This window comes from Stenotrophomonas maltophilia (genome assembly GCF_001676385.1).
Classification (GTDB): domain Bacteria; phylum Pseudomonadota; class Gammaproteobacteria; order Xanthomonadales; family Xanthomonadaceae; genus Stenotrophomonas; species Stenotrophomonas maltophilia_J.
In genome coordinates, this window is sequence record NZ_LYVJ01000016.1 from 1 (window position 1) to 57,671 (window position 57,671).

The following is a 57,671-nucleotide window of genomic DNA, read 5'->3' on the forward strand; positions in this document are numbered from 1 at the left end:
ATACGGATCCGACCCCGGGGGCCGATCGTCAGCCGCGGCGGAATGCGGCGGGGGTGCGGGCGCCGACGATGATCATGCGGATCATCGTGGAGATCTGTTCGACCAGTTCCGGGTCCTTCTCCGGTGGCAGGTCCATGGCGGTGGCGCCCATCGCGAACACCAGCCGGGTGATGGCCTTGGCCACCAGCTCCGGGGCATGCAGCACGGCACCATCCAGCGCGGCAAGGCGCACCAGGTCGTGCTGCAGCTCTTCCTCGAAATAGTGCAGCTCGCGCTCGACCGCGTGCTTGAAGTCGTCCGAGCCCACCGCGCCTTCGCGCAACAGTACGTGCAGCAGCTTGTCGTCGGCGCGCAACTGCTCCATGAAGGTCTCCACCGAGACCCGTACCACGCTGGTGGCGGTGGAGGTGGCGCGCTGGCGGGCCTCGCCGATGATGGTGCGCAGCGAGCGGCCGGCGGCGTCGATCAGCGCTACGGCCAGTTCGTCCATGTCGCGGAACTGCCGGTAGAAGCTGTTCGGTGCGATGCCGGCCTCACGTGCCACTTCGCGCAGGCTGAGTGTGGACAGGCTGCGGTGCGGGCCGATCAGCTTCAGTGCGGCGGCCAGCAGATCCTCGCGGCTCACCGTACGGCGGGCCGGGCTGTTGGCGTCTTCAGGCGTCGACAAGGCGGTGGCGGCGGCCATGGGGGTTCCGGTGGGGCGAGGCTGAATCATACCCAATCCGGTTCAATATACACATGTATACACAGGTGTGTGTGCGCCCGTATAGTGCGTCCATGAGCGCTGTCGTCCGTCCATCCCTGTTCTCTCCGCATCGCTGGATCTCGCCGTCGCTGTTCGATTTCTGGGCGGGCCAGCTCAATCCCCTGTGGACCCTGCGCGAGCCGATGGCCCGCCTGGTCCGGCGCGAGCCGGCCGGCGTGGGCGCGGCAACCCTGGTCCTGCGCACCAACCGGCACTGGGCCGGCATGCGCGCCGGCCAGCACGTCACCCTGGGCGTGGAGATCGAGGGTCGCGTGTGGCAGCGCAGCTACAGCCCGACCGCATTGGGCCCGCGCGAACTGGCGATTACCGTCAAGGCGGTCGAGGGCGGTCGGGTCAGCCAGCATCTGGTCAACAATGCGCAGCCGGGCGATCTGTTCCGCCTCGATGCGGCGTTCGGCGAGTTCCAGTTGCCGGCGGCGGCACCGGTGCTGCTGCTGGCCGCCGGCAGCGGCATCACGCCGATGCGCAGCCTGTTGCGCGAGGCCTGCCAGCGACCACTGGCGGCGCCGGTTGACCTGTTCTATTGGGAGCGCACCGCGGCCCATCTGCAGTTCGGTGATGAACTGCAGGCGCTGGCCGCAGCACACCCGAACCTGCGCGTGCACCTGCTGACCACCCGCGAGGGTGAGGTGCCGGCCGCACGCATCGATACCCACGATCTGCAGGTGGCCGGCGATGACACGCCGCTGGCGCAGCGCCACGTACTGGCCTGTGGCCCGGATGGATTCGTTGCCGCCGCCCGCGAGCGCCTGGCGCACCAGGTGGCCGGCTTCCAGGCCGAAGCCTTCACCCCACCTGCGCCGTTGCGTGATGCCAGCGCCGAAGGCGAAGTGTCGCTGACCCTGGCGCGCAGTGGCCGCCAGCTGAGCGTGCCGCGCGGCCGTTCGCTGCTGGAAAGCCTGGAAGCGCATGGCATCAAGCCCAGGCATGGCTGCCGCATGGGCATCTGCAACACCTGCACCTGCGACCGCGTCAGTGGCGCCACTCGTCACCTGCGCACCGGCGACCTGCAGTCCGAAGCGGCGCAGCCGGTGCGGATCTGCGTGAGCGCACCGACCACCGACCTGACCCTGGATCTCTGAGGACGCCTGCCATGACCCGCGCTACCGACCGTGCCCTGAGTACCGCCGAGATGCATGCCTTCGGCGAGGAACTCGACGCGATCCGCGACCGTGTGATCGGCAGCCTCGGCGCCTCCGATACCCGCTACATCCGCCGTGTAGCGGCCGCCGTGCGCTGGTTCGGCGTGGGTGGCCGTGGCCTGCTGTTCCTGGCCGCGTTCGCGCCGCTGTTCTGGATGCCGCTGCTGTGGCCGGCCGCGATCGCGGGCACGCTGCTGCTGGCGTTGTCGAAGATCCTGGAGAACATGGAGCTGGGCCACAACGTCATGCACGGCCAGTTCGACTGGACCGGCGACCCCAAGCTCAATGGCAACACGTACGAGTGGGACATCGTTGCGACCGCCGACAACTGGCGCAAGACCCATAACTTCCGCCACCACACCTACACCAATGTGCGGGGCATGGACGATGACATCGGCTACGGCCTGCTGCGCATCTTCCCGGAGCAGCGCTGGAAGCCGTTCTACCTGCTGCAGCCGATCATCGCGCCGATCTTCGCGCTGCTGTTCCAGTGGGGCGTGGCCGCGCAGGACCTGCGCCTGGGTCGTTGGCTGAAGGGCCGCATGAGCAGCCGTGCGATGTGGCTGCAGACCCGTCCGGTGGCGCGCAAGATGCTGCGCCAGGTGCTGAAGGACTACGTGTTCTTCCCGTTGCTGGCCGGTCCGTTCTTCCTCACCGTGATGCTGGGCAACCTGGTGGCCAACGGCCTGCGCAACATCTGGACCTACGTCATCATCTTCTGCGGGCATTTCACCGCCGAATCGGAGACCTTCCCGAAGGAATGCCTGCGCAACGAGTCACGCGGCCATTGGTACCTGCGTCAGCTGCGCGGTTCGTCCAACATCAGCGGCGGCTTCCTCATCAACGTGCTGTCGGGCAACCTGAGCCACCAGATCGAGCACCACTTCTACCCGGACCTGCCGGCCAACCGCTATGCGGCCATCGCCAAGGAAGTGAAGGAGATCTGCCGGCGCTACGGCCAGCATTACAACAACGGCTCGCTGCCGAAGCAGTTCGGCCAGGTGGTCTGGCGCATCCTGCGCCACGCTTTCCCGAGCAAGCCGCGCCGCCTGCCGATGCCGGACATCATGTCCGCACCGGCATCGGCCAACGCGGGCTGATCGGCTCAGCCCACCTTGGGCAGGGCCGCCTGTTCGCGGTCCAGGCGGCGCAGGAAGACCTGCATTTCCCTGCGTGCCTGCTGGTCGCCCCTGCTGCCGGCCACGCTCAGCCCGCGCTGCCACGCCTCGCGTGCCGCCTGTGGCTGGCCGCTGGCCAGCCACGCCTTGCCCAGCAGCTTCCAGGCCGCCGAATAGTGCGGGTCAAGTACCACGCAGCGGCCCAGGTGGGTCGCCGCGCGCACCGGGTTGCCGGCATCCAGCCAAGCCTTGCCCAGGCCGAAGCGCAGCAGTGCGCCATCCTTGCCAGTGGCAAGCATCCGTTCCAGCGCCTCGACCCTCATCGGGTGACCTCTGCCAGCCGTTGCGCCGGCCCCGCCTGGAAGCAGCCGCGATGGAACAGCAGCGGTGCCCCGCCGTTCTCGTTGGCCTGGATGATGCGGCCGGCCAGCAGCAGGTGATCGCCGACGGGCCACTGCGCGTGACGGGTGCAGGTGAGATGGACCACCGCGCCGGCGATGCGTGGTGGCGCATCGTCGTCGTCATCCAGCAGTGCAAGGCCGTCGAAGCGGTTGCGTACCTGCGGATCGGCAAAGCGCCGCGCCAGTGCTTCCTGGTCGGCCGCCAGCACGCTGATCGCAAAGCGGGTGGCGCGCTGGAAGGTGGACAGGCTCTGCGCGTGCAACGCCAGGTTCCACAGCACCAGCGGCGGTTGCAGCGAGACCGGCACGAACGAATTGATGGTCAGGCCGACCGGTTTGCGCTGCGCATCGCGGGCGCAGACGATGCCCACCCCGGTGGGGAAGTGACCGAGCAGCCGCCGCAGGGCACGCGGCGGCATCTCGACCGACGGTACCGGCGCCGGAGCGGGGAACACGCCCGCCCAGGGCCCCGCGTACGGCAATGTCCCGCCGCTCATGAGGCCAGGGCCTGGCGGTAGCGCCGGCCGACCTCGGCCCAGTTGATGATGTTGAAGAACGCACCGATGTAGTCCGGGCGGCGGTTCTGGTAGTGCAGGTAGTAGGCGTGTTCCCAGACATCCAGCGCCAGGATCGGGGTGTTGCCGGACAGGCCGACGGTCGCGCCCATCAGCGGGCTGTCCTGGTTGGCGCTGCTTTCGACCTGCAGGCGGCCATCGCGATCGCGGGTCAACCAGGCCCAGCCGCTGCCGAAGCGGGTCTGCGCGGCTCTGGTGAACGCGTCCCTGAAGGCATCGAAGCCCCCCAGGTCCCGGTCGATGGCCGCCGCCAGTTCGTCATCGGGCGTACCGCCGCTGGGGCTGAGTACGGTCCAGAACAGGCTGTGGTTGGCGTGGCCGCCGCCGTTGTTGCGGACCGCGCCGCGATGCGCCTCGGGCACCGCATCGAGATTGGCGATCAGCACCTCGACGGGCCGCTCGGCCAGGCCGGCCTGCTCGACGGCAGCATTGAGATTGCTGACGTAGGCCTGGTGGTGCTTGCTGTGGTGAATCTCCATCGTGCGCGCATCGAAATGCGGCTCGAGGGCGTCATAGGCATAGGGGAGCGGGGGAAGCGAGTACGGCATCGAAGCAATCTCCATGGGGAAGGCCAGGGGCTGGCCGTGGGGAGACTGTTATCGCACCTCAACATTGATTGAGGTCAAGGGGCGGGATTGAAATGCGTGCGCGTTCGTCGCCTTGATTCTTCCTGGCAGGCAGGGGCTGATGGGTCAGCGCAGGACACGCCGTGAACCCATCCATGGGGGCTCGACGGCGCCATCCGTGGCGCCAACGGTCCTGCGCTGACCCATCAGCCCCTGCAGGACGGCTCCCTGCGCTGGCGCGGAGACGGAGTCAAAGGCAGGAGCAGGAGCGACGTGGTAGTGCCGGCCGCTGGCCGGCAATCAGCGAAGGTCGGGTTGCCGGCCAGCGGCCGGCACTACCAGAACCCGCCTTTCGAGCCTCGCCGGCGCGCTGTTGCGCTGCCCGCGCTCGCAGGAAACTGTCAGGAGGGGGCGGGGGCCGCTGGACAGGACCGTTGGCGCCAAGAATGGCGCCATCGAGCACCATGGAGGGGCTTTTGCGGGTCCTGGCCAGCGGCCCCCGCCCCCTCCCACACGGATCAACAAAAGCGCCGGCAGGCGAACCAGCCGCCAGCGCCTTCATCAACTCAACTCAACCAATCCCTGCACCCGCTGTCGGCCTGCTCCCCGCACGCCTGCTGCATCCGCTGCTGCAGCCGCGCCAGCGTCTGCGCGCCCTGGTGCTTGCCGCTCCACGTCTTCAACTGCCCGGCCAGGCGCTCGAAGCGCTGGCGGGTACGCTGGTGGTAGCCGGACGGCTGTGCCTCCAGTTCGGCAATCAGCGAGGCGGTTGCCTGCTCGATGCGTGGTGCGTCGTCCGGCGCCAGCTTCAGCAGGCCCTCTACGTAGAGGACGCCCCACTGCACGCGGGTGGCCGGGCCCTGGGCACCGTCGTAGGCACGCTTCAGCCACTCCAGCGCACCAGCGGTGTCGCCGCGCTGTTCGGCCAGGTCGGCCAGTTCGGGCATGTAGTAGTACGGCTGCTCGCTGCGCTTCAGCTCGGCCAGCAACAGCGCCTCCGCGCCGGCGTCGTCGCCGACCTCGCGCAATGCGTAGGCCGCGCTGCTGATCGTGGCCTGGCGCGCATGCGCATCGGTGGCGGCGGCATCGGCAGCGGCGGCGCGCTGCTTGACCCGGTCCACCAACGCCGTCGGCAATGCACCCTTCGGCTGCTGCTGCCGGGCCAGCGCGACTTCGGTCAGCGCACGCGACAGCGCGTCATCGGCGCGATTGCCGCGCTCGGCACCGGCGCGTTCCAGTGCGACCAGCAACTGCTGCCCCAGCGTGTTGCTGGTGGCCGGGCCGGCACTGGCCTGCTTGACCAGGCTGGCACCCGCGTAGCCCAGCAGTTCCCGGTTGCGGCGCACTTCCGCAGGGTGCGCCAGCACCGCCTGCAGGAGTTCGCGCACTTCGGTGGGCGAGGCTTCTGGCGTGTCGGCGGTGGCCAGGGCCAGCAGCGCGAAACGGCGTTGCAGAGCGGCGTCGGGGGCGGCCCTGGACAGCTGGCCCAGCACGTCCTGGCTCTTGCGTTCGCCGGCCAGGCGGTTGGCGTCGACCTCCCAGCCGTAGTCGCCCAGCACCTGCCAATCCTCGGCGGCCAGTGTGTCCGGCGTAGCCAGTGCGGTGGCCAGGGTGGCCGCGACCGCGCTACGGCGGCCGGCGGCCACGGTCAATGCGCGGGTCAGTTCGGCGGCATCGTTGCCGCCGGCCACGCGGGTGATTTCGTTGCGTTGTGGGTCCAGCACGATCAGGGTCGGGTAGCCCCGCACGCCGAAGCGCTCGCCCCAGGCCTGCGCACCTTCCTCGTCGCCATCCAGGTAGACCGGAACGAACTTGCCGGTCAGCGCGATGAAGGCGGGATCCTTGAACAGGCCGGCCTTGAGCTGGTTGCACGGTGGGCACCAGACCGCGCCCCAGTACAGCAGCACCGGCTTGCCGCTGTCGGCGGCCTCGGCGAAGGCATCATCGACGTCGCCCTGGCGCCAGGCGATGCCCTTGGCCGGTGCGGATGCCCCGGCCGAACTGGCGGTGGCGACGGGGGCCGGGGTGCAGGCGCTCAGCGCCGAAGCCAGCAGCAACACGGAAAGCGCGACGCGCATCGGCAGCATCTCGAAGGGCAGGATGACAGGCCATTGTAGGAACGGCCGGGGAAGGCGCTGATTCAGTTTGCTCATGACGGGCGTGCTGCAGGGCATGACGCCGCCGGTGCCGGGCCATGCGCGGCGAATGCCTTCAGGCCGCTCCCCGCACCATCTGCTGGTACACCAGTCCGTTGAACTCGCCGACGTCGCCATCCAGCACGAACCCATAGCGAAGATAGGTGGGCACTGCATTGAGCGAAGCGCGCACGGTCATCTGCGGCGCGCGCAGATGCGGCAGCACGGCTTCGAACAGGGCATGGCCGATGCCCTGGCCCTGGCAGGCGGGATCGACGAACAGCATCGCCAGGTGGCGTCCTTCCTTCAGTTCGATTACGCCGACGATGCGGTCTTCCTGCTCGGCCGCCAGGATATGGCTGTCGCCCTGCAGGCGCGCGCCGAACGCATCGGCTGCAGCGACACGGCTGAAGGTGGCGACGCCGGCCGCGCTGAGCGAAGGCGCGACTGCCGCATCGAACGCAGCCAGGCAGACCGCGCTGATCGCGGGCAGGTCATCGACGTGGGCAGGGCGGATCCTCGGCATGCCGTGTTCTTCCTGCGGTGGGCGGCGCGTCATTGTGGCCGGCTAGCTGCACGCTAAGCTGCCGGCATGAGTGAATTCAATCCTGCCTACGCATCGCTGTTCCCCCAGCACGGGCTGAGCCTGGGCTTGATGACGCCGGTGGCGGCGCGGGGCCTGGCTGATCCAGGTGAGGCGCGGCGCATCGCGCGGCTGGCCGATGACCTCGGTTTCGCCGCCTTGTGGACGCGCGATGTGCCGCTGATGGTGCCGCAGGGCCCTGACGCGACGGTGAGTGCACTGGATGATCCCTTGCTGTGGCTGGGCATGCTGGCCGCAGCGACAGAACGCATCGTCGTCGGCAGCGCAGCCATCGTGTTGCCGCTGCGGCATCCGTTGCAGGTAGCGAAGTCGGCCCTGAGCCTCGACCGGATCAGCGATGGGCGCTTCGTTCTGGGCGTGGGCTCGGGTGACCGCCCGGAGGAGTTCGCCGCGTTCGGCGAAGACCTGGAGGGCAGGGCGGTGACTTTCCGCGAGCGCTGGTCGCTGCTGCGCGCGGCGCTGTCACCGGAGGCTGAGGAGCGGGCCGCCGTACTGCAGGCAACCGGTGGCTTCGACGTGCTGCCGTCGCCGTCCGCGCGCATTCCGATGCTGGTGGTGGGTACCGCACGGCAGAGCCTGCAGTGGATCGCGCGGGAGGCCGAAGGCTGGGCCACCTATCATCGCGAGGAGGCCGCGCAGGAAGGGCGCATCGGCCTGTGGCAGCAGGCGCAGGTGCAGCGTGGGGGGGCAGGCAAGCCATTCGTGCAGTCGATGCTGCTGGATCTGCAGGCGGATCCGCTGGCGCCAGCCGAGCCGCTGCCGCTGGGCCTGAAGGTCGGCCGTGATGGCCTGCGTGACTACCTGCTGCGCGTACATGCGCAGGGCGTGGCGCACGTGATGTTCAATCTGGTCGACAACGGGCGGCCGATGGACGTGGTGCTGCGTGAGATCGGGGAGCAGGTTCTGCCGCATGTGCTCGGGTAGGTGTCCACCTGGGTGGACACGCTCTCGTCGCTGCGCCTGCTGAACTGCTGATTGTTCCCTTCAGTGGCGGAGGCAGAAGCAGTCGAGCACGGCTCGACTCTACATGCAGCGTGCATCTGCGTATCATTCGCATTTGATACCCCGATGCTGGAGCCGCCGTGACCGAACCTACCCCCGTGCACCCGACCGGACGCCTGTTTGCTACGGTCGCTTTCATCGAGGCCTTGACCTGGGCCGGGCTGCTTATCGGCATGTGGATGAAATATGGCCCGATGGCCAACGTGGCGCTGGTGAAGCTGTTCGGGCCGCTGCACGGCGTGGCCTTCCTGGTCTATGTGGGGGTGGCGCTGTTTGCGGCGATGCGCCTGCGCTGGCCGTGGTGGGCCAGTGCGCTGGCGCTGCTGGCGGCGATCCCGCCGCTGCTGACGCTGCCGCTGGAGGGGTGGTTCAAGCGTCGTGGCCTGTTGGGCCTGCGTGCAATGCGCTGAGCTGACTGTTGCATGCCCATTCAAGAGAATGGGTATCAAATGCAAATACGAGCCGTTATCATTTAAGGGTGGCGTCCGGTCCTGGCCCGGATCGGACGCCGCGCGGGGTGCAGGTGCGCCCGGCGATCCCTTCCTGTCACGGCTGGTGTTCCATGCATGCACGTCCCGTCGTTCCCGGCTTGCCGGCGCTGGTAGTGGCTGCCCTGATCGGCACCATGGCGATGATGTCCTTCGTCGCCGTGATCGGCCCGGTGGTCCGCATGCTCGGCCTGTCCGAGTGGCATGCCGGCCTGTCAGTCACCGCCGCAGGCGTGCTGTGGATGCTGGCCGCGCGCCCCTGGGGCCAGCTCAGCGATCGCATCGGCCGCAAGCACGTACTGATGCTGGCGATGAGCGCCTACACTGTGGTCTACGTCGCGCTGGCGGTGTTCATCGATGTGGCCCTGCAGGCGGTGCCGCCGATACTGCTGACAGTGCTGGTGCTGGTCGGTGCGCGTGGCCTGATCGGCCTGTTCTACGCGGCGGTGCCTCCTACCGCAGCTGCGCTGATCGCCGACAAGGCGCCAGCCGGACAGCGCGCTAAATTCCTCGCCCGCCTGGGCAGCGCCAACGCGCTGGGCATGGTGCTCGGGCCGGCCGCTGCCGGCTGGCTGGCCTACACGAATCTCTCGCTGGCGCTGTACGTGGCCGCGCTGCTGCCTCTGCTGGCACTGGCGTTGCTGGCCTGGCGGCTGCCAGCGACGCCGCCGGTGGTGGCTGCGTCCGTACAGCGCCGCGCACCGGTGCGCCGCCTCGACCCGCGCCTGCGCCTGCCGCAGCTGGCCGCGTTCATCGCCATGGTCTCGGTGACCATCGCGCAGGTGACGGTCGGATTTTTCGCGATTGACCGGCTGGGCCTGGATGCCGCGGCCGGTGCACGCATGGCCGGCATCGCACTCACCGCCGTTGGCGTCGGCCTGATCCTGGCGCAGGCGCTGGTGATGAAGCTGGAGGTCCATCCACGCCGCTGGATCGTCCTCGGCGCGCTCATTTCCTGCGTCGGCTTTGCTTCGGTGGCAGGCGTGCAGCAGGCCTGGCAGTTGCCGGCGGCCTATGCGCTGGCAGCGTTCGGCATGGGCTTCGTCTTCCCCTCGTTCCAGGCGCTGGCCGCCGATGCGGTGGAGCCGCACGAACAGGGCGCGGCAGCCGGCACCGTCGCGGCCGCACAGGGACTGGGCATGGTGGCAGGGCCGATGCTCGGCACGCTGTCGTATCGCGGCGGGCCGAGCCTGCCTTACCTGCTGGTCGGCGCACTGCTGTTGTTGCTGTGCGCGCTGGCCGCAGCGCATCGGATGAAGGAGAACCCATGAACGATTCCCTGATGCAGGGCGCGTGGCCGGAGGCCGCGCCAGCGCCGCTGGACAGCACCGACGACGCGTCGCTGTTCCTGCTGCAGCATGCCGGCCAGTACGTGCATGCACGCGGCTGCCGCGCCACGCTGCCGGCCGGCGCACTGGCGACATTGGCAGACCGCGTTTCGGCCTTCTTCGCGCAGCAGCGCGGCGGCCCGGGCGTTCTGGTCGGTGCGGTGCCATTCGAACCGCGTGCCGACGACGCCTTGTACCAGCCCGAGCGCTTGCTGCCGGCCCTGCCGCTGCATCCTCTGGCGGCACCAGCGCTGGAGGACGCGCTGCGGGCCGAGCCTGCGCCGCAGGCGTACGCGGCGTCAGTGGCTGCTGCGGTGCAGGCACTGCGCGCGCCCGAACCGAACCTCCAGAAGGTGGTGCTGGCGCGCAGCCTGCTGGCACGCACGCAGCAGCCACTTTCCCCGGAGGTGCTGCTGGCACGCCTGGGCGCGGATCCCTCGGTGGCGACCTACGCGGTGCCGTTGCCGGTGGAGCCGGGACAGGCGCCGGCGTGGCTGGTGGGGGCAACCCCGGAGCTGCTGCTGCGCAAGCGCGGCGCCGAGCTGTTGTCGCACCCGCTGGCGGGCTCCGCGCGGCGCTGTGCCGATGCCGCCGGGGACGAGCGCGCCGCGCAGGCGCTGCTGGCCTCCGCCAAGGACCACGACGAGCACCGCCATGTGGTCGAGGCCATTGTGGGGGGCTTGGCGCCGTACTGCAGCCACATCGACGCACAGCCGCGTCCGGTGCTGCATGCCACGGCCAGCATGTGGCATCTGGGCACCCGCATCCACGCCACCCTGAAGGATCCGCAGTCGTCGGCTGCCGAGCTGCTGGCTCAGCTGCATCCCACGCCGGCGGTCTGCGGTACGCCGCGGCTGGCGGCGCTGCAGCGCATCCGCGAACTGGAGCCGGTGCCGCGCGGCTTCTATGCCGGCGCCGTGGGGTGGTTGGACGCGCAGGGCGACGGCGACTGGTACGTGGCGATCCGCTGCGCGCGCCTGCAGGGTACGCAGCTGCGCCTGTATGCCGGTGCCGGCATCGTCGCCGAGTCGCACCCCGAGGCCGAAGTGGCCGAAACCGCAGCGAAGTTCGCTGCCCTGTTGAATGCGCTCGGTGTCCATGAGCCCGCGCCCACCATCGAGCCCTTCGCATGAATACCCCCGCTGGTTCTTCCCGCCTGCCACTGCAGCAGGTATGGCCCGACGATCTTGCAGCGCGCTATCGCGATGCCGGCCACTGGCGTGGCGAGACGTTCCCGGCCTTCCTGCGCGAACGTGCGGAACGCTATGCGGACGACATCGCGGTGGTCGCCGGTGATGTCCGCCTGAGCTACGCGCAGCTGTGGCACGAGGCCGGTCGCATCGGTGCGGGCCTGCTGGCGCTCGGCCTGCAGCCGGGTGAACGGGTGCTGGTACAGCTGGGCAACACCGCAGGGTTCATCACCACGATCTGCGGCCTGTTCCGCGCCGGGCTGGTGCCGGTGTACGCGCTGCCGGCGCATCGCAGCACCGAGCTGGTGCACTTCGCCAACAAGGCCGAAGCCAGTGCCTACATCACTACCGGGCTGCACGATGGCTTCGATCATCGCGGGCTGGCGCGGGCGCTGCAGGCCCAAGTTCCGGCAGTACGCCATGTAGTGATCGACGGCGACGCAGCGGAGTTCATCGCGCTGGAGGCACTGCAGGGCGATCGCAGCCAGTTGCCGGCCGATCCGGACCCGCAGTCGGTGGCGTTCCTGCAGATCTCCGGAGGCAGCACCGGGCTGTCCAAGCTGATTCCGCGCACCCACGACGACTACATCTATTCGTTCCGTGCCAGCAATGCGATCTGCGGCATCGACCGCGACAGCGTCTACCTGGTCGCGCTGCCGGCCGCGCACAATTTCCCGATGAGCTCGCCGGGCTTCTTCGGCGCACTGTATGCCGGTGCCCGCGTGGTGCTCAGCCCCGGCCCTGGCCCGGAAGTGGCCTTCCCGCTGATCGCTCGCGAGCAGGTGACCTGCTGCGGGCTGGTGCCGCCGCTGGCGCTGCTGTGGGCGCAGGCCGCCGCCACCAACCGGCATGACCTGTCGAGCCTGCAGGTTCTGCAGGTGGGCGGCGCCAAGCTGGTGCCGGAAGCCGCACGGCGGGTGATCGACGGCCTTGGCTGCACGCTGCAGCAGGTGTTCGGCATGGCCGAAGGCCTGGTCAACTACACGCGGCTGGATGATCCCGAGGACCTGATCGTGGCCTGCCAGGGCCGGCCGATCAGTCCGGACGACGAAGTGCGCGTGGTCGATGACCATGACCAGCCGGTGGCCGAAGGCGAGGTGGGGCATCTGCTCACCCGTGGCCCGTACACCATCCGTGGCTACCACAACGATGCGGTGGCCAATGCGCGCTCGTTCACCGACGACGGCTTCTATCGCACCGGCGACCGCGTGCAGCAACTGCCCGGAGGCTACCTGGTGGTACAGGGCCGTGCGGGCGACCACATCAACCGCGCCGGCGAAAAGATCTCCGCCGAAGAGATCGAGGACCACTTGCTGGCACATCCCGGCGTGTTCGACGCCGCCGTGGTCTCCATTCCTGATGAGTACCTGGGCGAGCGCAGCTGCGCCTTCGTGATTCCGCAGGGCGAGCCATTCAAGGCGCCGGCGCTGAAGGCGTGGATCCGCGGGCGCGGCCTGGCTGCGTTCAAGGTGCCCGACCAGATCGTGTTCGTCGACAGCTTCGATACCACCGCGGTCGGCAAGATCAGCCGCCGCGAACTGCGCGCGCAGCTGCGTGCGCGTCATCTGCAACAGACAGGAGGAACGCGCTGATGGCGCTGCCCCGTATCACCGACTACCCCTTGCCGACCGCCGCTGAGCTACCGCAGGCGCGCGGACCGTGGCGTCCCCGGCGCGATCGTGTCGCGCTGCTGGTGCACGACATGCAGCGCTACTTCCTGGCGGCATTCGACGCCGGCAGCACGCCCTTGCGACCGGCGGTGGACAACATTGCACGCCTGCTGGCGCATTGCCGCGCGCACGGCATTCCGGTGTTCTACACCGCGCAGCATGGTGACCAGGACCGTCGCGACCGTGGCCTTCAGGCCGACCTGTGGGGGCCGGGCATGCGTCGCAGCGCCGACCATGAACCGATCATCGAGGCGCTGGCACCGCAACCGGGCGAGCACGTGCTGGTGAAGCACCGCTACAGCGCATTCCAGCGCAGCAACCTGGAGACGCTGATGCGTGTGCGTGGACGCGACCAGTTGCTGGTGACCGGCGTGTACGCCCATATCGGCTGCACCGCGACCGTGGTCGATGCCTTCCAGCGTGACATCGAGGCCTTCATCGCCGCTGATGGGGTGGCGGACTTCTCGCGTGCCGATCACGATCAGGCGCTGCATTGGATCGCGCGCACCTGTGGCGTGCCGATGACCACCGGCCACCTGCTGGAGGTGCTGTGATGGCCGCCACCGGTGAGGTGCTGGATCTGGAGCGGATGCGTGCCGACGTGGCGCGCGTCCTGGAATGCACGCCGGCCGAGATCGGTGACGACGACAACCTGATCGACCTGGACCTGGACTCGATGCGCATGCTCGGCCTGGTCCTGGCCTGGGGCAACACTGGCCTGCCGCTGGAGTTCTCGCAGCTGGCCGAGCACACCACGCTGCGCCAATGGTGGGGCGTGGTGCAGCAGTTGCAGGCAGCGCAGAACGCATGAACGCCGCCGCGGTGGCCACGCCGGTGGCATTGACCGAGGCCCAGGCCGGACTGTGGTTCGCACAGCGGCTGGCACCGGACAACCCGTCATTCAATACCGCGCACGCGGTATGGATCGACGGCCCGCTGGACGTGGCCGCGTTCGTCGCAGCGGCAGACCAGGCTGCGCGCGAGGCCGAGGCCTTCGCATTGCGCTTTGCCGAAGGGGCCGATGGCCAGCCACTACAGTGGCATGACACGGCGCATGTGCCGCTGCTTTCGGTACGTGATGTTTCCGCTGAGCCGGATCCGGCCGCTGCGGCACGCAGCCTGATGCGCGCTGATCGGCTGAACCCGGTCGATCCCACCCGCGACCGGATCAGCCAGCAGGTGCTGTTCGACCTTGGGGGACAGCGCTGGGCGTGGTACCTGCGCGTGCATCATCTGGCCGCCGATGGCTACGGCATGGCGCTGTTCACCGATCGCGTCTGTGCGTTGTACGCCGGCCGCAGGGGTGAGCCACTGCCAGGACTGGCCGGTGTGCTGGCCGATGATGCCGCCCATCGGACCGACCCGCGCCGTGCGCAGGCCGGACAGTGGTGGCGTGAGTACCTGCAGGGTGCGCCAGCGGGCGCGGGCCTGGCCGGTACGCTCGCGGCCAGCGACGACGCGCTTCGCTGGGTGCAGCCGCTCGATGCGGCCTTCCGTGAGCAGCTCCTGCAGGCGTCGGTGCGATGGCTGCAGCCCTGGCCGGACGTGCTGGCCGCGCTGGCGGCCGAGTACCTGCGGCGGATGAGTGCCGCGGATGAAGTGGTGCTGGGCGTGCCCTACATGGGTCGGCTGGGCAACGCGTCGGCGCGGGTGCCGGCGATGGTGATGAATGTGCTGCCGCTGCGTGTGGCGGCGGGTGAGGGTAGTGTCGAGGCGTTCACGCGCCGGCTCGGCCGACAGCTCAGCCACGGGCGCAAGCACGGCCGCTACCGCGGTGAGCAGCTGCGTCGCGACCTTGGCCTGCTCGGTGTACAGCAGCGCTTGCATGGTCCGCTGGTGAACGTGCAGCCGTTCTACACGCCGCTGGCCTTGCCAGGCGTGCAGGCCACGCTGGAGGTGCTGTGCACCGGGCCGGTGGATGATCTGACGCTGGGCGTCCGGGGCGATGGCCAGCGCCTGCTGGATCTGGAGATCGAGGCCAATCCCGCGCTGTACAGTCGCGAGGATGTGCAGGCGCACGCCGCGCGGCTGCTGCATTTCGTGTCGGCGGCACTGCAGGCTGACGATATCGGAGCCGTGCCTCTGGCGACGCCCGCGGAGGCGCAGCGGGTGCTGCAGGAATTCAATGCCACCGCGCATGCGCTGCCGCAGACGACCCTGGTCGGGCTGCTGCGGCAGGGCATGGACCGCGACCCGCACGCGCCGGCGCTGGTATTCGGCGACGCTACGCTGGACTACGCAACGCTGGAAACGCGCAGTTTCGCGTTGGCGGCACAGCTGCGTGCGATGGAGGTCGGCCCGGGCAGCGTGGTGGCGGTGGCATTGCCGCGCTCGCTGGAGCTGGTGGTCGCGCTGGTGGCCGTGCTGCGCGCAGGCGCCGCCTACCTGCCGCTGGACCTTGCCCATCCCGATGACCGCATGGCGCGTGTTCTGGCCTCGGCGCAGCCGGTGTGCGTACTGGCTGCGGCGGACGTATCGGCGCGCGTGGCTGGCGTGCCGGTGCTCGCGCCGGAGCAGTGGACCGCGCTGAGCGCTGCGGCAGCGTGGGCCGATCCGGCACCCAGCGATGCGGCCTATGTGATCTATACCTCCGGTTCGACCGGCGAGCCCAAGGGCGTGGTCATCGAACACCGCGCCATCGTCAACCGCCTGCTGTGGATGCGCGAGCATTACGGCATCCGCGCCGATGACCGCGTGCTGCAGAAGACCCCGGCGACCTTCGATGTTTCGGTCTGGGAGTTCTTCCTGCCGCTGCTGTGCGGGGCCACGCTGGTGGTCGCCGGGCCCGACGCGCATCGCGATCCGACTGAACTGGCGCGCCTGGTCCGTGGGCATGGCATTACCACGGCGCATTTCGTGCCCTCGATGCTCGATGCCTTCCTCGCTGCGCCGGCCTCTGCAGGGCTGCAGCTGCGCCGGGTGTTCACCAGCGGCGAGGCGCTGGATGCCGCGCTGCGCGACCGCTTCCATGCGCGCGTGCACGCCGAATTGCACAACCTGTATGGCCCGACCGAGGCCGCAGTAGACGTCAGCTACTGGCCGGCGTCGGCACAGGATCGTTCACGGCCCGTGCCGATCGGGTTCCCGGTCTGGAACACCCGCCTGTACGTGCTGGACGCCCGGATGCAGCCGGTGCCGGTGGGCGTGGCCGGTGACCTGTACCTGGGCGGCGTGCAGCTGGCACGCGGCTATCTCGGTCGCGATGACCTGACTGCCGAGCGCTTCCTGGCCGATCCGTTCCTGGAGGGCGAGCGCATCTACCGCACCGGTGACGTGGCCCGTTGGCGCGGCGATGGTGCGGTCGAATACCTCGGCCGCAGCGACCACCAGGTAAAGCTGCGCGGCCTGCGCATCGAGCTGGGCGAGATCGAAGCGGCACTGCGGGAACTGCCCGGCATGGAGCGCGTGGAGGTCCTGTTGCGGCAGGACCCGCCCGGCGATGCCCGGCTGGTGGCCTATGTGCCAACCGCGCTTGCCGACACCGCGACGCTGCGCAGCCACCTGGCCGCGCGCGTGCCGGACTACATGGTGCCCTCGGCGTTTGTCGGTGTGGACCATTGGCCGGTGACTGCCAACGGCAAGCTTGACCGCAACGCGTTGCCGAAACCGCCGGAACTTGAAGTGGCAGGCCTGGCGCCGCGCACGCCGCTGGAACAGGAGCTGGCCCAGCTGTTCGCCCAGGCGCTTGGGCGTCAGGCGCCAGTGGCAGTGGATACGGATTTCTTCAGTCTGGGCGGTGATTCGCTGTCGGCGGTGCACCTGCTGCTGGCGATCGAGCAGCGCTGGCGCTGCGACCTTGGTCTTGGGGCCCTGTTTGCGCAGCCGACCGTGGCAGCACTTGCGGTTCGTATTGCCGAGCCTCCCGCACTGGCCGACCACGCACTGGGACCGGTGATCGCACTGGCTGCGAACGACGCTGCCGGGCCCGCGCCACTGTTCGTAGTGCACCCCGCGGGCGGCATCGCCTGGAATTACCGCACCCTGGCCCGGTCACTGCAGCCGGCACGTCCGGTGTATGGCCTGCAGTCGCCGGCACTGGACGCGCGGCAGCCGCTGCCTACCAGCATCGAGGCGATGGCCAACGACTACGTTCAGCGCGTGGCCGCATTGCAGCCGAAGGGGCCGGTGCATCTGCTGGGCTGGTCGGTGGGGGGCATCCTGGCCCAGGCGATGGCAGTGCGCCTGCATGAGATCGGCCGCGACGTCGGCGAACTGGTGCTGCTGGATGCCTATCCCAGCGAATGCTGGCGGGCCGAGCCGGAACCCGATGCCACCGCCGCATTGCGCGCACTGCTGGCGATTGCCGGGCACGATCCGGATGCGCATCCGGAGCTGGACAGCCGGGAACACATTCTCGCGTTCCTGCGTCGTGGTGGCAGTGCGCTGGGCAGCCTGCCTGACGTCGTGCTGGATGGCGTGGTGCGTGCCGTGACCGGCACCAATCGACTGATCCGCGGACATATCCACCGGCCGTTCGATGGCACGCTGGTGCATGTGCGTGCGGGCCGGGATCACCAGGCGCGGCCGCAGTTGCAGTCGGCGTTGTGGCGGACCCACGCGCGCAGGGTGCAGTCGTTGGAACTGCCGTTCCTGCATGCAGAACTGACCGGCCGCGATGCGGTGGCGCAGCTGGCACCGTGGCTGTCGGCGCGGCTGTGTTACTGGGATGCGCAACAGGAGATGGCAACATGCAGCTGACCGGCTTTGAAGGGCGCGTGGCACTGGTGACCGGCGCAGCCGGTGGCATCGGTGACGCACTGGTACGGTTGCTGGCCGAGGCCGGCTGCACGGTGGTGGCGACTGATCGTGAGGCGCCTGTGACGGCAGATGCGCGTGTGCAGGCCTGTGCGCTCGACGTGACCGACAGCACAGCCGTGGACGCGTTGGTGGACCAGGTGGAATCGAGCATCGGACCGATCGCGCTTGCCGCCAGCGTGGCCGGCGTGCTGCATGTGGGTGGCGTGACCGAGACCGGCGATGACGACTGGCGACGGGTGTTCGCGGTCAACGCCGATGGCGTGTTCCATGTCGGGCGTGCGCTGGCGCGGGTAATGTCGCCGCGCGGGCAGGGTGCGATCGTTACCGTCAGCTCGAATGCGGCCGGCGTGCCGCGGCACGGTATGGCCGCGTATGCGGCATCCAAGGCTGCCGCCACGATGTTCACCCGCTGCCTCGGGCTGGAACTGGCGCCGCTGGGCATCCGCTGCAACATCGTCGCCCCGGGTTCAACGCTGACCCCGATGCAGACCGGCATGTGGCAGGACGAGCGCGGTGCCGAGCGGGTGATCGCCGGCAGCCTGGAGACCTTCAAGGCCGGCATTCCGCTGCGCAAGCTGGCCACGCCCGGCGACATCGCCCAGTCGGTGATGTTCCTGCTCTCCGAGCAGGCCGGGCATGTGGCCATGAGCGACCTGTACGTTGACGGCGGCGCCACCCTGCGCGGCTGAACCTTTGTAGGGCCGAGCCCATGCTCGGCTGCTTTTGACCGGAGCCGAGCATGGGCTCGGCTCTACAGGGGGCGCCCGGCGGCACGCGCAAGAGGGGCAATGCCGGCCAGCGGCCGGCACTACCATCAAACGTCCTGGACGCCGGAGCGGGGCTTGCGCGTGCGCTTCGGTTTGGCCGGGCCTGCGCCGCTGCTGGCGCCCTCCAGCGCCTCCAGCCAGGACAACGTGTCGACGTAGTCGATGAAATGACGCAGGTAGCCGGGGCTGGTGGCCTGCATCGTCTCCAGCATGCGCTGCACCAGCACCGCCGAGTTCAGTGGGCCGCCATCGGCAGGAGCCTCGGTGCGCAGCGAGCGGCGCACCTGCAGTTCGCTGCGCAGCTCCGACCACTCGCGCTGCACCTGCTGCAGCATCGGTACGTGCGGGTAGTGCGGCAGCGAGCGCGACCCGGCATCGAGGTCGCGCACCAGTGCGCGCAGTCCCTCCAGCGCTGGCGGCTTACTTGCCATCCGGCGCCTTCGGCTTGGGAATCGGCGCGATCTCCACGCGGCGGTTACGCGCGCGGCCTTCCTCGCTGGCGTTGGAGCTGACCGGTTGCTCGCTGCCGAACGCGGCGGCGAACACCGCATCGGCCGGTACGCCATCGGCGATGAGCGTGCGGGTCACGGTCAGCGAGCGCTGCGCCGACAGCTCCCAGTTATCAGCGAAGCGCCGATTGCCTTCGCGCACCGGTGCATCATCGGTGAAACCGCTCACCATGAGGATCTCCTCTCGGGTGCCCAGATAAGCAGCGAGCGGCGCCGCCAGGCTGCGCAGCAGCTCCTGGCCCTCCGGCTGCAGCTGGTCCGAGTTCAATGCGAACAGCACGCTGCCGCTGATGCCGATGCGGCCATCGACCAGGGTCACGCGGCCGGCGGCGAGCGGTCCGGCCAAGGCCTGTTCCAGCGTCTGCAGGCGCTTGGCTTCGGCCTGGCGCTGCTTCATTTCCTGGTCCAGTCGCTGCGACAGCTCCAGCTGCACGGCAACCACGCCGACCAGGATCAGCACGAACGCCCCCAACAGCACCGACATCAGGTCGCCGAAGGCGGCCCAGATCGGGGCGTGTGAGCCACCATCGACCTCAAGTTCGTCGCTCATGCGTTGCCGGCCTTGCCGCGGCGCGCGGCCAGCTGCTGCAGCTCTTCCATCACCTGCTTCTGCGACAGCAGGCTGAGGTCGACCACTTCGCGCGCCTGCGCCACGTAGTAGGCCAGCTGCTCATCGCTGCGGGCCAGCGAGGCATCCAGTGCGCCACCAACCTGTTCCAGGCGGCCGGACAGCTCGGTGGCGGCGGCGCCGAACTGCGCGACCGCTTCGCCGAAGGTGGCGGCCAGCTGGCCGACGTCAGCGGCGCTGCCGTTGAGTGCGGCGGCAATGCCGTCCAGCTTGCCGGTCTCTGCAGCGATATGGTCGCTGAAGCGGCTGCCCACGCGTTCGAGCAGTTCGGCCGAACCGCCAACCAGCGCGTCCACCGCGGTGCGCTGTTCGTGCGAGGCGTGATTGATGGCATCGAGCAGGGTCTGCACGGTGGCCAGCAGGCGGCCGCGCTCTTCCAGCATCGCGTTGTCGCGCACAAGGCTTTCGGACAGCGTGCTGCGCAGCTCGTTGATGACGTCGGCGGCAGCCTTGGGCGCGGCGGCAGCAGTCTGCAGCAGGGTAGAGACTTCAGCGAGGGTGGCGCTGGCCTGCGCGCGACCGTTTTCGCCGATCTGCTGCGCGGTGGCCGCCAGCGCGTCGCAGACCTGCTGCTGCTGCGCGGCCAGGCGCTGGCCGTTGGCCTGCAGGCGCTCGGTCAAGTCGTTGGAGACGTTCTGCAATGCGTCGCTCCAGCGCTGCAGCCGCTGCTCGTCGGTGGCCTGCAGCTGGGCCCGCAGGTCGGCGTGCGCAGCGGCGGCGGCGACCTGCGCAGCCTGCCAGTCCTGCAGGCGCTGCTGTTCGTGCGCGTGCAGCAGCGACTGGCTGGCGGCGTGACGCTCCTCCAGGCCCCGCAGCAGCGCCTGCGCGCGCTCATCCAGATGCTCGCTGGCGGCCTGCAACGCCTGTTGCTGGTGCACGGCCAGCGCGCTGTTCAATGCCTGCTGCTGCTCGGCGGCCGCGCGCCATGCGTCGGCATGGGTAGCGGCATCGGCCTGCAGGCGTTCGCCGATGCGCGCGATCAGTGCCTCGGCCTGCACGACCTGGCCTTCGCTGAAGGCCTGCAGGTGCTGGCGCAGTTCGCCCACCAGCGCCCGCTGCGCATCGGCCTGGCCGGTGACGACCCTGGCCCAGCTGGCTTCCGTGGCCACGCGGCTGCGCTCGAAGCCCTCGGCCAGGCCGGCCAACTGCTGCTGCACCGCCTGCTCGACGCGGGCGTGCAGGGCCTCGCCATGGCGGGCCAGGCCGGCTAGGGTGGTTTCGGCCATCGGCTGCAGCGCGCCGCCGATCGCAGTGGCGCTGGCCTCGGCGCCCTCACGCAGCGACTGCTGCAGCGAGACCGCCAGGCGTTCCTGCAGCGACTGGCTCTGGGCCAGGAATTCGACCTGGCCCGCCAGCAGGCGCTCATTGGCGACGGTGCTGTGCTGTTCGAACGCCTGTGTCATCGCCTGCAGGCGGTCGACCAAAGCCGGCAGCGCGGCGGACTGCGCCTGCAGCAGGCGCAGCGATTCGGCGCGCTGCCAGGCCTGCGAGTACGGATGCAGCTCACCCGCAATGGCGCGGTCGAGCTGCTGCACGGCCTGCAGGCGGTCGCGGCGCAACAGGGCGGCCAGCAGGCCGAGCATGGCCGAGCTGGCCACACCGGCGATCGAGGTGCCGAACGCCACCGCCAGGCCTTGCACCGGCGAGGCCAGCGAGCCACGGATGGCGGCCATGTCGGTCGCGCTCTGCAGGGCCAGGCCTGTGCCGCGCAGGGTGTCCATCATGCCCAGCAGGGTGCCGAGCATGCCCAGCAGCACCAGCAGGCCGACCAGATAGGGCGTCAATACCGGTGTGGGCAGGGCGGTGCGCTCGCCCTCCACGCGCAGGCGCACCGCGTTGCGCAGCCCCATCGGCACGTGTTCCAGCCACGGGGCGAGGGTTTCCCTGGCGCTGGACAGGTCACTCAGGGCCGTGCGCAGGCCGTTGCTGGCCTGGCGATAGCGATACAACTCCACGCCGCCGGCGATGTAGCAGGCCGCGATGATCGCCGCCACCGCTGCACCCAGCGGATGCACCGAGACGTAGCCGATGCCGATCCAGCACACGGCCAGCAGGCCGACAAGGAAAACAACGACGTGGAAAGCAGTTCTGGACATGGTGTTCCGGTCAGTGGGAGCGCAGGGCGTCTTGCAGCCCTTCGATCGGGTGGAAGCGCAACTGCAGCTCGGCGAGCAGCAGCGTGCGCATGTCGTGGCGGAAGGCGGCGCGCCAGCCGGGTTGGCCATGCACGCGTTCAAAACGGGCGCCGAGCACCGCAGGTGCCGTGGCCAGCAGGCTGTGTTCGCGCGGGGTCAGGGTCTGTTCCATCACGGCGTCGACCTCGGCCAGCCGTGCCATTTCCGGGGAAACCTGCAGCAACTGGTCGCGCAGGCGTCCGCGCAGGCGCCCGGTCGCGGTCTGGATGGCCTGCTGCAGCACCCGGTAGCGCTGGCGCAGCGAGGCGAAATCGGGCACGGCGGCGGCTTCGGCCAGATCCAGCAGGCGTTCGGCCTCGGCATCCTCGCTGATCGAGGCCCGCAGGCTGGCGTGGGCCTGGGCGCAGGCGGCCAGCACATCTTCGGCTGCCTCGGCGGCATCGCCGGGCTCGGGCAGGCGTCCGCCCAAGGCCGAGGACAGGGCCACGGCGCGGCTCCAGTCCACCCACTGGCCGAGGCGATCGGTCAGGGCGGGACTGCTGGCCGGCATCGCGCCGTCGCTGAGACGGGCGAGCAGGCGGAGGAACTCCGGTCCACCCAGGACCGGCTGCGCTGCGTTCGCCATCAAGAGGTGAAGGGCCAAAAACCGTTGATTTTACAGCCAGATGACCCCGGCTGGATGAAGGCGGGGCCAGGCAGGGCGCGCGCAGGCGCAGCAAGCCTTAGAATGGTCGGCTGCATTCAATACGCTTGACGCGTGGAGTTCCTCATGACCATTGCGCAGTTCTACCCGATCGGCAGCCCCGGGCAACCCTGGGGTGACGCGGAACGCGCACTGTGGCGGGCGCGCCAGCAGCGCCAGCGCAGCTACCACGACGACGTGGTGGCCGCGCTTGAACGCCTGGATGACACCGTCTTCGATGTGGTCCAGTACGGCCAGCTGGACTATGCGCCGGACCATTACCCGTTGTTTGCCGTAGTCAACCATGACTGGAACCCGGCGCTGCCGACCGCCCTGGTGACCGGTGGCGTGCATGGCTACGAGACCAGCGGCGTGCATGGCGCCCTGCAGTTCCTGGAGCAGCAGGCCGAACGCTACCTGGGCCGGCTCAACCTGATCGTGGCGCCGTGCGTGAGCCCGTGGGGCTACGAGCGCATCCAGCGCTGGAACCCGGATGCCATCGATCCGAACCGCAGCTTCCGTGATGGCGGGCAGATCGAAGAGGCGGCGGCGCTGATGCGCTGGGTGGCCGAGCGCAAGCCGAACCTGCTGGTGCACCTGGACCTGCACGAGACCACCGACAGCGACCTGCACGAGTTCGATCCGGCGCGCTGCGCCCGCGACGGCAAACCGTTCGAGCGCGACACCATTCCCGATGGCTTCTACGTGATCGGCAACAGCGAGGATCCACAGCCCGGGTTCCAGCAGGCGCTGATTGCTGCGGTGGCACCCATCACCCATATCGCCCCGGCCGACGCCGAGGGCAACCTGGTCGGCCTGCCGTTGCAGTCACCGGGCGTGGTGTGGGGCGAGTCGCGCTCGATCGGCGCGTGTGCCGGCTTCACCGACGCACGCTTTGCCACCACCACCGAGGTCTACCCGGACAGCCCGCGCACCAACCCGCAGGAATGCAACGACGCCCAGGTGGTGGCGGTATGCGCGGGCCTGGATTTCGCGCTCGCAGCGCAGTAGCGGTCGCCCCGGGTCATCATGCCCGGCGAGGCGGGCGGCCGGTTCCGGAGGCCGGGAATCGGCCGGGATCAGTCTGCCCGCAGCTACCGCGCCCTCATTGCACCGGGCTGCGCGAATCGCGGATCGAGTAGACCACCGAGAAGATCTTCCAGCCCTGCTCGGTACGGACCAGTTGCCACATCTCCTTGCGCCAGTTCGTCTTCACGCCATCAGCGTGGAAGCTGTAGTCAAAGGAAACCGACGCGACATCGCCGTCGGTCTCGATCTTCATGTTGGCGAACTGCTCCTCCATCGGCTCCGGTGAGGCAACGGCCTGATCGATGAGCCCGATGAAGTTCTGGGATGGCATCTTCCGCGCCTTGATCGCATCCGGCTTGATCCTGCGGATGTCCTGCAGGCGCACATCCTCGGAAACGAACTGCCAGCCGATGTCTTCCGGCCTGTCGGAGAAGAACAGGCGCATGTAGGACGGCTTGTCCTTGTTGAGCAGCGACAGCCGGAAGGCTTCCACGACCTGTTCGATCGCCTGCACATCGGCAGCGGCATTCTGCCTGGCATGCACGGGCAGGCACGCAAGCAGGCAGAAGAGCAGGGGGGCCGCACGCAGCACGCGCCTGCCGGCGCCGTGCAGGGGCCGCGGCGCAGATTGCCGCGCCGGTCGCCCGGTATCGTGGGGTGGCGCGTTGATTCCGTTCCTGCCTGGCATGGCGAGCGTCCTGTCCCGTGGTCCCCGCGGGCTACACCGGGGCGTGCACTACGGCCACCCCGGTGTGCCGATCCGATCAGCGATGCAGGGCGTCGATGATCAAGCCGGTCGCGATCTCAACCAGCAGGTATTCGGTGTCCGACTGGCGGACCCAGCGTTGGCCGCGGCCGGGATTGCGCAGGTCGTAGCGGGCATAGTCGTCCACCCAGTAGCGGCGGTCCACCTCGGCCCAAGGCAGGCGGTCGCCACGGCGCCAAGCCTTCTTCTGCCAGCCCGGCGGAGGTGCGTCGCGATGGTGCGGGCCACCGGCGTGCGGCGGCGGGCCATTGCCGCGCGCATGGTGCGGCGGATCGGCAAAGGCAGGGGCGGCCGCCAGCGCTGCAGCGGCGGACAACGTGATGGCAAGCAAACGTCCGGTCTTCATGGGAACCCTCTCAAGGCCAGCCGCAGCGTGCGGCGGTGTGGGGCGGACTATAGAGCAGGCAATGTGAATGAAGGTTCGTGCCCGTACGTGCGGATGTGTCTCGATACAGCCGGCGCACAGGTGGATAATCGGGGCGGCAGGCCCCCCACTGGCGGTCCTGCGGCGGCCGGGGCCCTTCCCGTCCGCGAAAACATGCCCCGACCGGACCCCATTGCCATGCCTGACCGCGAACCACAACCGAGTCCGCGCGCAACCGGCAGTGGGACCGAAGTGTTCGCCGCATTCCTCGCGCTGGGACTGACCTCGTTCGGCGGCCCCATTGCCCACCTGGGTTATTTCCACCGCGAATTCGTCCAGCGCCGCGGCTGGCTGGACGATACCCACTTCGCGCAGTTGTTGGCCGTATGCCAGTTCCTGCCGGGGCCGGCCAGCAGCCAGATGGGGCTGGCCCTGGGCCTGTTCCGCGCGGGCTGGCGCGGGGCGGTGGCCGCGTTCGCGGCGTTCACCCTGCCGTCGGCACTGCTCATGCTGGGCTTCGCCGCGGTTGCACCGCGACTCGATGTGGGCATGGGCGCAGCGCTCGTCCATGGCCTGAAGCTGGTGGCGGTGGCAGTGGTCGCGCACGGCCTGTTGGGCATGGCACGGCAGCTGGTTCCGGACCTGCCCCGCGCGTTGATTGCGTGCGCGGCGTTCGGCCTGATCCTGCTGGGCGCCAGCGCATGGGCACAACTGGCTGCCGTGGCGATGGGAGGCGCGCTCGGTCTCGGCCTGTGCCGACGCGTGCAGATGCCGGTTGCGGCCGTGTTTCCGGTGCGCTACGGCGTGCGCGGTGCATCGGTGTTGCTTGCGCTGTTCGTGCTGGGACTGGTGGCATCGTGGCTGCTGGCACGCGCGCACGCCCCGACCCTGCCAAGCGTTGCCGGTGCGCTCTATCAATCGGGGGCACTGGTGTTCGGCGGCGGCCACGTGGTGCTGCCGCTGCTGCAACAGGCGATGGTCGATACCGGCTGGATCAGCCAGGACCGGTTCCTGGCCGGCTATGGTGCGGCCCAGGCGGTACCAGGACCGATGTTTTCGCTGGCGGCGTTCCTGGGCGCGGAGGTGCCCACGGGCCTGCCGATGGCGGCAGGTGCGCTGGTCGCGTTGCTGTCCCTGTTCCTGCCGGGGTTCCTGTTGCTGCTGGCGGTGCTGCCGTTCTGGAACACCTGGGTGCGCCGGCCCTGGGCTGCGCGCATGATGGCCGGTATCGGCGCGGCCGTGGTCGGCCTGCTGGCGGCGGCCTTCCATGACCCGGTATGGACGCAGGGCGTGCACGGCGTCGCCGATTTCGTGATTGCCGCCATCGGCTTTGCATTGCTGGCGGTACTCAGGATTTCCGCGGTATGGGTCGTGCTGTGGTGCGTGGCGGCGGCGCTGATGGTGCAGCAATGGACGTAGTGCGTACGCAGCACCGGAACGCGGTCAGGCGTGCCGGCGTTGTTCGTACCAGCCACGCGAGCGGTTCACGATACGCACCACCGACAGCATCACCGGTACTTCGATCAGGACGCCGACCACCGTGGCCAGCGCGGCGCCGGAGTGCACGCCGAACAGGCCGACTGCGGTCGCGACCGCCAGCTCGAAGAAATTGCTGGCGCCGATCAATGCCGACGGACCGGCCACGCAGTGCGCCACGCCCAAGCGGCGGTTGAGCAGGTAGGCCAGGCCGGAGGTGAGATAGACCTGGACCAGGATCGGGACCGCGATCAGCGCAATCACCCGCGGTTGCCGCAGGATCTGCTCGCCCTGGAAACCGAACAGCACAACCAGCGTGAGCAGCAGCGCCGACAGCGATAGGGGGCCCAACCGGCGCAAGGTGAGCTGCAGGCCCGGCTCGCCGTGCCGCGCAAGGATCCAGCGCCGCAGGGCGGCCGCCACCAGCACCGGGACCACGATGTACAGGCCAACCGACAGCAGCAGGGTATGCCACGGCACGGTGATCGCCGACAGGCCCAGCAGCAGGGCTACCACCGGCGCATAGGCGATCACCATGATGACGTCGTTCAACGCCACCTGGCTCAGGGTGAAGTTGGCGTCGCCCCGGCACAGGTTGCTCCAGACGAACACCATGGCGGTGCAGGGCGCGGCGGCCAGCAGGATCAGGCCGGCAATGTAGCTGTCGATCTGGGCGGCTGGCAGCCAGCCGGCGAACACGTGGCGCAGGAACAACCAACCCAGCAGCGCCATCGAGAACGGCTTCACTGCCCAATTGACGAACAGCGTTACGCCTATGCCTTTCCAGTGCTGGCCGAGCTGGCGCATCGCGCCGAAGTCGACCTTCAGTAGCATCGGGATGATCATCAGCCAGATCAGCACGGCCACCGGCAGGTTGACCTGTGCCACTTCGGCGGCCGCCAGCGACGCAAACGCGCCCGGCAGCAGGTGGCCCAGCAGCGTACCCGCAGCGATGCAAAGCGCCACCCACAGGGTCAGGTGGCGCTCGAACAGGCGCATCGGCGCTGGCGCGCTCATGGCACGCCCTGGTTCGGCTGCAATTGGCCGATCCGGTCCAGGGCACGCTGCAGTGCATTCCGATCGGCCCACACCGCGTCGGTCAGCTCAAGCAATGCCCGCAGGCGCGCCTTCACGATGGCATGGGCCTGGGCGAAGGCGGCTGCCTGGTCGGCCTCGCTGCCGCCCACCGCTGCCGGGTCCGGCTGGCCCCAGTGGCTGCGGATGAAGTCGCCGAAGACCAGCGGGCACGCCTCGGCAGCGGCCGAATCACACACCGTGATCACCAGATCCATTGGCGCTGCATCGACAAACGCGTCCCAGGATTTGCTGCGCAGGCCTTCCACGGGCATGCCTTCGGCCTGCAGCTGGGCAATCGCCCGCGGATTGACCTGCCCGGTGGGCTGGCTGCCCGCACTGAAGGCGTTGAAGCGTTCGCCTCCCCAAGCGCGCAGCGTGCTTTCGGCAAGCACGCTGCGGGCGCTGTTGCCGGTGCACAGGAACAGGACATTGCGTGGCAGGGTGGTGTCAGGCGGGCCAGCGAGCGCCTTGTGCATGCAGGTCGCGCTGGCCGGGCACAGGTGGGTGAATTCGGCGGTGGCGCGCAGCGCCTCGGGAACCTGCGCGCGGGCGAGCGGGGCATAACCCTGGTGCTCGAACCAACGGGCGGCAGTGGTGGTCAGCAGGATCAGCGTGGTGAGGTGCAGGCGGCGGGCGAGGTCTTCGGCGGCCATCAGCAAGGCCTTCCCCAGATGCGTGCCACGCAGTCCCGGCGCAACCACCAGCGAGCGCAGCAGCGCGGATGAACCGGATGGCTGCAACCCGACCACGCCGGCCAGTTGACCTTCGCACTCCGCGACGAGGAAGGTGATGCCGTGGCTTTCCAGATCGGCTACCGGCAGGCCGGCCTGCTGCAGCAGCGAGCGGATGCGGGGGAGGTCACTGGGGGTGGATGTGCGGATCATCGCGGGCTCCATGTCAGCAACCGCAGCCAGGCGTGGCGGGCGCGCACTCGCTGGCGGTCGAGCCAGCGCAGCAGTTGTGCGTGAGGTATTCGATCAGGCCGGTCATGGCACTGAAGTTGGCGCGGTAGCAGACGTTGCGGCCCCGGTTCTCGCCCTGCGCCAGGCCTGCCTGCACCAGTTCCTTCAGATGAAAGCTGAGCGTGGCCGGCGGCACCTGCAGCGCGGCGGCAAGGTCGCCGGCCATGCGACCGGCCGGGCCGGCCTCGACCAGCAGGCGGAAGGCCGCCAGGCGGGTGGCGTGGCCCAGGGCCGTCAGCGCAGCGATGGCGTTTGATGTTTCCATAATTCCAGAATAATCGAATGGATGGACTGGGGCAAGCGGGGCAGTGCGCAAGCTTGCGGACGCGCTGACTGGCCCCCCTCGCTGCCTGCTGGGCGGTGAGCGGCGGGGAAAAAGCGGATTCTGCTGCTTTATGGTCCGATCACGTTGGAATGAAATTTCTGGTCGTCCATGATCTGGACCGTGGACGTGGGAGCGAGCAGTAAAGTGCGCCTTGCTGCGCGGCATTTGGCGCATGCTGAGCGATGATGATGTGTAAGGAAATTCTGATTCTGGCGAATCTGCGATGAAAGTCTGGTCTGACGGTTGACCTGTAATCGGCCATTTGTTCTCCTCTGCGCGTCGAGCGCAATCGGGAGGACGCGATTGCGCAGCCCGTGTTCTGGTGCGATCAAGGACGAGAAAATCAATGAAGGATTATGGATGGGCCGCAGCCGCAATCAAGGGCTGCGTCAGCGCCGTACTGGTGTTCATAGCCGCAAGCGCCGGGGCTCAGGAAACGACGCCGCGGTGGTACAGGGATTGGAACTATCCGCCGTTGGAGTACGCCAGTGAGAGTGAGGCACAAGTGGCCGTCAAAGCAATGGCGGCGGCTCTCAAAATTGTCGTCGATCCCGTCAATTGGGGAGTGCGCGGGCATACTATGACGAACAACAGATTCGTCACGATCTACGGGGTGAAGCCCACTCCGATCAAGAGGGGACCTTGGGTCTACTCGTACGCTGGCGTGGGATATCCCAGTGAAGAGGCCGTTCTGAGTGTGATGCGTTCGGGAAACGCGACGCTCTGCCCGGTAACCGTGCCAACGCCGGTGTGGGTCTCCACGAAGGGGGTGGGTAAAGATCCGGAAAACAGCACTCATGAGGAGTGGACCAAGGGCGTTACCATTTCCTGGCGTACTCTGCGTGGGGGGTGCCTGACAAACGCGTCATACGTCACCCGTACGCGTGACGTGAAATGCCCCAATCCCGACACCATGAAGTGGAAGGATGAGCTCGCCGGTTGTGTGTTGAGCGACCCTATCGAGGCTAACCACCGGCTCACCATGTCGTACTACACAAAGCAGACGCCAAAGCTCTGTCATGGCGTGGGGAATCCCTGTGATCCGACCACGGGCGAGAAGGTACAACGCGAGCCGGAGCTGGACCTGCCGTGGATTCGGATGGACCGCCACTATCATTCAAAATCCCAGACGGTTGGGGGCGGCTTCGGTGCGAACTGGACCCATACCCACAATGTGCGCATGGCCATCCTGCCTTCAGCGGGGACTTCCACATGGACGGGATTCATTGATGAAGATGGCAGCCATGTCGCCTTCCAGCAGAAGACGGGCTCCTTCTACCTTGCCACCGACGGCAGTGGGGACCGCGCAGAGTTCGTCTATAACGTTGGCTGGATCGTCAGAAGGCGTACCGAGGTGCTCCGCTTCTCGCGCATCGGGCTCATCCAGCAGCGGGAGTACGAAGATGGTACGACGCTGTCCTATAGTCATGACGGCGCCGGGCGGTTGAAGGAGATCCGGCACTCGACCGGCCGCAAGGTGGAATTCTCCTATGCGGATGCAATCGACGAGAAGATCGCTGCGCTGACCATCAATGGAGCGCCCTACGCGAGTTACAGCTACGGCGATAATGATCAGCTCGCCAGCGTTACCTATGCCGATGGGCGGTCGCGGCTTTATCACTATGAGGATTCGCGATTTCCATGGCACCTGACTGGCGTGACGGCAGAGGATGGTCGTCGCCTCAGCTGGTTCGGCTATGACGAGAAAGGCAGGGTGACCTGCAGCCGGCATGATGCCGGCTGCAACTGACTTGCGTGTTCCGTCGACTCGGCCATGAGCGCGTCGGCGGTTGGGCCTCCGCCCTGGGGCGGGCTGGGGTATTTCACGGAGAGAACAGGGATGTTGGAAAGAACTGATCAGATTGTCCGTTGTGCGACGGGAGTGCTTGCTGCCTACGCCCTTTGTGGGGCGTTGGTCGCCGCACATGCCGCACCCGCTATGGCCGCACCCGCAGCGAGTGCAGGCGTTGACGGCGTGCGCCTGGAGTATGCTGCGGACGGAACCACGACTGTCACCGATGCCCTTGGGAAAAAGACGGTCTATTCCCTCACTTCTGGAGGCATGTCCGATCCGCCTCGAAAGGTGACGGGGCTTGCCGACGAGCAGGGCGAGCAGACCTACAACTACCTGCCCTTGGACACCGATCCTGCACGGCGCCTGGGCACGTCGGTTGATCGGCGGGGTGTGCGGACGGACCGCGCTTACAGCGAGATCAATGATCCTGTGTTGGGCTTGGTCAATGCCACCACGACCACGGATGCGGTCGGCACCCCGGATCAGCGCGTCAGCGAGACATGGGTAACGGCGGACAGCAATCGGCTGGTGCAACAGACCGTCGGTAACCGTGAGGCCCGCATCACACGCAATACCCGCCTTCAACCGACCACCATCTCCGTCCGCGATACGGTGACCGGTGACACCCGCGTCACCACGCAAACATACTGCGAGGCAGAGGGGCCGGAGTGCCCGCAGGTTGGGCTGCTGCGCAGCATTGACGGCCCGCGCACCGACGTGGCCGATATCACCACCTACGCCTACTATGCGGCGGACGATGCAGGGTGCGCGACCAACGGTGCCTGCAGCTACCGCAAGGGCGACCTGCGCAGCGTGACCGATGCGATGGGCCAGACGATCGAGACCTTGGCCTACGACCTGTTCGGGCGCCCGCTGTCGGTGAAGGATGCCAACGGCGTGGTCACCGATTACACGTACCATGCTCGCGGCTGGCCGACCTCGGTCATCGTACGTGGCGCCACCACTGCCGAGGATCGGGTTACCCAGATCAGCTACTGGCCGACCGGCCAGGTGCAACAGATCACCGAGCCCGACGGCAGCAGCGTCACCTACGTCTACGACGCCGCACAGCGGCTGACTGACATCGCCGACAGCGCCGGCAACACCATCCACTACACGCTGGACAATGCCGGCAATCGTCTCAAGGAAGACACGCTCGATGCAGGAGGCACCCTGCGCCGTACACTGGCACGGACGTTCAACACGCTCGGCCAGCTGACCGCACTGAAGGATGCGGGCAATCACGCAACCGGCTTTGTCTACGATGCCAATGGCAATCTGCAGACGGTGACCGACGCCCTGCAGCGCGTGACCAGCCAGCAGTACGACCCGCTGAACCGCCTGGCGCAGACCCTGCAGGACGTCGGCGGCGTCGCGGCGGAGATCCGCAGTCAGTACAACGCGCTGGACCAGGTCACCCAGGTCACTGACCCGAAGGGACTGCACACCACCTACGCCTACAACGGTTTCGGTGATCTGACCGGGCAAGTCAGCCCGGACCGCGGCGCCAGCAGCTTCACCGTGGATGCGGCAGGCAACCGCAAGACGGCCACCGATGCGCGCGGCGTCACCGCTACCTATCACTACGATGTGCTGAATCGTTTGATCGGCGTCGCCTACCCGGACCCCAATCTGGACGTGGGCTACAGCTATGACGTGGCGCCAGCGGTCTGCACCGCCGACGAGCGCTTTGCCAAGGGGCGCCTGGGGCAGGTGCTGCACGCCAATGGCAGCACCCAGTACTGCCACGACCGCTTCGGTCAGGTCACCCGCAAGGTGCAGACCGTCAACGGTGTCGCCAGCACGCTGCGCTATGCCTACAGCAAGGCGGGCCGCCTGACCGCATTGAGCTACCCCGACGGCAGCGTGGCCGACTACGTGCGCGATACCCAGGGCCGCATCAGCCAGATCGGCCTGACCCGGCCCGGCCAGGCACGCCAGATCGTGGTGAACAATGTGACCTACGCGGCCTTCGGCCCGGCGACCGGCTGGACCTACGGCAATGGCCGCCAGCTGCAGCGTCCGCTGGACCTGGACTATCGGCCGCAGGCGGTGCATGACCCGGCCGCGGGCGGCCTGTCACTGGGCTACGGCTATGACCCGGTCGGTTCGGTCACCGAGCTGAAGAACGGCGCAGGCTCGACGGTGCTGGCCAAGTATGCCTATGACGCGCTGGGTCGCCTGACCCAGACCCAGGACGGCACGACCGGCACCCCGATTGAAACCTATGCGTATGACGCCACCGGCAATCGCACCGCGCTGACCACTTCGGCAGGCACCGCCAGCTACACCTATCCCGCAACCAGCCACCGGCTGACTGCCGTGGATGGCGAGGCGCGCAACCATGACGCGGTGGGCAACACCACCAGCATCGGCAGCAAGACCTTCACCTACAGCGATGCCAACCGCATGAGCGCGGTGAAGCAGGGCAATGCCGTGCTAGAAAGCTACGGTTACAACCATCGCGGGGAGCGCGTGCTGCGTACCCCGGCCAGTGGCGCAGCTCAGATCACGCTGTACGACGAAGCAGGGCAGTGGCTGGCAACTACTCGGCCACGGGCCAGGTGCAGCAGCAGGCCATCTGGCTGGACAACTACCCGGTAGCGCTGATCAATGTGCCGGCTACCAGCGTGCCGGAGCTGGCCTACGTGCAGCCGGATCATCTGGGTACGCCGCGCGTAGTGATCGATCCGGTGCGCGATGTGGCGATCTGGGAGTGGAGCAACAAGAGCGAGGTGTTCGGCAACCAGATTCCGAGTGCCGATCCGGATGGTGATGGTGTGGTGTTCGAGCTGGCCCTGCGCTTCCCGGGCCAGCAGGCGACGGATGCGAGTGGATTGTTCTACAACTACCAGCGGGAATACGACCCGGCGTTGGGGCGGTATTCGCAGAGCGATCCGATTGGGTTGATGGGGGGGATCTCGACCTACGGGTACGCTGGCGCCTCTCCGACCAGGCGGGTCGACTCACTGGGCCTCACCGACCTAAACTATATCCCGCCCTACGATAATCCTGATTCATACCTTGGCAACAAAATGATTCCGTCGCCCCCGAATATGCTTACCATTAGTATTCATCACAACGGGAAGAACTTCATAGGTCCGGATGGTAGAAGCATGTCTGTAGATTCACTGGCGCAGTCAATTCGACGCGATGCAGATCTTTCAAAGTATCTGTATATCAGACTCTATTCCTGTCGAACAGGTAAGTCGATCGATGGTGGACCGATCCCCGCCCAGCAGCTATCCAAGGCGCTAAACATGACGATTCAAGCGCCTACCGAGTACACCTGGGCAAAGAACGATCCATTGTATCCGGATCAAGGAAACTACGGAAAAACACCTGAAGGAAAAAAAGATAAAAGCAATCCTGGAGAATGGGTGAATTTCATGAAAGAGGGCGGGGTCAAATGACCATGTTCAAGAAGACAGGTCTTCTCCTGTGTTTGGTGGGAACAGGGTTTGTCAATGCGCAGGTACCCCCTCAGCCGGAAAGGCCGGTAGTTGAGCTTGACGGCTCGATCGCGACGGATAGTGGCGCTGAGCTTGATGATAAGCAGCTACTTGCGTTGACTGGCCGCGCAGATGCGGGCGACGCTGAGGCAGCGTTTCGAATTTCACGCCACTTTGAGAGCAAAGGCACGGCCGGTAGCTCCCACATGTGGCTTGTCTACGCTGCAGCCCTGGGGCACCCGATTGCACAGTACAACGTGTTCTTCATGTTGAGGGACAAGCAGGACTGTGCGTCATCAAGTGAGGCATACGCGTGGCTCAAGAGTGCCGCGTTGAAGGGGGTGAGGGGCGTGGATTCTGAGCTTGAGCAAGCGGCCCGCATTGCAGCTCAACGATGTGGTAGTAGACGATAGGGAAAAGGAGGTCGTCTGCTGATTGAGGGCTAACAACGTCAGGCCATATCTGTGCGAAAGGCTGCAAGGAGATCGGCGTGAACCAAGACGGAAGTTGGGGGAACAGAACAGACCAGGCCGGTCCTTCTGATAGTGCCAAGCTGTTCCCTCGCGGGAACTGATTGTCGCTCGCAAATGTGGCATAGCTCTGGATGTAGTCAAAGAGACTGCGCACGAGGGATGCGAGCGTGGCGATCCAGTCGAATGCGTCATACTCAAGGCTTTTGGTGGGGAGGTCATAGTGGAGGGACACAAAGGGGCGCGAAATAGGTGCAGATATACGGGAAGAACGGCTCGTTGATGACCCCGGTCGGCTAGAGGAGTTGGTCCTACAGGTCGGGCCCGCTGAAGCGCGTCTCCTTGTCGCGTTCCTGACTAAGTGTGCTCAGGAGATGGAAAGTAGTGATGCATGGGAGCATCGCCACTTCTCTGATTGGCAGAGAGGTTCGGATGCAGAGGGGACGTGTGAATTGATCGTCTTCAAACCATGATGGCCTGAAGCGGCAATCAGCTCCGCACTAAGTTCCCCGGCCTCACATAGTGACGCAGAGGGCCAGCAAGTCATGCGCAGCGGCGTGCACGCAGGCTCTCGCGCTATGATGAATTCGAGCCAAGCTCCTACAGGGGACAAATCAATCAAACTTCGCTCCGCCCGCTTCTTGTGGGGAAGCGTCTTCTGGCCTTGCCGCAACGAAAAATGCGCTGAACAGCCTTAGGCTAACTCACTCATGCAGCATCTTAAATTCGCAAAGCCCCGCGTCAATTCTGGCGCGGAACATCATATCCAAGGCGTGCGAGAAAGAAGACGACGATGACTGTAATCGTCTCATAGCAAAGATAGATTCTCTGGCAGTCCAGCCGAGAAAGCGATACTGGGATCTTAAACAGATTAGACGTGGGCTTCCGGTTACCGGTCGTATGTCAATAGATGGGCATGTGCAGCAATTTCAAAACAAGCAGGCGAAGTTGAGGCGATTGCTTGCTGAATCTGCAGAAAAGCGCTGTGCAGGTTATAGCAATGAGGCTTGGCAATGGGCGACTATGGCTCAACCAACTTGAGATCTACACAATGATTGATACAGAGTGCATGGAGAACATCGCTGAAGCATGGGTTAATTTTAATCGGCTCGCAATCGATGCGAATGAGCGGGATCTGCTCACAGGGGTGCTGGATGAAGTTGATGGCATCATCCAGCGAGATCCTGGCGAAGGTTGGGAATTCATTGAGGCTGTCAGGCGAATGGATGTGGATGCGCACCTACTTTCCAATCTTGCTGCCGGACCTTTGGAGGACTACTTGGTTGTCCACGGCGAGGTCGAAATCGAGAGGGTTGAATGCTTGGCAAAGCACGACCCATCTCTTCGGGATCTCCTTGCTCAGACGTGGAAGAACTCGATGTCGGATGAGGTATGGCGGCGGGTACAACGTGCTGCCACATCAGGCTAGGCTGCCACGGGTAACGCTCGAACGCCTTGCGACTACGCCTGGCAGCTTCGGCGATCGAAAAGATCCTGCTGAATGGGTTGCTTGAATCACCGCGACAAACTACCCCGACGGCAGCGTGGCTGACTACGTGCGCGATACCCAGGGCCGCATCAGCCAGATCGGCCTGACCCGCCCCGGCCAGGCGCGCCAGATCGTGGTGAACAACGTGACCTATGCGGCCTTCGGCCCGGCGACCGGCTGGACCTACGGCAACGGCCGCCAGCTGCAGCGTCCGCTGGACTTGGACTATCGCCCGCAGGCGGTGCACGACCCGGCTGCGGGCGGTCTGTCGCTGGGCTACGGCTACGACCCGGTCGGTTCGATCACCGAGCTGAAGAACGGCGCAGGTTCGACGGTGCTGGCCAAGTACGCCTACGACACGCTGGGCCGCCTGACCCAGACCCAAGACGGCGCGACCGGCACGCCGATTGAAACCTATGCCTACGACGCCACCGGCAATCGCACCGCGCTGACCACTTCGGCGGGCACTGCCAGCTACACCTATCCCGCAACCAGCCACCGGCTGACCGCAGTGGATGGCGAAGCGCGCAACCATGACGCTGTGGGCAACACCACCAGCATCGGCAGCAAGACCTTCACCTACAACGATGCCAACCGCATGAACGCGGTGAAGCAGGGCGATGCCGTGCTGGAAAGCTACGGTTACAACCATCGCGGCGAGCGCGTGCTGCGTACTCCAGCCGGTGGCGCAGCTCAGATCACGCTGTACGATGAGGCCGGGCAGTGGCTGGGCAACTACTCGGCCACGGGGCAGGCGCAACAGCAGGCCATCTGGCTGGACAACTATCCGGTGGCGCTGATCAACGTGCCGGGCACCGGCGTGCCGGAACTTGCCTACGTCCAACCAGATCATCTGGGCACGCCGCGCGTGGTGATCGATCCGTTGCGGAATGTTGCAATCTGGGAGTGGAGCAACAAGAGCGAGGTATTCGGCAACCAAATCCCGAGTGCTGACCCGGATGGCGATGGTGTGGTGTTCGAGCTGGCGCTGCGCTTCCCGGGCCAGCAGGCGACGGATGCGAGTGGGTTGTTCTACAACTATCAGCGGGAATACGACCCTGCAGTGGGGCGGTATTCGCAGAGTGATCGCATTGGACTCAGGGGCGGGATCAGCACATACGGATACGTTGGCGGAAATTCACTTAGCTTAATAGACCCGTTGGGGTTAAGGAACGTGCACAAGACAGCCGTCGCAATTGGGAATGCGATCAATGCTGGGCGCTTACTTGCTTCGGGTACGCTGAGGATCGCTGGAGGACTTGGCATGGAGGGGGCAGTAGTGACTGCCGCACCGGGCTCCGCAAGTATTGGGCTGGGCGTCTGGAACATCACTAGTGGCCAGAAGGCGTGGGCTCGCGCCGAGCAGCAGTGGGCGGAGGCAGCCTGTGAAGACAGTAGCAACTATTCGAGGGGCGACGTCCTGAAGACATACTCGGGTTTGTTGCCTTGGGGAACTGAGTCAGATGACCCCGGTGAGCCTTTTTGGATTGATATTATGGAGAAGCACGTTAAGGAGGCTGTCCATAAGCCAAGGGAATTCTTGCAGGAAGTAGGAACCATAGGACTATGAAAACTGGATTGCTGCTCCGCTATGTTGCTTTGATGATCCTGGTCCTCCTAGGCTGGTGGTTTTATAGGCACATAAGCCCCGCGCTAATGACATTGGTTGGGCTAGGCATCATGGGCGGAAGCACCGTATGGGTCATTGTGGCTCTCACAAGAAAGCCAAGTGAAGCGGCCCGAATAGCCAAATCTTGGTGGCGCTTGATCTGGGATGGCTTCTGGGGACTGTGAACTAATGTTACGTCCGCTAATTAAAGTTCTCCAGCAGGCCGATTGGGACCTCTGCCTACCGATACTGGCAATCGCACCACACTGACCATCTTGGCAGGAAGCGAGAGCCACACCCATCCGGCAACCAACCATCACCTGAGGCATTTACCGCTATGTACGATCGTCAGCCAGACGCTGCCTCTAGTTCTCGAGAGACTGTGGATGATCTGTGAGTACGTACTTCCGTAGGGCGTAACATAAAACTCAGGAGGTCGTCGATACGTGGTTCGCAATCCCCTGAAAGATGGACTGGACAACGGCTTTGGCGGCAGGATGCTGCTACGTCAGTGCGAGACATTCGAAGCGTGGCTGACCACGTGCGAGATACCCAGGGGCGCATCAGCCAGATCGGACTGACCCGGACCAGCCAGGCGCGCCAGACCGTGGTGAACAACGTGACCTATGCGGCCTTCGGCCCGGCCACCGGATGGACCTATGGCAACGGCCGCCAGCTGCAGCGTCCGTTGGATCTGGATTACCGCCCGCAGGCGGTGCACGACCCGGCCGCGGGCAGACTGTCGCTGGGCTACGGCTACGACCCGGTCGGTTCGATCACCGAGCTGAAGAACGGCACAGGCTCAACGGTACTCGCCAAGTACGCCTACGACGCGCTGGGTCGCCTGACCCAGACCCAGGACGGCACGACCGGCACCCCGATCGAAACCTATGGCTACGACGCCACCGGTAATCGGACCGCGCGACCACGTCGGCAGGCACCGCCAGCTACACCTATCCCGCAACCAGCCATCGCCTGACTGCGGTGGATGGCAAAGCGCGCACCCATGACGCAGCGGGCAATACCACCACGCCAACCGCATGAATGCGGTGAAGCAGGGCAATTCCGTGCTGGAAAGCTACGGTTACAACCATCGCGGCGAGCGCGTGTTGCGCTCCCCGGCCGCCGGCGCGGCTCAGATCACCTTGTACGACGAGGCGGGGGCAGTGGCTGGGCAACTACTCGGCCACGGGCCAGGCGCAGCAGCAGGCGATCTGGCTGGACAACTACCCGGTGGCACTGATCAACACGCCGGCTACCGGCGTGCCGGAGCTGGCCTACGTGCAGCCGGATCATCTGGGCACGCCGCGCGCGGTGATCGATCCGGTACGGAATGTCTCGATCTGGGAGTGGAGCAACAAGAGCGAGGTGTTCGGCAACCAGATTCCGAGTGAAGACCCGGACGGGGATGGTGTGGCATTCGAACTGGCACTGCGCTTCCCAGGCCAGCAGGCGACGGATGCGAGTGGATTGTTCTACAACTACCAGCGCGAGTACGATCCGGCAGTGGGGCGCTATTCGCAGAGTGATCCGATTGGGTTGGAGGGAGGGCTGAGCACGTATAGCTATGTTGCAGGAAGCCCCGCGAGCAGCGTCGACCCTTTCGGGTTGGAGGGTTGCGAGTGCATTTCTGCCTCTTACAGTCAGATCAGGAAGCAGCTGCCAAGCAAGAGTATCCCACGACAAGTTGGTGATGGTGTATCCAGCTACATCACGGGGGTTGCATGGGGTGCGGCAGCTCTCACTGGACGCGACGGCTGGTGGGGCCAAGGGGCTCAACAGGAAGCAATCAGTACCCATACTCAACTGAACGCCGTGCTCTCCCAGGTATCCTTGCACCCTGGTCAGACTGCGACGGCAGTCAGTGCAGTAGCATCCAAGTATCCCGTACAGCTACTGAGCCGCGCTGCCTCGGGTTTCGGTGTCAGTTATATATTTTCACCAGCGGTAGGGATCCCGGTATCCGGGCTCGCTGTCTATGGTTCATCCTTTAGAGCCGCCTATCAGCATCCTGATGCTGTCGCAGCGGCGGCAATAGTTGGCGAGGAGGTTTGCCGGTGAGGTCGATATTTTCATTCACGTGCCCCTCCTGCGGGGCACGTGAACAGAGCTTCTCTACATTCAATTCACTTAACAGGTCGGTGCGGAAGAACTGCGGGCGTTGCGGATGCGACGTCGAGTCTGTACTGACGGAGGGCAGATATGTGCTTCTTCTACTCTATGCTCATGTACTGGCCATCATCGCTGCATTCCCCTTCGTGCTTGCGGTTATAGGCAATAAATGGGGGCTGGCCCTGGCAGTTGTAATAGTGTTCGCACTCTTGGTGCTCGCTCCTGCCATGGCAATTCACGCCAAAAACGCGGTGCGTTGCGCGGGTACGGAATCGTAGAATTGCCATGCTTGGACTCAATCGGCAGCAACAACCCCTGAACTGAACAACGGAGCAGGCTCGACGGTGCTGGCCAAGTATGCCTATGACGCGCTGGGTCGCCTGACCCAGACTCAGGACGGCACGACCGGCACCCCAAACCTATGCGTATGACGCCACCGGCAATCGCACCGCGCTGACCACCTCGGCAGGCACCGCCAGCTACACCTATCCCGCAACCAGCCATCGCCTGACTGCGGTGGATGGCGAAGCGCGTAACCATGACGCGGCGGGCAACATCACCAGCATCGGCAGCAAGGTGATCACCTACAACGATGCAAATCGCATGAACGCGGTGAAGCAGGGCAATGCCGTGCTGGAAAGCTACGCCTACAACCATCGCGGCGAGCGCGTGCTGCGTACCCCGGCCGGTGGCGCGGCTCAGATCACGCTGTACGACGAAGCAGGACAGTGGCTGGGGAACTACTCGGCCACGGGCCAGGTGCAGCAGCAGGCCATCTGGCTGGACAACTACCCGGTAGCGCTGATCAATGTGCCGGTTACCGGCGTGCCGGAACTGGCCTACGTGCAGTCGGATCATCTGGGTACGCCGCGCGTGGTGATCGATCCGGTGCGTGATGTGCCGATCTGGGAGTGGAGCAACAAGAGCGAGGTGTTCGGCAACCAGATTCCGAGTGCCGATCCGGATGGCGATGGTGTGGCGTTCGAGCTGGCACTGCGCTTCCCGGGTCAGCAGGCGACGGATGCGAGTGGGCTGTTCTACAACTACCAGCGCGAGTACGACCCGGCAGTGGGGCGGTATTCGCAGAGCGATCCGATTGGGCTCAGGGGTGGGTACTCGCTGTATTCTTATGTCGATGGTGATCCACTGTCCAACGAGGATTCCATGGGTCTGAAAGGCGGAAGGCCGCCAAGTCTTGCGCGACAGGGTGGCGGTAACTCCGCTCAGAGGAGGGTTGCTACGCGTGTCCAACGTCAGGCAATCGAGTCAAACTCACACACGAATCCAATTTACTCACGGGGACTTTCGCCCGAGGAAGTGGGGTCGTTGGAGAACGCTGCGAGCCTCATGAGTGAGCATGACTATACTCAGTACTGTGCGGTTGAGGTCTGTAGAAGGGATCAAAATCAGTGCGCAAGCGGTGACGTTATGAGTGGTGGCTTTCCATCGAATCCTACCGTTGCACAGGTTCATTCAAGAGGGTGTCAGTGTCTAGCTCCATATTATTCTAATCCCTCGCATCCTCTGCTATCTAATCCCGAAGCGGATCCTCTTGATCTGATTGATCTGGTTCGAGAATCCGTAATAAATTGGCGGTTGCGGAGGTGAGTGAATGGTTTTGCGAGTATTTGGAATTCTGGTGGGGCTTGTTACGATGGCATTTGGCCTGGCTGTAATTGGCGGCGCATTGGTTGGGACTGGGCCTTGTCGAGTGAACTGTGATCTATATATGTCGATTATTCGACTGGTAGGGCAGGCGCATTACAGTAAAATAATCGGGTTCGTGTGGGTCATCGGTGGCGCCATGTTTATTGCTGCTTCGATGCTGATTGGTAAGAAGAAGACTCCGCTTCGCCGAGGCGGAAAGAAGGCGCGGTTGTAAGGAATTCCAGCAGGCTGGTGATGCCGTTGAAACCATCAAGGAAGGTCCCGCTGCTAGCCCGACGCACTGGAATTGGGTGCGATGAAGGCCGTTGCAAGGCTAGTAGCATCTATCCACAGTGGTTTGATTGTTGCGACATCGATCTTCGAACTCGCACCGCGTTCAGTTGGTCACTGGAAGAAGGTGCTGGTGCTCTGTGGAAAATCGGGTCTGTCGGCCTGCTGCGTCTCCGGCAAGCGAAAGCATCATAGGTATTGCGAGGTCGTCGGTCACGGGGCGAGTATGAGGGCATTAGACCAGCGCACTCGTGTCGTGGTCGCCTTCCGCTGCTGCGATGCGCGTGGCTGTCGGATCCCCGGAGATGGGCTATTGCTATGACGTGGCGCCAGCGGTCTGCACCGCCGACGAGCGCTTTGCCAAGGGGCGCCTGGGGCAGGTGCTGCACGCCAATGGCAGCACCCAGTACTGCCACGACCGCTTCGGTCAGGTCACCCGCAAGGTGCAGACCGTCAACGGTGTCGCCAGCACGCTGCGCTATGCCTACAGCAAGGCGGGCCGCCTGACCGCATTGAGCTACCCCGACGGCAGCGTGGCCGACTACGTGCGCGATACCCAGGGCCGCATCAGCCAGATCGGCCTGACCCGGCCCGGCCACGCACGCCAGATCGTGGTGAACAATGTGACCTACGCGGCCTTCGGCCCGGCGACCGGCTGGACCTACGGCAATGGCCGCCAGCTGCAGCGTCCGCTGGACCTGGACTATCGGCCGCAGGCGGTGCATGACCCGGCCGCGGGCGGCCTGTCACTGGGCTACGGCTATGACCCGGTCGGTTCGGTCACCGAGCTGAAGAACGGAGCAGGCTCGACGGTGCTGGCCAAGTACGCCTATGACGCGCTGGGTCGCCTGACCCAGACCCAGGACGGGACGACCGGCCCCCCGATTGAAACCTATGCGTATGACGCCACCGGCAATCGCACCGCGCTGACCACCTCGGCAGGCACCGCCAGCTACACCTATCCCGCAACCAGCCACCGCCTGACTGCAGTGGATGGTGAAGCGCGCAACCATGACGCGGTGGGCAACACCACCAGCATCGGCAGCAAGACCTTCACCTACAACGATGCGAACCGCATGAATGCGGTGAAGCAGGGCAATGCCGTCCAGGTGCCAACCCGAATTCGCCCACGCGCGGAACAGGTGACATATTTTCAGGCGTTGACGCCAATCTTACGAGCTTCGTGAATCATCATTTGGCTGAAGGGTCAACGGTATACACGCTCAGCTTTGATACGACTGAACATAGCGAGCTTCAGATTCAAGACTATGCCGAGCAGTTGGGGGCAGCGACCGGAGGGCTTTGCGCCATCCAAACATCCTCCGCAATCAATGGAATTGAACCATTTAAGAGTCTTGGTGTTAAATTTACGCCTGCAACATTGGGTAAGTCCTTGTCAAAGCTTCCTGGCGTTAAGATCAGGATCTATTCTCCAAAGGGGTGATTCAATGGATGGGCGAAATTTACTCTATGCTGGGATTTCACTGGTCACCTCAATAGTGATGTATGTGGTTATTCCGGAGCCTCTATGGGATATGTATCAGTTTGATACTGAGAGGTTGTTTCCTTGGTTATATATGGTAGGTCTAATTTTCCTTGGTTTATTGCTCAGGCCCTATGAAAAGGGAGGGGCTTGGAAATGCGCAGTGTGGGGAGGGGGTGTTGGCGCGGCGGCCGGAGTTTTTGCTCAGGCGATAGTCATTTTAGTTGAACGCGAGAGATTTTCTTCGTTCAATTCGGACTTTATATGGCAGGTATTGGTATCGTTCGTGATTATGAGTGCTATTTTAATGACGCCGGTGTGGGGTGCAATGTCAAGTGTTGCGTCCTTCTTGCTTTTAAACAGAAGCGTGGGGGCGAACCCAGCTGAGTAGGTTGAAGCAATCCCATCAGAGGATGGATGTACGCTGACTTGAGTGATGCCTACTACGAAGGTATGTGCAATGCCGTCAGTCCAAGTTAGCGCTGCGACATGTTGGGCTTGGAGTCTGGGCAGTTTCAGTTCGGAAAATATCGGATGAAGCAGCCTGATGCGCTACCGGCGACAGACATCGGTGATGTGCTCGTGGCGGGCAAAATACTCTCGATCTACAACTCGGAGATGAAGTCGAGAAATATAACCGGTTCAGATCAGTTCGATCATTGCTTGGCGGCTTGCCGGGCAACTCAGGTAACAAGTAACCCCCGAGCTGTGTTGGAGCTAATGGCTCTTAAAGAAGTGAAGGACTACTACGCAGGACGGATCGGCCTATACGGAGATGGCCGCCGGAGGAGTCATTCGGAGATGCGGAAAGACAACTCGGTGGACATGGCCGCGAATCGCCAAGGTGCAGCGTGTCCGCTGGGTGAAAGCTGCGCAAGGCGCTGTGCCAGCTATGTTCCAGAGTCATCCCGTATTTTCCTGAAAAACTACATTCCGGAGTGGGGCGGTGAATAATGAAATGAGGGGATTTGTGTATTCTATATTAACGCTTGCAGGGGTCGCTTCTGGCTGCAGCCAGGGAGGGCGGGGCTATGATTCGTATGCGGAAATAAAAAACGAAGGTGACCTGTCCGTCGCGAAGGCTGTGGCGATTCCGGAAGATGCCTCCTCAATTGTAATTAGGTCGGATGTGGAGGCGAGCCTCTACTATATTTCGTTTGACACGAGCCATGCGGCGCACTACATCAAAGACGGTCAAATGTTGGCTGCTGGCAGGGAGCTTTCTCCTCTGATTCGCGATTCGCTTGGCTTTGGGGCTAAGTTGCCGCCAAACATCGCTCTTTACTATAGGTGTGGCGCCCCCCAGGATCTACGCATAAATTCTTATGAAATAGTAATGATGGGCTCGGATGGCAAGCGTCAACACCTATGGAATCGTCGCAATGATGAGGGTCTCCAAGCGGTCCTTTGCCAAGCTTTGGATAAATAGTAGCGTTAGTTCTGTGTCAGCCTATGCGCATTTCACCTTGATTGGGCTGGATTGGCCGCAGCAACCACCGAATTGAAATGCAGTGCGGGCTTAACGGCGCAGGCCAACTGCGTCTACGGCACGCTGGAGTTGGGCTACATCCAGCAGGATCACCTAGGGTACGCCGCGCGTGGTGATCGATCCGGTACGGGAGGTCGCGATCTGGGAGTGGAGCAACAAGAGCGAGGTGTTCGGCAACCAGATTCCGAGTGCCGACCCGGATGGGGATGGCGTGGCGTTCGAGCTGGCGCTGCGCTTCCCGGCCCAGCAGGCGACGGATGCGAGTGGGCTGTTCTACAATTACCAGCGCGAGTACGACCCGGCAGTGGGGCGGTATTCGCAGAGTGATCCGATTGGGCTGGACGGAGGTGTGTCGACATACTCGTATGTCGATGGAAGTCCAGCTTTGTTCGCGGATCCGATTGGGCTGCAAAGAACGCTAGTTCGCTTCATCCCCCGCCCAGGAGGGGCAGTTGGTTTCAACCCAAATGATCCTCAGAACTACCAATCGCGTAGAGGTGGGGAATACTCGTCCAATTCAGAATTCCTAAACGCATTGGTGGCGGCGAGTCGGTTGTCCGGTTTGGAAAATTGGATGAATCCAATTTGCGTTAACCAATCTGTGGCCGCTGCATTGCTTAGTAAGGCACTGGCATCACCCTCATCAGAGGAGAGGTCGGTTCCCTGGCCTGATCGGAAGAGAGGGGGGTACTCTTGCATCTGTCGAGCAAGTAGGGATGGTCGTAGTCCCGACAATTGCTCAATCGGTGACAAGGAGTTTGCTTTCGGTTACGGTTTCAGCAGTCGGTTGTCTAAGGCAAAAAAATGGCTGAGAAGGACGCGAAGGACAAATTGGGTGCCAAGTCGACACACCACATTCAATGTAGGTACACAAGCCCGACCGGAGAGGGGATCATCCCACGTGGGTAATTTGCCTACAGCCCTTTCGGAAGATTTCTCAGTTCTTCTGGATTCCGGGGACATGGCCGGTGCTGCATCACTGATTCGTAGTGCCGCTGAATCGGGCTCCGCAGAAGCAATCTTTCTTTCTTCGAGCTTTAGTCGCCCTCACGAAAGCATCGATGAGTTCGAGTTAAGAAGCTTGGCTGAGGTTGAGCTCTCAGCAGCGAAAGGGTACGCCCCCGCGCAATATAGACTCGGCTGCTATCTACAATTCGGAGACTTTGTGGATGTGGATCCTGTGGGGGCAGCCCAGTACTTTAAGCTGGCCGCGAAGGCTGGATATCCTCCCGCAATGTATGAGTATGGGTTGGCGCTTTTCCATGGCATAGGTGTGGATAGCAAGCATGACGAAGCGATTTCGTGGATCACGCTCTCGGCTGAGAAAGGAGATGAGACTGCTGCTGAGTTCTTGAAGAATATACGAGAAAGCTAGCGTCCTATGATGTATTCAGTGATATCCGTAGTGCACCGCGGCAGCTGACCCAGCCCCAGGACTCTACTCCCGGCACACCGATCGAAACCTAATAGCTACGACGCCACCGGCAATCGCACCGCGCTGACCACCTCGGCAGGCACCGCCAGCTACACCTATCCCGCAACCAGCCATCGCCTGACTGCGGTGGATGGCGAAGCGCGTAACCATGACGCGGCGGGCAACATCACCAGCATCGGCAGCAAGGTGATCACCTACAACGATGCAAATCGCATGAACGCGGTGAAGCAGGGCAATGCCGTGCTGGAAAGATACGCCTACAACCATCGCGGCGAGCGCGTGCTGCGTACCCCGGCCGGTGGCGCGGCTCAGATCACGCTGTACGACGAAGCAGGACAGTGGCTGGGGAACTACTCGGCCACGGGCCAGGTGCAGCAGCAGGCCATCTGGCTGGACAACTACCCGGTAGCGCTGATCAATGTGCCGGTTACCGGCGTGCCGGAACTGGCCTACGTGCAGTCGGATCATCTGGGTACGCCGCGCGGGTGATCGATCCGGTGCGTGATGCCGATCTGGGAGTGGAGCAACAAGAGCGAGGTGTTCGGCAACCAGATTCCGAGTGCCGATCCGGATGGGGATGGCGTGGCGTTCGAGCTGGCGCTGCGCTTCCCGGGCCAGCAGGCGACGGAAGCGAGTGTATTGTTCTACAACTACCAGCGGGAATACGACCCGGCAGTGGGGCGGTATTCGCAGAGTGATCCCATCGGTCTACTTGGGGGGATTGCAAGCTTTGCGTATGTTGGTGGGAATCCGATTTCACAGTCCGATTCTCTGGGATTGTGCGAAGACGATAATGGTTCTGATGCGCCCATTCATCAAAAGACATACGGCAAGTACTTCAAGTCATGCATGTCCTACGTTCAGCCTCCGACATGGTTCACTTTGCCGGTGTCTGGTGCGTCAGTTCTGACGTTGTTTGTTGAAGTGCCCTTTGTTGCCGGTGTTGCAACAGTGGGGGGGGCGCTGGCGAGCTATGAGGTTGGAGCAGCTATCGTCTGCGCTATGGCTGGAATTCAAACTCTGCAGTGAGCCCTATGAAACTGACACGCGGGTGGCTTCTTACATTTTCTGGGATTTGGCTAGCACTTTCGGCTTTGATGCTGTGGCTTGACCGAATCTGGGATGCGTGTGGCGCGTTCCTAGCTGCGACAGCCTTCTTTCTCGTTGCTTTGAGGAGAAAGCAGCATTTGGCTGGTGGATCACAAGAGTAGCGTGCCTTCTCAGCCCCCTCTTCGAAGAGGGGGCTTGAGAATTATGACTCCACCGGTAATCGCACCCCGCTGACCACTTCGGCAGGCACCGCCAGCTACACCTATCCCCCAACCAGCCATCGCCTGGCTGCGGTGGATGGCGAGGTACGCAGCCATGACGCAGCGGGCAACACCACCAGCGTCGGCAGCAAGGCGTCCATCTACAACGATGCCAATCGCATGAAGGCGGTGAAGCAGGGTAGCGCCACACTGAAGAGCTACGGTTATGATCACCGCGGCGAGCGCGTGCTGCGTACTCCAGCCGGTGGCGTAGCGCAGATCACCCTGTACGACGAAGCAGGGCAGTGGCTGGGCAACTACTCGGCCACGGGCCAGGTGCAGCAGCAGGCCATCTGGCTGGACAACTACCCGGTAGCGCTGATCAATGTACCGGCTACCGGCTACCGGCGTGCCGGAACTGGCCTACGTGCAGCCGGATCATCTGGGTACGCCGCGCGTGGTGATCGATCCGGTGCGTGATGTGGCGATCTGGGAGTGGAGCAACAAGAGCGAGGTGTTCGGCAACCAGATTCCGAGTGCCGATCCGGATGGCGATGGTGTGGCGTTCGAGCTGGCCCTGCGCTTCCCGGGCCAGCAGGCGACGAATGCGAGTGGGCTGTTCTACAACTACCAGCGCGAGTACGACCCGGCAGTGGGGCGCTATTCGCAGAGTGATCCGATTGGGTTGGAGGGAGGGATGTCCACATTCTCGTATGTATCAGCTGATCCAGTGGGGGCGGCTGATCCGCTCGGATTGCTGGCCAATTGCACTTGCGTGGATGGCGGAGTTCAGAACGACATCCCCATTCGTTTTAGTGGTGAGGGGGCTACTCCTGAGACTCTGATTAAAATGATAAATGCAATTGAATCGACTTGGTCTGCACCCGGATTTACGGTGACTGTGAGCCAGCCGGAGAAGGGTCGATCAAACCGTGTTGAGGTCCCGCTGGGAAAGGGGGTGTCGACCGTAACTGGAAGCAGTGTCGGTAAATGGTATGCAGGAAATACTGAGTGGACAGCTGCGCACGAAGCAGGCCATTTGATGAAATTCAAGTACGATGGCCGTTTCGATATGTACGACGTGGTGTCACAGGCGCCCTCTCGATCCACTAGGCCCGTTCCAGGGTGGGAGGGGAACATCATGGCAGAACATCTGGGCGTTCCAGACGATAGGGTTCGGGACGCTATCAAGAAGAGGTTGAAGTGCAAATGATAATGAGTCTACGCGTGGCTGTGCTCCTTCTTCCTTTATTGGGAGGCTGTAGCACTAGCCAGCTCAAGCACATTGAATGGAACTCAGATTGGGTGGATGTTTCCTCGGACGAAATCATTCCTGGGAACTCCACTACGCTTCGGAGTGACCGCTTGGCTACCTTGAATCCGCAGAGTGAAAAGTCTATTTCTCAATGGATGCTTGCTCAGAACTTGAGCATCGTCCTGGCGTCGGATGCTGCTGAGAAGTTCGCGCCACTACAGCTGAATGGGTTGGTGCCGGCAGAGGGTGAGAATATTTATCTCGTCAGGGCGGCCTCGGATGCAGGGAGTGGAAATTTCGTAGGCTACGTAAATGACAGTGGGCTTCTCATTTTGTATGGGGTAATGGGAAGCTGTGGGGGGCAAGTGAATCGAGTGGTTGCTGTGAGCTTGAATAAGAGGCCCGCCAAGGTCTTCGGAGGGTGCTCAGGGGCGCTATGAGATTTCGCCGTGATGATTGCCAATATTGGCGAACGATCACCTTGAACCGTTGGAACGTCAAATTGATGGCACCCCATGGGGCGAAGCTCTTATGGGATGTCTATATTTGCCTGCCCTCTCTATGGTTTGCGCCTCCAACGCTGATCAGCGCGGAACGAACCGGCGTGCTGGAGCTAGCCTAATTCCGACCAGATCACTTGGGCCCTTTGCGCGTGGTGATCGACCCGTGTGGCGATGTGGCGATGTGGCGATAGTAATTGTTCAAGGGGGCGTCCTGAAAACGTATTCGGGCTTGTTGCCTTGGAACTGAGGCGGATGACCCCGGCGGAGCTTAGTGGATCGAGATTGTGGAGGCGCGCATTAGGGAGGCTGCCCAGAAGGCAGGAGAATTCTTGCAGGGAGTAGGGGCCATAGGGCTATGGAAACCGTATTGCTTTCCTGCTATATATCTTTGATTATATTGGTATTTCTGGGTTGGTGGCTCTATAGGTGCATAAGCCCCGCGCTGATGACGTTGATTGCGCCAGTCATTATCGGGGGGAGTGCGGTATGGGTCGTTGTGGCTCTCGCAAGAAAGCCAGATGAATCGGTCCGAATAACCAGATCTTGGTGGCGCTTGATTTGGGATGGCTTCTGGGGATTGTGAGCTATGTAGCTCTCGCTGATTGAGTTTTCCGGCAGGCCGATTAGGACCTCTTTCAATTGATGCCGGCAATCGGACCGCACACCTGGGTAAGTAGAACGGTAGTCCGTTGCACATGGCATTCACCCTTCGGGCTGCAACCGGCCCACCGCCTGCGCGCACAATGACTGACAGGCCATGACCAACCCCTCCATTACCCGGTCGCCCACGTACTGCTCGGGTTCGCCGTTCTGCGGAGTTCGTTCGGCCGCCAGCAGCATTTCCAGCACCACCCGCAACCCGCTCAACGCGCAATCGGCATCGGCCAGGGCCAGGCAGCGGCCGGGTAGCTGGTGCCGCTCCGGCCAGGGTTGTCCGTCGGCCGCCGCACCGGAGCCGATACGGTGGAGATTGGCAATGAAGGTGTTCCTGTCCACCGCAGGCGCAGTCTGTGGCGAACCGTCGTCGCCGGCGGTGCTGCGATAGGCGTGCAGATGCGGGAAGTCCGATTCGTTCATGGCTAGGCTCCGTGCAGGGCAATCGGTAGCCGCCACCCAGAAAAGTGGCGGACGGTGCGTGGTTCGAACACCGGGTTGATGTCAGTCCGGCGGGCCCGAAGGCCCCCACGCACCGCCCGCCATAGCCGGCAGACGGATTGCCAGCCGGCGCCACGCTAAGGTGGCGCCGGCTGGCAAGCGCATACATCAACATCAACTCGGGTGTTCGAAGCCCGGCCACCCTTTTCCGGTGGCACGCCATCTGAGCCCCTGGTGCTGTGCAATGCCAATCAGAAGAGTTGCAAACATCACTCGATTGGAGACGCTTTCGGCATTCTCCCACGCTGTTAAGCACCGCCAGTGCTGGCTGGCGCGGTGGTCCGCCCGCACCGTGCAATCTGCGACAGGCGTCGTGGTTGGGGCAGCGAACGGCCCCGGCGGGACGGGATGATGGCGACAGGCTCTGCGGGGTCGTGGGCCTGGCTCCATACGTCAAAGCGTGACGTGCGACTCGGGTTGACGTTCCTGGCTGCCAAGCGCAGGCTTGACCCGCGTGTTTCCTGGGCAGAAGGAGACTTATGACCGCCACCGCTTCCCTGCATCCTGCAGCCGGCGCCCCGGGTCGTTCCCGCCTCTGGCGTGTGTTCTGGCTGCAAGGCGTCATTCCCAGCAACATTCTGTGGGCGGTGGCCCTCTGGGCCCTGGCCAACCAGCGCACCACGCTGCTGCTGGGGCTGTTTGCCGTGCTACTGCTCTATACCGGCTGGATCATCCCGGCGGTCTGGCGGGCAGCGCCCACCGCGCACAACCCCAACCTGGGCGTGGCGGCGCGCGGGCTGACTGTGGCCTGGGGGCTGAACACCGTGCTGGTGATCTTCTTCCTGACCCTGCAACGGGTGGCTCAATAGAACTGAACGGGCTCGCCGCCACGGTCGAAGGCGGCGAAGCGGCCGATCTGACCGTCATGGATGGCGTTGACCATCAGCTTCAGCGGGCGCGCGGCTTCGTCGCTGTTGGGCGCGAAACCGCCACGGCCATCCAGCGCCGCGACGAACACCAGGTCCCAATCGATGCCGGTGGTGGTCGACTCGGCCGCCAGCGCCTGGAAGCTGGGCACCTCGGCCGGCAGCTTGTCCACGCACAGCACCGGCGACAGGGTGCCACCCTCGCGGCGGTCATGCCGGCCGCGCTGGTCGTCGGTGGGCGATTCGGGCAGCTCGGCGCGCACGAATACGAACAGCAGGCGTTGCGGTTCAGCCTGCTCGCCGGCGGCGTGCAGCAGTTGCTGGAAATCGTTCATCATCATGAGGGTTGTCACACGCCCGCTGCGCGGAAAGCCGCATGCTGCCACAACGCCCGCCGCGCGGGACCGAACACGATTGATTTAAGTCATGCCAACGGGACTGAAGGCCGCGTACTCTGGCAATCGTTCCAGCAGGCGAGGGTATCCGGGCCGTTCCGGGCACAGGCAAGACGGTGGAGCAACAAGGTGGACCAGCCATGAGCCAACTCACCGACAGCTTCGGGCGCAGCTTTCCGTACCTGCGCCTGTCGCTGACCGAGGCCTGCAACTTCCGATGCAGTTATTGCCTGCCCGATGGGTACCAGGCCGATGGCCACCCGCGCTTCCTGCAGGTGGGTGAAATCGCGCGCCTGGTGCGGGCCTTCGCGGCGCTGGGCATGAGCAAGATCCGCCTGACCGGCGGCGAGCCCAGCCTGCGCAAGGACCTGGACGAGATCATCGCCACGGTTGCGGCGGTGCCGGGCATCCGCAAGGTGGCCATTACTACCAATGGCACGCTGCTGCCGCGGCGCCTGCCGGGTTGGCACCGGGCAGGCCTGACTGCGCTGAACGTGAGCATGGACAGCCTGCAGCGCGAACGCTTCACGGCCATCACCGGGCATGACCGCCTGCCGGAGATCGAACAGGGCCTGGCCCTGGCGCAGGCGCTGGGCCTGCCGTCCATAAAGCTCAACGTGGTGCTGCTGCGCGGGCTCAACGACGACGAGCTGCCGCAGTGGATGGACTACCTGCGCGATCGCCCCTTCAGCGTGCGCTTCATCGAGCTGATGCGCACCGGCGACAACGAAGCCTATTTCCAGCGCCACCACCTGCGCGCCGACCTGGTGATCGAGCAGCTGCTGGCCGCTGGCTGGCACGAGCGGCCGCGCGCCGCCGATGCCGGCCCGGCGCGCGAGTTCGGCCACCCCGACCATCGCGGCAGCATCGGCATCATCGCCCCGTATTCGCGTGACTTCTGCAAGGGCTGCAATCGCCTGCGGGTGACTGCCCGGGGCGACCTGCGCCTGTGCCTGTTCGGCGAATTCGGCGTGCCGCTGCGCCCGCTGCTGCAGCGCGACGATGACCAGGACGCGCTGCTGGCACGCATCACCACCCAGCTTGGCCTGAAAGCGGCCGGGCATGGACTGCACCAGGGCCAGACCGGGCTGACCCCGCACCTGGCCTCCATCGGAGGATGAGCAACACGATGAGTGGGGAATGGAATGCGGCCTTCCACATGGCCGATGTCCGCAACAAGCGCATCACCCGCCGCCGGGCGGTAGCGGTGGGCGAGCTGCATGCCGGTCCGGTGGCCTATCCGCTGATCGTCGAGCGCCGCCTGCCCAAGGCGATGCGCTGGTGATGGCCGAGATTGCCGGCCTGCAGGGCGCGAAGATGGCCTCGATGCTGATGCCGCTGTGCCATCCGCTGCCGCTGGAACTGGTGCAGGTGTTCTGCGCGCCGGTGCCGGAACGGCAGGCGATCCGCGTGTGGTGCGAGTGCGCCAGCGAGGCGCGCACCGGCGTGGAGATGGAGGCACTGGCCGGCGTCAACGCGGCGCTGCTGACCCTGTACGACCTGAGCAAGCCGGTGGAACCGGCACTGCGCATCGAAGGCATCCGCCTGCTGTTCAAGGAAGGCGGCAAGCGCGGTGTCTGGCTGCACCCCGACGGGATGGACGAGGCCGAGCGCGCGCGTTTCAAGCCGCGTGCGCCGAAGGGCCTGGAGGGCGCCGCCTGCGCGGTGATCACGCTGAGTGATCGCGCCAGCGGTGGCACCTATGAGGATGTGTCCGGCCCGACCCTGGTGAACGGCCTGGAAACGCTGGGCGGGAAGGTAGTGGCGGCCGAAGTGCTGCCCGATGGCATTGAGCCGTTGGCGGGCCGCTTGCAGGCGTTGGCGGCCAAAGGCGTGCGCCTGTGCCTGTGCACCGGGGGTACCGGGCTGGGCCCGCGTGACCTGACCCCGGAGGCGCTGCGTTCCTTGAATGCGCGACCGGTGAATGGCTTGGCGCAGATGGTGCGGGCACTGAGTGCACAGCACACGCCGATGGCCTGGCTGAGCCGCGCCGAGGTGGTGCAGCTGGGCAGCATGCTGGTGTTCGCGCTGCCCGGCAGCCCGAAGGCGGCGGCGCAGTGCCTGGACATCCTGGCGCCGGTGCTGGGCCACGCCCTGGCGATGGTCGATGGCGGTGGCCACGCATGATTTCCTACAGCGACGCCTTGCAGCATCTACTGGATGCGGCCACGCCGCTGCCGGCCGAGCGCCTGCCGCTGCACAATGCGGCGGGGCGCGTCCTGGCCACTGACCTTCATAGTAGTCAGTCGCTGCCGCCGTTCGACAATTCGGCAATGGATGGCTTCGCGCTGCGCGCGAATGGGCGGGTACTCGAGGCCGGTACGGAATTCACGGTGCGGGGCTGGCAGGCGGCCGGCGATGCCGGCGCCGAAGGCGGCGAGGGCGCCTGGGAAATCATGACCGGCGCGCGCATGCCGGCCGGGCTGGATACCGTAGTGCCGGTCGAGAACGTGGAGATCCTCGCCAGCGAGGACGGGCGCCCGACCCGCATCGCGTTGAAAGGCACGGTGAAGCCGGGCCAGAACGTGCGCCTGCGTGGCCAGGACGTGAGCGAAGGCGAGCGTGTGCTGCAGGCCGGGCAGGCGCTGGATACCAACGCCTGCACGCTGCTGCATGCAATAGGCGTGAGCCAGGTGGCGGTAGTGGCACGGCCGAGAGTGGCGGTGATCGCCACCGGCAAGGAACTGGTGAGCGAAGCGGCACAAGCGCTGGAATCCGGCCAGATTCGTGACAGCAACCGGCCGTACCTGATCGCTCGCCTGCAGGCCGCAGGCGCCGAAGTGGCATGGCAGGGCACGGTCGGTGACGACGTGGCCGCATTCAATGCGGTACTGGATGAAGCACTGGCTGCGGGTGCCCGGGTGCTGGTCAGCACCGGGGCAGTATCAGCCGGCCGCTACGATTTCGTTCCCGACGCGCTGCGCGGCCGTGGCGCGCGCATCGTGTTCCACAAGGTGGCGATCCGCCCGGGCAAGCCGCTGCTGTTTGCGGTGCTGCCTGATGGCGCGCTGTACTTCGGCCTGCCAGGCAACCCGGTGTCGGCGGCGGTGGGCCAGCGCTTCTTCGTCGAGCCGGTACTGCGCCGCCTGTTGGGGCTGGCGCCGGAGCCGGTGTTGACGCTGCCCCTGCAGGCCGATGTGCGCACGCCGCCGGGCCTGCGCTTCCACGCGCGGGCGCGGGTGGAAGTGGACGCACAGGGCCGCCTGAGTGCCCGCGTGCTGGCCGGGCAGGAGTCGTTCCGTTTGATGTCCATGCTGCAGGCCAATGCCTGGGTCGTGCTGGAGGGCGAGGGCGACCTGGCTGCTGCCGGCACGCCGGTGCGCGTGCAGGGTTGGGGGCACCAGGACCCCGTGCAGCTGGCAAGCCAGGAGCCATGATGAAACAGGTACGCCTTCAATTGTTCGGTGCGTTCTCCGATCTGGATGCCAGCCGGGAGATCGCGGTGGAGGTCGGTGGTGGCACCGTGGCCGATCTGCGCCAGGCGCTGCGCGAGCTGTTGCCGGTGCGCTGGCCGGAGTTCCGTGCGGGCCTGCTGGACTACTCGGCGTTCGCCGACCAGCAACGCGTGCTGCGCGACCACGACGCACTGCCCGACGATGGCCGGGTGGCGATCCTGCCGCCAGTAAGCGGGGGCTGAGTCATGAGCGGGAACGTCATCGTCAAAGTGGTGGACCGTGCGCAGGTGGCGATCGATCCGGCCGAAGGCATCGCGGCGGTGTCCGATCCCGGCTTCGGTGGCATCGATGTGTTCATCGGCCAGGTGCGCGACGTCAACGTGGGCCGGCGGGTGACCGGCATCACCTACGATCTGTTCGAGCCGCTGGTGTTGAACGAGTTCAAGCGCCTGGCCGCCGAGGTCGAGGCGACGTTTGGCCCGAAGCTGAAGCTCTACGTGGCGCACGCCAAGGGCCGGCTTGGCATCGGCGATGTGGCGGTGGTGGTGGCTGCCGGCAGCCCGCACCGTGATGAGGCGTTCCGTGCCTGCCGTCAGCTGATCGAGGCGGTGAAGCACCAGTGCCCGATCTGGAAACAGGAGCATTACGAGGACGGCGACAGTGCGTGGAGCGAAGGTTGCAGCCTGTGCCATGCGGACAGCGAACCCACACGCGCCGATGACCACGCGCACGATCACGGCCGCAGCCATTGACGGCATCGTGCTGGCCGGTGGCCTGTCCAGCCGGATGGGGCGCGACAAGGCCTTGCTGCCGTGGCAGGGCCGTACCCTGCTGGAGCATATGCGAGGCCTGCTGCTGCATGCCGGTGCCCAGCGGGTCTGGGTAAGCGGCAACTACCCGGCCTTTGGCGGCATTCCGGATCGGGTGGCCCGCTGCGGTCCGCTGGGTGGGTTGCACAGCGTGATGCAGCAGATGCCCGATGGCCGCGCCTGGGTGGTGGCCGTGGACATGCCTCTGCTGGCGCCGCGGCTGCTGCACCGCTTGGCTGAAGAGGGACAGGGCGCCTGCACGATCTTTGACGGGCATCCCTTTCCCATGCTGTTGGATGTGGACAATCCCACTCGTAGCACGCTGGCCGCGATGCTGGAAGACCCGGAGGGGCCGCGCTCGGTGCAGGCCTTCCAGGGTCGCCTCCAGCGGCACGTGCTGGCGCCGGCAAGCGTTGACGGCGACCTCCTGGTCAACTGCAATACCCCCGGACAATGGAAGGATATTGCGTCATGAAAGTGCAGTTGCAGGATCAATCGGTGCGGCTTCGCCTGGACGAGGCCGAACTGGCGCGGCTGCTGGCCGGTGAGTCGGTCGAGAACATGACCCGTTTCGGCGGCGTCGAGGGCTGGGGCATGGCGGTCTCGCTGCACGGCGGCGCCCAACCGGTGCTGCTCGATGGCGGTACGTTCTGCCGCCTGGTGCTGCCGCGTGAGCCGGTGGAAGCACTGGCAACCCGGTTGCCATGCAGGGACGGCCTGCCGTTCGCGATCGGCCTGGATGATGGCGGCCAGCTCCAGCTGCAGTTCGATGTGGACGTACGTGACAGCGTGCGCCAGCGTGGGGTGGCCCGCCGCAGCACTGCTTCATCGGCTTGACATTTGTCAGGGGCACGGTGGATACGCGCCCCTGATTGATTGAGATCAACCCCGTCGTCCGTGCTGCACGGCCTAATGGCTGCATGACGACGGGTTACAACTTGAAACGCAGTACCTACGTCATTCCACAGCCTTGGAGCCATGTATGACCGTCGGTAGCGATCCTGTTGTCCGCAGTACTGCCCGTCCGGGTCGCGTCATCAGCGACTGGACGCCGGAAGCCCCCGGCTACTGGGAACGCACCGGCAAGCGGGTCGCCACCCGCAACCTGGCCATATCGATCCCCTCGCTGCTGCTGGCCTTCTCGGTCTGGGTGCTGTTCTCGGCAGTGTCGATCAGCCTGCCGAAGATCGGATTCAACTTCAGTACCGACCAGCTGTTCTGGCTGGTGGCGCTGCCAAGCCTGTCCGGCGCGACCCTGCGCATCTTCTATTCGTTCGTGATCCCGATCTTCGGCGGCCGCCGCTGGACCGCGCTGTCCACCGCCTCGCTGTTGGCGCCGACGCTCTGGCTCGGCTTTGCGGTGCAGGACCCGGCCACGCCATACTGGGTGTTCGTGGCCATCGCGATCCTGTGTGGCTTCGGTGGCGCGAATTTCTCGTCGTCGATGTCCAACATCTCCTTCTTCTACCCCAAGCAGAAGCAGGGGCTGGCGCTGGGCCTGAACGCCGGCCTGGGCAATGTGGGCGTGTCGGTGGCGCAGGCCGTGATTCCGCTGGTGATCACCGTTGGCGTGTTCGGTGCGCTGGGCGGGGCACCACAGCCCACGGTGGTGGGTGGGGCACCCCTGTTCCTGCAGAACGCCGGCTTCATCTGGGTGCCGGCCATCGCGCTGTGCGCCATCGCGGCCTGGTTCGGCATGAACGACCTGACCAGCGCCCGCTCGTCGTTCTCCGAGCAGGCGGTGATCTTCCGCCGCAAGCACAACTGGTTGATGTGCTGGTTGTACATCGGCACCTTCGGTTCCTACATCGGCTTTTCGGCCGGCTTCCCGATGCTGGTGAAGAGCCAGTTCCCGGACGTGAACCCGCTGGCCTACGCCTTCATCGGCCCGCTGCTGGGCGCGCTGATGCGTTCGGTAGGCGGCAGCCTGGCCGACCGCTGGGGCGGCGCACGCCTCACCTTCTGGCTGTTCGCGCTGATGATCGCCGCGGTGTTCGGGGTGCTGCACTTCCTGCCCAGCGATGGGCAGGGCGGCAACTTCCATGGCTTCCTGCTCAGCTTCATGGCGCTGTTCGTGCTCAGCGGCATCGGCAACGGCACCACCTTCCGCATGATCCCGGTGATCTTCCGCACCCTGCATGAGCGCTGGTCGGCCAACGACGACGCCGAGGGCAAGGCTGCCGCGGCGCATCAGGCCAGCATCGAGTCGGCCGCAGTGGTCGGTTTCTCCGGTGCGATCGGCGCCTACGGTGGCTTCTTCATCCCCAAGAGCTACGGCTCGTCCATCACCTTGACCGGCAGCCCCGAC

At 65.0% G+C, this 57,671-nt stretch carries 44 protein-coding genes and 11 pseudogenes (1 of these 55 running past the window's edge); 37 read left to right on the forward strand and 18 right to left on the reverse strand.

What is annotated here, in order from left to right; translation table 11 throughout:
- Window positions 1–28: 28 nt before the first annotated feature.
- Window positions 29–685 carry an HTH-type transcriptional repressor FabR gene (gene fabR / locus A9K58_RS17660; protein WP_005409961.1) on the reverse strand — a complete coding sequence of 219 codons (657 nt, stop codon included), beginning with the start codon at window positions 683–685 and terminating at the stop codon, window positions 29–31.
- Window positions 686–777: 92 nt separating this feature from the next.
- Between fabR and A9K58_RS17665 the strand changes: the two genes are divergently transcribed.
- Window positions 778–1,848 (forward strand): ferredoxin reductase, encoded by a 1,071-nt coding sequence (locus A9K58_RS17665; protein ID WP_065200582.1) that lies wholly within the window; start codon window positions 778–780, stop codon window positions 1,846–1,848.
- Window positions 1,849–1,859: 11 nt separating this feature from the next.
- The gene (locus A9K58_RS17670; protein ID WP_065200583.1) at window positions 1,860–3,008 is read left to right on the forward strand and encodes a fatty acid desaturase family protein; all 1,149 of its coding nucleotides are present in this window, start codon (window positions 1,860–1,862) and stop codon (window positions 3,006–3,008) included.
- Between the two features lie 5 nt (window positions 3,009–3,013).
- Here the strand turns inward: A9K58_RS17670 and A9K58_RS17675 are convergent, their stop codons facing one another.
- From A9K58_RS17675 to A9K58_RS17695, 5 genes are all read right to left on the reverse strand, one after another.
- Window positions 3,014–3,349 (reverse strand): tetratricopeptide repeat protein, encoded by a 336-nt coding sequence (locus tag A9K58_RS17675; RefSeq protein WP_065200584.1) that lies wholly within the window; start codon window positions 3,347–3,349, stop codon window positions 3,014–3,016.
- Window positions 3,346–3,924, reverse strand: a complete 579-nt coding sequence (locus A9K58_RS17680) for a flavin reductase family protein (protein ID WP_065200585.1) — start codon at window positions 3,922–3,924, stop codon at window positions 3,346–3,348. The genes A9K58_RS17675 and A9K58_RS17680 overlap by 4 nt, the downstream gene beginning before the upstream one ends.
- Complete coding sequence (locus tag A9K58_RS17685; RefSeq protein ID WP_065200586.1) at window positions 3,921–4,550, reverse strand: superoxide dismutase; 630 nt, start codon at window positions 4,548–4,550, stop codon at window positions 3,921–3,923. Before A9K58_RS17685 ends, A9K58_RS17680 begins: the two co-directional genes overlap by 4 nt.
- Before the next feature lie 584 nt (window positions 4,551–5,134).
- Window positions 5,135–6,655 (reverse strand): thioredoxin family protein, encoded by a 1,521-nt coding sequence (locus tag A9K58_RS17690; protein ID WP_065200636.1) that lies wholly within the window; start codon window positions 6,653–6,655, stop codon window positions 5,135–5,137.
- A gap of 124 nt (window positions 6,656–6,779) precedes the next feature.
- Window positions 6,780–7,229 carry a GNAT family N-acetyltransferase gene (locus A9K58_RS17695; RefSeq protein WP_065200587.1) on the reverse strand — a complete coding sequence of 150 codons (450 nt, stop codon included), beginning with the start codon at window positions 7,227–7,229 and terminating at the stop codon, window positions 6,780–6,782.
- 66 nt (window positions 7,230–7,295) lie between these two features.
- On the opposite strand from A9K58_RS17695, the gene A9K58_RS17700 reads away from it, so the two are divergent.
- The 9 genes from A9K58_RS17700 to A9K58_RS17740 all read left to right on the forward strand — a co-directional run bounded on the left by A9K58_RS17700 (window position 7,296) and on the right by A9K58_RS17740 (window position 18,432).
- Window positions 7,296–8,231 (forward strand): TIGR03571 family LLM class oxidoreductase, encoded by a 936-nt coding sequence (locus tag A9K58_RS17700; protein WP_065200588.1) that lies wholly within the window; start codon window positions 7,296–7,298, stop codon window positions 8,229–8,231.
- Between the two features lie 176 nt (window positions 8,232–8,407).
- Window positions 8,408–8,719, forward strand: a complete 312-nt coding sequence (locus A9K58_RS17705) for a DUF3817 domain-containing protein (protein ID WP_065200637.1) — start codon at window positions 8,408–8,410, stop codon at window positions 8,717–8,719.
- Between the two features lie 152 nt (window positions 8,720–8,871).
- The gene (locus A9K58_RS17710; RefSeq protein ID WP_065200589.1) at window positions 8,872–10,068 is read left to right on the forward strand and encodes an MFS transporter; all 1,197 of its coding nucleotides are present in this window, start codon (window positions 8,872–8,874) and stop codon (window positions 10,066–10,068) included.
- Window positions 10,065–11,258, forward strand: coding sequence for an isochorismate synthase (locus A9K58_RS17715; RefSeq protein ID WP_065200590.1), 1,194 nt, complete (start codon window positions 10,065–10,067; stop codon window positions 11,256–11,258). The genes A9K58_RS17710 and A9K58_RS17715 overlap by 4 nt, the downstream gene beginning before the upstream one ends.
- The gene (locus A9K58_RS17720; RefSeq protein ID WP_065200591.1) at window positions 11,255–12,907 is read left to right on the forward strand and encodes a (2,3-dihydroxybenzoyl)adenylate synthase; all 1,653 of its coding nucleotides are present in this window, start codon (window positions 11,255–11,257) and stop codon (window positions 12,905–12,907) included. Before A9K58_RS17715 ends, A9K58_RS17720 begins: the two co-directional genes overlap by 4 nt.
- On the forward strand, window positions 12,907–13,539 hold the full coding sequence (locus tag A9K58_RS17725; protein WP_065200592.1) for an isochorismatase family protein: 633 nt from the start codon (window positions 12,907–12,909) through the stop codon (window positions 13,537–13,539). The genes A9K58_RS17720 and A9K58_RS17725 overlap by 1 nt, the downstream gene beginning before the upstream one ends.
- Window positions 13,539–13,796, forward strand: a complete 258-nt coding sequence (locus A9K58_RS17730) for a phosphopantetheine-binding protein (RefSeq protein WP_049414955.1) — start codon at window positions 13,539–13,541, stop codon at window positions 13,794–13,796. The genes A9K58_RS17725 and A9K58_RS17730 overlap by 1 nt, the downstream gene beginning before the upstream one ends.
- A complete protein-coding gene (locus A9K58_RS17735; RefSeq protein WP_065200593.1) occupies window positions 13,793–17,683 on the forward strand; it encodes a non-ribosomal peptide synthetase in 3,891 nt (1,296 codons plus the stop codon). The genes A9K58_RS17730 and A9K58_RS17735 overlap by 4 nt, the downstream gene beginning before the upstream one ends.
- Entirely contained in the window at window positions 17,674–18,432 is a 759-nt protein-coding gene (locus tag A9K58_RS17740; protein WP_065200594.1) for a 2,3-dihydro-2,3-dihydroxybenzoate dehydrogenase, read from the forward strand. Before A9K58_RS17735 ends, A9K58_RS17740 begins: the two co-directional genes overlap by 10 nt.
- 125 nt (window positions 18,433–18,557) lie before the next feature.
- Here A9K58_RS17740 and A9K58_RS17745 read toward each other — a convergent pair.
- The 4 genes and pseudogenes from A9K58_RS17745 to A9K58_RS17760 form a co-directional block, all read right to left on the reverse strand.
- A pseudogene (locus A9K58_RS17745) lies at window positions 18,558–18,947 on the reverse strand (DUF2894 domain-containing protein); the annotation flags it as partial.
- Complete coding sequence (locus A9K58_RS17750; RefSeq protein ID WP_065200596.1) at window positions 18,931–19,569, reverse strand: OmpA family protein; 639 nt, start codon at window positions 19,567–19,569, stop codon at window positions 18,931–18,933. The gene A9K58_RS17750 and the pseudogene A9K58_RS17745, both read right to left, overlap by 17 nt.
- Entirely contained in the window at window positions 19,566–21,743 is a 2,178-nt protein-coding gene (locus A9K58_RS17755; RefSeq protein ID WP_065200597.1) for a DUF802 domain-containing protein, read from the reverse strand. The genes A9K58_RS17750 and A9K58_RS17755 overlap by 4 nt, the downstream gene beginning before the upstream one ends.
- A 10-nt stretch (window positions 21,744–21,753) precedes the next feature.
- Window positions 21,754–22,407, reverse strand: coding sequence for a DUF3348 family protein (locus tag A9K58_RS17760; protein WP_065200598.1), 654 nt, complete (start codon window positions 22,405–22,407; stop codon window positions 21,754–21,756).
- Window positions 22,408–22,551: 144 nt separating this feature from the next.
- On the opposite strand from A9K58_RS17760, the gene A9K58_RS17765 reads away from it, so the two are divergent.
- Window positions 22,552–23,475, forward strand: coding sequence for a M14 family metallopeptidase (locus A9K58_RS17765; protein ID WP_065200599.1), 924 nt, complete (start codon window positions 22,552–22,554; stop codon window positions 23,473–23,475).
- 94 nt (window positions 23,476–23,569) lie between these two features.
- Here the strand turns inward: A9K58_RS17765 and A9K58_RS17770 are convergent, their stop codons facing one another.
- Window positions 23,570–24,181, reverse strand: a complete 612-nt coding sequence (locus tag A9K58_RS17770) for a Cif family virulence factor (RefSeq protein ID WP_331250485.1) — start codon at window positions 24,179–24,181, stop codon at window positions 23,570–23,572.
- Between the two features lie 76 nt (window positions 24,182–24,257).
- The gene (locus A9K58_RS17775; protein WP_065200601.1) at window positions 24,258–24,605 is read right to left on the reverse strand and encodes an RcnB family protein; all 348 of its coding nucleotides are present in this window, start codon (window positions 24,603–24,605) and stop codon (window positions 24,258–24,260) included.
- Between the two features lie 216 nt (window positions 24,606–24,821).
- Here A9K58_RS17775 and chrA point away from each other — a divergent pair, with 216 nt between their 5' ends.
- Entirely contained in the window at window positions 24,822–26,042 is a 1,221-nt protein-coding gene (gene chrA, locus A9K58_RS17780; RefSeq protein WP_065200602.1) for a chromate efflux transporter, read from the forward strand.
- Window positions 26,043–26,066: 24 nt separating this feature from the next.
- Here the strand turns inward: chrA and arsB are convergent, their stop codons facing one another.
- The 4 genes and pseudogenes from arsB to A9K58_RS17795 form a co-directional block, all read right to left on the reverse strand.
- Entirely contained in the window at window positions 26,067–27,098 is a 1,032-nt protein-coding gene (arsB, locus tag A9K58_RS17785) for an ACR3 family arsenite efflux transporter (protein ID WP_065200603.1), read from the reverse strand.
- A 14-nt stretch (window positions 27,099–27,112) separates the two neighbouring features.
- Complete coding sequence (locus tag A9K58_RS19965) at window positions 27,113–27,616, reverse strand: arsenate reductase ArsC (RefSeq protein WP_065200638.1); 504 nt, start codon at window positions 27,614–27,616, stop codon at window positions 27,113–27,115.
- Window positions 27,617–27,655: 39 nt separating this feature from the next.
- Window positions 27,656–28,072 (reverse strand): annotated as a pseudogene (arsN2, locus tag A9K58_RS19970) (arsenic resistance N-acetyltransferase ArsN2); the annotation flags it as partial.
- A 1-nt stretch (window position 28,073) separates the two neighbouring features.
- Complete coding sequence (locus A9K58_RS17795; RefSeq protein ID WP_065200604.1) at window positions 28,074–28,403, reverse strand: ArsR/SmtB family transcription factor; 330 nt, start codon at window positions 28,401–28,403, stop codon at window positions 28,074–28,076.
- Between the two features lie 406 nt (window positions 28,404–28,809).
- Here A9K58_RS17795 and A9K58_RS20235 point away from each other — a divergent pair, with 406 nt between their 5' ends.
- The 15 genes and pseudogenes from A9K58_RS20235 to A9K58_RS19605 form a co-directional block, all read left to right on the forward strand.
- Window positions 28,810–30,213, forward strand: coding sequence for a DUF6531 domain-containing protein (locus A9K58_RS20235; protein ID WP_407070836.1), 1,404 nt, complete (start codon window positions 28,810–28,812; stop codon window positions 30,211–30,213).
- Window positions 30,214–30,525: 312 nt separating this feature from the next.
- A pseudogene (locus A9K58_RS17800) lies at window positions 30,526–33,248 on the forward strand (RHS repeat-associated core domain-containing protein); the annotation flags it as partial.
- A 419-nt stretch (window positions 33,249–33,667) separates the two neighbouring features.
- Window positions 33,668–34,123, forward strand: coding sequence for an SEL1-like repeat protein (locus A9K58_RS17805; protein WP_065200605.1), 456 nt, complete (start codon window positions 33,668–33,670; stop codon window positions 34,121–34,123).
- 1,057 nt (window positions 34,124–35,180) lie between these two features.
- Window positions 35,181–35,609: a DUF6869 domain-containing protein gene (locus tag A9K58_RS17810; protein WP_155760540.1), complete on the forward strand. Its 429-nt coding sequence runs from the start codon at window positions 35,181–35,183 to the stop codon at window positions 35,607–35,609.
- An 85-nt stretch (window positions 35,610–35,694) separates the two neighbouring features.
- Window positions 35,695–37,239: pseudogene (locus tag A9K58_RS17815) on the forward strand (RHS repeat-associated core domain-containing protein); the annotation flags it as partial.
- 565 nt (window positions 37,240–37,804) lie between these two features.
- Window positions 37,805–38,892, forward strand: a pseudogene (locus tag A9K58_RS19980) (RHS repeat-associated core domain-containing protein); the annotation flags it as partial.
- Between the two features lie 815 nt (window positions 38,893–39,707).
- Window positions 39,708–40,998 (forward strand): annotated as a pseudogene (locus A9K58_RS19320) (RHS repeat domain-containing protein); the annotation flags it as partial.
- Window positions 40,999–41,630: 632 nt separating this feature from the next.
- A pseudogene (locus tag A9K58_RS17825) lies at window positions 41,631–42,473 on the forward strand (RHS repeat-associated core domain-containing protein); the annotation flags it as partial.
- A gap of 186 nt (window positions 42,474–42,659) precedes the next feature.
- Window positions 42,660–43,202 (forward strand): hypothetical protein, encoded by a 543-nt coding sequence (locus A9K58_RS19985; protein WP_231109346.1) that lies wholly within the window; start codon window positions 42,660–42,662, stop codon window positions 43,200–43,202.
- 143 nt (window positions 43,203–43,345) lie between these two features.
- Window positions 43,346–43,765, forward strand: a complete 420-nt coding sequence (locus A9K58_RS19325; protein ID WP_081284158.1) for a hypothetical protein — start codon at window positions 43,346–43,348, stop codon at window positions 43,763–43,765.
- Complete coding sequence (locus tag A9K58_RS19580; protein WP_155760542.1) at window positions 43,758–44,240, forward strand: hypothetical protein; 483 nt, start codon at window positions 43,758–43,760, stop codon at window positions 44,238–44,240. The genes A9K58_RS19325 and A9K58_RS19580 overlap by 8 nt, the downstream gene beginning before the upstream one ends.
- Window positions 44,241–44,357: 117 nt before the next feature.
- Window positions 44,358–44,709: pseudogene (locus tag A9K58_RS20240) on the forward strand (RHS repeat-associated core domain-containing protein); the annotation flags it as partial.
- A gap of 552 nt (window positions 44,710–45,261) precedes the next feature.
- Window positions 45,262–45,675 (forward strand): tetratricopeptide repeat protein, encoded by a 414-nt coding sequence (locus A9K58_RS19995; protein WP_231109351.1) that lies wholly within the window; start codon window positions 45,262–45,264, stop codon window positions 45,673–45,675.
- Between the two features lie 41 nt (window positions 45,676–45,716).
- A pseudogene (locus A9K58_RS19600) lies at window positions 45,717–46,515 on the forward strand (RHS repeat-associated core domain-containing protein); the annotation flags it as partial.
- 473 nt (window positions 46,516–46,988) lie between these two features.
- Window positions 46,989–48,198, forward strand: a pseudogene (locus A9K58_RS19605) (RHS repeat-associated core domain-containing protein); the annotation flags it as partial.
- Between the two features lie 1,247 nt (window positions 48,199–49,445).
- Here the strand turns inward: A9K58_RS19605 and A9K58_RS17845 are convergent.
- Complete coding sequence (locus tag A9K58_RS17845) at window positions 49,446–49,820, reverse strand: hypothetical protein (RefSeq protein WP_065200611.1); 375 nt, start codon at window positions 49,818–49,820, stop codon at window positions 49,446–49,448.
- Between the two features lie 557 nt (window positions 49,821–50,377).
- Here A9K58_RS17845 and A9K58_RS17850 point away from each other — a divergent pair.
- A complete protein-coding gene (locus A9K58_RS17850) occupies window positions 50,378–50,707 on the forward strand; it encodes a hypothetical protein (protein WP_065200612.1) in 330 nt (109 codons plus the stop codon).
- On the opposite strand, the gene A9K58_RS17855 is transcribed toward A9K58_RS17850, so the two are convergent.
- Window positions 50,701–51,105, reverse strand: coding sequence for a ribonucleotide reductase subunit alpha (locus A9K58_RS17855; RefSeq protein ID WP_065200613.1), 405 nt, complete (start codon window positions 51,103–51,105; stop codon window positions 50,701–50,703). The genes A9K58_RS17850 and A9K58_RS17855 overlap by 7 nt on opposite strands.
- 194 nt (window positions 51,106–51,299) lie before the next feature.
- Between A9K58_RS17855 and moaA the strand changes: the two genes are divergently transcribed.
- The 8 genes and pseudogenes from moaA to A9K58_RS17895 all read left to right on the forward strand — a co-directional run.
- The gene (moaA, locus tag A9K58_RS17860) at window positions 51,300–52,280 is read left to right on the forward strand and encodes a GTP 3',8-cyclase MoaA (RefSeq protein ID WP_065200614.1); all 981 of its coding nucleotides are present in this window, start codon (window positions 51,300–51,302) and stop codon (window positions 52,278–52,280) included.
- 8 nt (window positions 52,281–52,288) lie between these two features.
- Window positions 52,289–53,286: pseudogene (gene moaCB, locus A9K58_RS17865) on the forward strand (bifunctional molybdenum cofactor biosynthesis protein MoaC/MoaB).
- Window positions 53,283–54,536: a molybdopterin molybdotransferase MoeA gene (locus A9K58_RS17870; protein WP_065200615.1), complete on the forward strand. Its 1,254-nt coding sequence runs from the start codon at window positions 53,283–53,285 to the stop codon at window positions 54,534–54,536. The pseudogene moaCB and the gene A9K58_RS17870 overlap by 4 nt, the downstream one beginning before the upstream one ends.
- Entirely contained in the window at window positions 54,536–54,796 is a 261-nt protein-coding gene (locus tag A9K58_RS17875) for a MoaD/ThiS family protein (protein WP_065200616.1), read from the forward strand. The genes A9K58_RS17870 and A9K58_RS17875 overlap by 1 nt, the downstream gene beginning before the upstream one ends.
- A gap of 3 nt (window positions 54,797–54,799) precedes the next feature.
- Entirely contained in the window at window positions 54,800–55,306 is a 507-nt protein-coding gene (locus A9K58_RS17880) for a molybdenum cofactor biosynthesis protein MoaE (protein ID WP_065200617.1), read from the forward strand.
- Window positions 55,272–55,838 (forward strand): molybdenum cofactor guanylyltransferase, encoded by a 567-nt coding sequence (mobA, locus tag A9K58_RS17885; RefSeq protein ID WP_065200618.1) that lies wholly within the window; start codon window positions 55,272–55,274, stop codon window positions 55,836–55,838. Before A9K58_RS17880 ends, mobA begins: the two co-directional genes overlap by 35 nt.
- Window positions 55,835–56,200, forward strand: coding sequence for a hypothetical protein (locus tag A9K58_RS17890; protein ID WP_065200619.1), 366 nt, complete (start codon window positions 55,835–55,837; stop codon window positions 56,198–56,200). The genes mobA and A9K58_RS17890 overlap by 4 nt, the downstream gene beginning before the upstream one ends.
- Before the next feature lie 145 nt (window positions 56,201–56,345).
- Window positions 56,346–57,671, forward strand: the 5' portion of a protein-coding gene (locus A9K58_RS17895; RefSeq protein ID WP_065200620.1) for a NarK family nitrate/nitrite MFS transporter. The gene runs 93 nt beyond the window's last position; the window shows 1,326 of its 1,419 coding nt (coding positions 1–1,326); its start codon is at window positions 56,346–56,348; the stop codon falls past the right edge of the window.

Bases quoted from the DNA above. Each gene is read 5' to 3' on its own strand.
- A9K58_RS17670 (WP_065200583.1), top strand. From the start codon at position 1,860: ATGACCCGCGCTACCGACCGTGCCCTGAGTACCGCCGAGATGCATGCC.
- A9K58_RS17750 (WP_065200596.1), bottom strand. From the start codon at position 19,569: ATGAGCGACGAACTTGAGGTCGATGGTGGCTCACACGCCCCGATCTGG.
- A9K58_RS19325 (WP_081284158.1), top strand. From the start codon at position 43,346: ATGAAGCAGCCTGATGCGCTACCGGCGACAGACATCGGTGATGTGCTC.
- A9K58_RS17690 (WP_065200636.1), bottom strand. From the start codon at position 6,655: ATGCTGCCGATGCGCGTCGCGCTTTCCGTGTTGCTGCTGGCTTCGGCG.
- A9K58_RS17810 (WP_155760540.1), top strand. From the start codon at position 35,181: ATGAGGCTTGGCAATGGGCGACTATGGCTCAACCAACTTGAGATCTAC.
- A9K58_RS17775 (WP_065200601.1), bottom strand. From the start codon at position 24,605: ATGAAGACCGGACGTTTGCTTGCCATCACGTTGTCCGCCGCTGCAGCG.
- A9K58_RS17695 (WP_065200587.1), bottom strand. From the start codon at position 7,229: ATGCCGAGGATCCGCCCTGCCCACGTCGATGACCTGCCCGCGATCAGC.
- A9K58_RS17735 (WP_065200593.1), top strand. From the start codon at position 13,793: ATGAACGCCGCCGCGGTGGCCACGCCGGTGGCATTGACCGAGGCCCAG.
- A9K58_RS17710 (WP_065200589.1), top strand. From the start codon at position 8,872: ATGCATGCACGTCCCGTCGTTCCCGGCTTGCCGGCGCTGGTAGTGGCT.
- A9K58_RS17765 (WP_065200599.1), top strand. From the start codon at position 22,552: ATGACCATTGCGCAGTTCTACCCGATCGGCAGCCCCGGGCAACCCTGG.
- mobA (WP_065200618.1), top strand. From the start codon at position 55,272: ATGACCACGCGCACGATCACGGCCGCAGCCATTGACGGCATCGTGCTG.
- A9K58_RS17715 (WP_065200590.1), top strand. From the start codon at position 10,065: ATGAACGATTCCCTGATGCAGGGCGCGTGGCCGGAGGCCGCGCCAGCG.
- A9K58_RS17770 (WP_331250485.1), bottom strand. From the start codon at position 24,181: ATGCCAGGCAGGAACGGAATCAACGCGCCACCCCACGATACCGGGCGA.
- A9K58_RS17665 (WP_065200582.1), top strand. From the start codon at position 778: ATGAGCGCTGTCGTCCGTCCATCCCTGTTCTCTCCGCATCGCTGGATC.
- A9K58_RS19985 (WP_231109346.1), top strand. From the start codon at position 42,660: ATGGAATTGAACCATTTAAGAGTCTTGGTGTTAAATTTACGCCTGCAA.
- A9K58_RS17805 (WP_065200605.1), top strand. From the start codon at position 33,668: ATGACCATGTTCAAGAAGACAGGTCTTCTCCTGTGTTTGGTGGGAACA.
- A9K58_RS17725 (WP_065200592.1), top strand. From the start codon at position 12,907: ATGGCGCTGCCCCGTATCACCGACTACCCCTTGCCGACCGCCGCTGAG.
- A9K58_RS17730 (WP_049414955.1), top strand. From the start codon at position 13,539: ATGGCCGCCACCGGTGAGGTGCTGGATCTGGAGCGGATGCGTGCCGAC.
- A9K58_RS17845 (WP_065200611.1), bottom strand. From the start codon at position 49,820: ATGAACGAATCGGACTTCCCGCATCTGCACGCCTATCGCAGCACCGCC.
- A9K58_RS17795 (WP_065200604.1), bottom strand. From the start codon at position 28,403: ATGGAAACATCAAACGCCATCGCTGCGCTGACGGCCCTGGGCCACGCC.
- A9K58_RS17760 (WP_065200598.1), bottom strand. From the start codon at position 22,407: ATGGCGAACGCAGCGCAGCCGGTCCTGGGTGGACCGGAGTTCCTCCGC.
- arsB (WP_065200603.1), bottom strand. From the start codon at position 27,098: ATGCGCCTGTTCGAGCGCCACCTGACCCTGTGGGTGGCGCTTTGCATC.
- A9K58_RS17755 (WP_065200597.1), bottom strand. From the start codon at position 21,743: ATGTCCAGAACTGCTTTCCACGTCGTTGTTTTCCTTGTCGGCCTGCTG.
- A9K58_RS17700 (WP_065200588.1), top strand. From the start codon at position 7,296: ATGAGTGAATTCAATCCTGCCTACGCATCGCTGTTCCCCCAGCACGGG.
- A9K58_RS17875 (WP_065200616.1), top strand. From the start codon at position 54,536: ATGAAACAGGTACGCCTTCAATTGTTCGGTGCGTTCTCCGATCTGGAT.
- A9K58_RS19995 (WP_231109351.1), top strand. From the start codon at position 45,262: ATGGCCGGTGCTGCATCACTGATTCGTAGTGCCGCTGAATCGGGCTCC.
- A9K58_RS17890 (WP_065200619.1), top strand. From the start codon at position 55,835: ATGAAAGTGCAGTTGCAGGATCAATCGGTGCGGCTTCGCCTGGACGAG.
- fabR (WP_005409961.1), bottom strand. From the start codon at position 685: ATGGCCGCCGCCACCGCCTTGTCGACGCCTGAAGACGCCAACAGCCCG.
- A9K58_RS17685 (WP_065200586.1), bottom strand. From the start codon at position 4,550: ATGCCGTACTCGCTTCCCCCGCTCCCCTATGCCTATGACGCCCTCGAG.
- A9K58_RS17855 (WP_065200613.1), bottom strand. From the start codon at position 51,105: ATGATGATGAACGATTTCCAGCAACTGCTGCACGCCGCCGGCGAGCAG.
- A9K58_RS17880 (WP_065200617.1), top strand. From the start codon at position 54,800: ATGAGCGGGAACGTCATCGTCAAAGTGGTGGACCGTGCGCAGGTGGCG.
- A9K58_RS17680 (WP_065200585.1), bottom strand. From the start codon at position 3,924: ATGAGCGGCGGGACATTGCCGTACGCGGGGCCCTGGGCGGGCGTGTTC.
- A9K58_RS17850 (WP_065200612.1), top strand. From the start codon at position 50,378: ATGACCGCCACCGCTTCCCTGCATCCTGCAGCCGGCGCCCCGGGTCGT.
- A9K58_RS17720 (WP_065200591.1), top strand. From the start codon at position 11,255: ATGAATACCCCCGCTGGTTCTTCCCGCCTGCCACTGCAGCAGGTATGG.
- moaA (WP_065200614.1), top strand. From the start codon at position 51,300: ATGAGCCAACTCACCGACAGCTTCGGGCGCAGCTTTCCGTACCTGCGC.
- A9K58_RS17675 (WP_065200584.1), bottom strand. From the start codon at position 3,349: ATGAGGGTCGAGGCGCTGGAACGGATGCTTGCCACTGGCAAGGATGGC.
- A9K58_RS17870 (WP_065200615.1), top strand. From the start codon at position 53,283: ATGATTTCCTACAGCGACGCCTTGCAGCATCTACTGGATGCGGCCACG.
- chrA (WP_065200602.1), top strand. From the start codon at position 24,822: ATGCCTGACCGCGAACCACAACCGAGTCCGCGCGCAACCGGCAGTGGG.
- A9K58_RS20235 (WP_407070836.1), top strand. From the start codon at position 28,810: ATGAAGGATTATGGATGGGCCGCAGCCGCAATCAAGGGCTGCGTCAGC.
- A9K58_RS17740 (WP_065200594.1), top strand. From the start codon at position 17,674: ATGCAGCTGACCGGCTTTGAAGGGCGCGTGGCACTGGTGACCGGCGCA.